We start from the raw sequence: 44053 nt of genomic DNA, 5'->3' as shown, positions 1-44053 counted from the left end.
TCTTGCCATGGTCAACGTGCCCAATTGTACCCACGTTTACATGCGGCTTTGTCCTCTCAAATTTGGTCTTTGCCATTGTCTGTCCTCCTTGTCTCCTTTTCCTTTATCTTATGCAATCTCAACCGGTCTCAAATGGCAATACCTAACCGGCATCATATCATTCTCTATCCTGTTATAGGAAACTACAACTATAGCACGCCGCAATACCCTATGTCAACAAAAAAAATCATATACCCTTAATTTTTTTAATTATTTCTTCTGCCACGTTTTTAGGCAGCTCGTCATAGTGTGCCAACTGCATCGAATAGCTTGCCCTGCCCTGCGTACGTGAGCGCAGGTCTGTTGCATAGCCAAACATCTCCGAAAGCGGCACCGTTGTCTTTATAATCTGCGCGTTGCCCCTTTTAGTCATCTCGTGAATCTTACCGCGTCTGCTGTTTATATCTCCTATGACATCGCCCATATAGTCTTCGGGGGTGACAACTTCAACGTCCATTATTGGCTCTAACAGCACGGGGGAGGCCTTTTTCATCGCCTCTTTCATCGCCATCGACCCTGCTATCTTAAAGGCCATTTCAGAGGAGTCTACCTCGTGGTATGAACCGTCGTATAACTCCGCCCTTACGTCAACCACTGGAAATCCTGCAATGACGCCATTGTTCAGGGCCTCCTTTATGCCGGTCTCTATGGGCGCTATGTATTCCCTTGGGACTGAGCCGCCCACGATTTTATTTTCAAACTCAAATCCTGCCCCTCTGCCAAGTGGTATCAGGACTATCTTTGCATGTCCGTACTGGCCGCGCCCTCCGGTCTGCCTTATGTACTTGCCGTCGCCGTGCGCCTCCGCCTTTACAGTCTCTCTGTAGGCCACCTGTGGTTTCCCAACATTTGCACCCACCTTAAATTCTCTCAGCAGTCGGTCAACTATTATCTCCAGATGCAGCTCGCCCATGCCTGCTATCAACGTCTGTCCGGTCTCTTCATTAAACCTGACTTTGAACGATGGGTCTTCCTGCGTCAGCTTATTTAACGATGCGTAGAGCTTGTCTCTGTCGTCTTTTGTCTTTGGCTCTATGGCAACCGATATAACCGGTTCGGGGAACTGTATTGATTCCAGAATCACGGGGCTTTTCTCATCGCAAAGCGTATCCCCGGTAAGCGTATTTTTCAAGCCCACTACGGCGGCGATGTCACCGGCACGGACTTCGTCTATCTCTTCGCGCTTGCTTGCGTGCATCCTCACAAGCCTGCTTATCCTTTCTTTTTTATCCTTCGTCGAATTATATATGTATGAGCCTGACTTAAGCACCCCGGAGTAGACACGGGTAAAGGTCAACTGCCCTACGTATACATCGGTCATTATCTTAAATGCAAGGGCTGAAAATGGTTCGTCATCTGAGGGGCGCCGCTCAACCGTCTCACCGCTTGCAGGTGCTATCCCTGCTATTGGCGGCACATCCAGCGGCGAGGGCAGATAATCCACCACCCCGTCAAGGAGCATCTGTATCCCTTTATTCTTAAAAGCCGCACCGCAAAACACCGGCACCAGCATCCTGTCTGCCACGCCCTTTCTCAGGGCCGACATTATCTCATGCACTTCCAGCTTCACGCCGTTGAGGTATTTATCTGTCAGGTGGTCATCTATTTCAGACACCGACTCTATTAATTTTTCCCTGTACTCAGCCGCCAGCTCTGCATACTCCTCCGGCACATCGGCCTCTCTAAACCCGGCCCCCAGTGAGTCGTCGTCGTAAAAGTATGCCTTCATCTTCACCAAATCTATCGGCCCAAGGAATTTATCCTCTGCACCCATTGGGATTTGCACCGGCACAGGGTTCGCACCAAGTTTCTCCACCATTGAGTTTACCGACATGTAATAGTCTGCACCAACCCTGTCCATTTTATTTAAGAACGCTATTCTTGGCACATTATATCTGTCGGCCTGGCGCCACACGGTCTCAGTCTGCGGCTCAACGCCTGATACAACATCGAGGACTATTATAGTACCGTCAAGCACCCTCATCGACCTTTCCACTTCTATTGTGAAGTCCACATGCCCCGGCGTATCAATTATATTTATCTTATTGTCCTTCCAAAAACACGTCGTTGCTGCCGATGTTATTGTTATCCCGCGCTCCTGTTCCTGGGGCATCCAGTCCATTACGGCTGTCCCGTCGTGTACTTCGCCTATTTTATATGTTACCCCTGTGTAGTAGAGAATCCTCTCGGTCGTGGTGGTCTTGCCCGCATCTATGTGCGCCATTATTCCGATATTTCTCGTCCTCTCAAGAGGGAATCTCTCGTCTGCCATTGGTCTCTCTTATCCTTCTGCTTCTTCTATATTATCCAGCTTATCGCCTACCAGCGGTAGTGCGCAAATGCCTTGTTTGCATCGGCCATTTTATGGGTATCTTCCTTTTTCTTTACAGAAGAGCCAGTGTTGTTAAATGCATCAAGGAGCTCGCCTGCAAGACGGTCTGTCATGGTCTTTTCCTGGCGCTGCCTCGAATAGTTTATTATCCACCTGTATGCAAGGGCCAGACGCCTCTGCTGCCTTATTTCAACCGGCACCTGATACGTAGCGCCCCCAACGCGGCGGGGCTTAACCTCTATCAACGGTTTTACATTCTCTATTGACGCCTTGAAAATCTTCAGAGGGTCGTCGCCTGTCTTGGTCTTCATTATCTCGAACGCCCCGTAGCAGATTTTCTCCGCTATCGCCTTCTTACCGTCTTCGACAAGAATATTAATGAACTTCCCTACTATCTTACTATTGTACTTGGGGTCCGGCAGGACCTCTTTTCTCTCTGCTACTCTTCTTCTTGGCATAATATTACCTCACGGCATATAGTTTTTAGTGTTCATATTCCGCTGCTGCTGACACGCAAATAACCACAATGTCAGCCCTACAGGTTATTCCTTAATATATTTGGTAAATATTTAGGATAGTCCTTTGGGATAACTTACTTAGGCTTCTTTGCTCCATACTTGGAACGTCCACGCCTTCTGTCCGCTACTCCTACCGTATCCAACGAGCCTCTTATTATGTGATACCTTACGCCTGGCAGGTCTTTCACCCTCCCACCGCGTATCAGCACCATTGAGTGCTCCTGAAGATTATGCCCTACGCCCGGTATATATGCCGTTACCTCAAGGCCGTTTGACAGCCTCACCCTTGCAACCTTTCTCAAGGCAGAGTTCGGTTTCTTCGGCGTTGTCGTATATACCCTCGTGCATACCCCTTGGCGCTGCGGACACCTCTGCAGTGCCGGGCTTTTCGTCTTCTTTATTACGTCCTTTCTACCCTTTCTTACTAACTGTGCTATTGTAGGCAATATCCCTCCACTATCTTCTGTAAGTCAATGTCAAATCGGGCTTACCAACCCTTTTATCACACATCCTGCCTTCAAAGAACTGGATACTACCACAATGATTTTCTTTTGTCAACAAGAATATCATATATTATTAAAAAAACATATCGGCTGCCCAATAATTTTGAAAGGGTATTGACCGCCCTGCAAGCATTGTGTTAGTTTGCTATTGTTTAACTTTATCGATTTGTGGTGGTGAAATGGGTGTGACATGGATTTACTAAACATAACATTCACAGCCTCAGGCGTTACGACTTCTGTTTTAATCCCGCCTCTTTTTGCCTTTGTCCTTTCATTTTTTACATCGATGGGGGGAGTTTCCGGGGCTGTCCTTATTCTTCCCTTTCAGGTGAGTTTTCTTCAGTTTACATCGCCGGCTGTAAACTCCACTAATCTGCTTTATAATGTTGTTGGAATACCGGGCGGTGTTTACCGCTACATAAAAGAAGGCAAGATGGTCTGGCCTCTCACGTGGATAATAATAATCGGCACTATCCCGGGGGTCTTCATAGGTTATTATCTGAGGGTTAAGTATCTCCCTGAACCCGGGAAGTTCAAGCTGTTTATTGCTGCCGTACTGCTTTACATAGGAACGAGGCTGCTTTTGGGTTCATTGAGCAAAGCCACCGGGGGAAAAACGGCTGCCCCGGCTGCCAATATAACCAGCCCGGTTGTCATCTCAAACGCCTCTATGTCGTTGAGTCGTGTGTCGTATGATTTTAAGGGTGAGACACTGAGTTTTAACACGATGTCTATGTTTACGCTGGCCTTTATAGTAGGCATTGTTGGGGGCACCTATGGGATAGGCGGCGGGGCTATAATTGCCCCGTTTTGTGTAACACTCTTTAACCTCCCTGTTTACACCGTTGCCGGGCCTGCCCTAATGGGGACGTTTATTACATCCATCTTTGGGGTTGCATTCTATGCCCTTATCCCTGTAAACGGTGCGACGGCCCCGCCGGACTGGCCATTAGGGCTTCTCTTTGGCGCAGGCGGCTTCGCCGGTATGTACTTAGGGGCGCGGGTGCAAAAACACATGCCTGAGAAGACGATTAAACTAATCCTGTCAGTTATATTTTATATTATAGCGCTTCGATATGCTTACCAGTATTTTCAATAATTATGTTTTGTGATATAATAATTATAATAATGTTATGGTGGAGGTAATATCGATATGAAAATACTAATAGCCGATGATGACCCTAATAATCGTACTGTATTGCAAGGTATGATGGCACATTATGGCGACTGCGATGTCGTATTTAATGGAAAGGAAGCCTATGAGGCATTTGTAATGGCACATGAAGAAAAGCAGCCCTATGACCTTATTTGTCTTGATATAATGATGCCCATAATGGACGGCAATGAAGCGCTGGTGAAAATGCGTAGCTTTGAAGAGGAGGTTGGCATTGATATGCCTTCAAAGGAGGCAAAGATTGTAATGACTACCGCCTTGAATCAGGCAGATGACATAGTAAAGGCATACCACAAAGGCGGCTGTACGGCATATCTGGTAAAGCCTGTAAGTAAAAAGGCTATCGCGGAGATGCTGACAGACATAGGGATACTGAACCAGTGCTGAACCTGGATTTATACGGTTCAGCATACCCCGCGGCTTGCTGCCCTCTGTCAGCCGGACTTACCAAGCCCGAAGGCCTCGTGGAGTTCGCGCTGCGCCAGTTCGCTGTATTTGCCTTCAATGACACAGGAGATTTTTATCTCCGATGTGCTTATCATCAGTATATTAATATTGTTGTCCGACAGGGTTTGAAACATCCTGGCGGCGGCCCCGGAGTGTATCCTCATCCCAACGCCTACGATTGAGATCTTTGCTATGTCGTCTTTAATGATTACTGTTTTTGCGCCGAGGGAGTCTGCAACTGATTGTGTTATCTCAAGCGCGCCCTTTGAGTCGGTCTTTGGCACGGTGAACGATATATCGGCAACACTGCCGTCTGCGCTGACGTTTTGCACTATCATATCCACAACAATGCCCTTTTCGGCAACTGCCTTAAATATAATTGCAGCTATGCCCGGCTTATCCGGCACACCCATCACCGTAAGTTTAACCTGATTCTTATCGCAGGCAATCCCTGAGACTACTACATTTTCCATATCCTTGTCCTCCTTCATAACGAGAGTGCCTGGTTCGCCGCTAAAACTCGAACGTACGACAAGCGGCACTTCGTACTTGCTTGCGAATTCAACAGAGCGGCTCTGCAGCACCTTGGCGCCGAGGCTGGCAAGTTCAAGCATTTCGTCATAAGATATTTTATCCAGTTTTCTTGCGTTTTTCACCACATTCGGGTCTGCCGTATACACACCGTCAACATCTGTGTATATCTCACAGAGGTCGGCCTTCAGCGCTGCCGCAACTGCTACGGCGGTAAGGTCAGACCCTCCCCTGCCAAGCGTTGTAACATCTGATAAGTCTACGGTTATGCCCTGAAACCCGGCAATTACGGCAATCATACCATCATCAATGGCCTGCCTGACACGTTCGGCCTTCACCTGTTCTATTTTTGCCCTGGTGTGCATGGAGTCGGTAATAATTCCTACCTGACGCCCGGTCAACGAGACTGCCCGCTCACCAAGCGACTCAATGGCCATCGCAGTGAGCGCTGCACTGATTCTCTCCCCGCTTGACAGAAGCATGTCAAGTTCTCTCTCGGGCGGGTTTTCGTGCATTTCACCGGCCATACGAATCAATCTGTCTGTCTCACCGGCCATTGCGGATACGACAAGCACTACACCGTTGTTTTGTCTTTTGGTTTTCACTGCCCTTTCGGCAACCGCCATAATCCTCTCTTTGGTGCCAACAGAGGTGCCTCCATATTTTTGTACTATGAGTTTTTTACCGAGCATTTTTGCGGTCATGCCTCCAATCTAATTATATTTACTAAGGGCATTAGTAAAGCATAATGCGTGTGTAAAAATCTATACCATTTTAACTCTGCCCTCAGACGCCCCTTAGGTCAGGGCCAAAGATATATTTATGAAGCTGTATGTTTAGTCTTACGTTCAGGCCGTCGTCAAGAATCCACTTTACTAATGCTGCTGGTGCGATTGATGTCTCTGTTGGCGACATCAGAACCTTGCATATACTGTCCATCTCGTATTGGCGGATTATCTTTACTGCCCATGTGTAGTCCTCGCGCGAGCCTATGACAAATTTCACCTCGTCATCGCGTGTCAACCGTGCTATATTTGCGTAGTCATTATTGCCTGACATACCGCTTGATGGTGTTTTTATGTCCATTATGACCGTAACAAGCGGGATGTGCTTCAAGCAGCTTATGTCTAATGAACCATTTGTCTCAATAAGTACACGATTGCCCGTGCTGGAGAGTTGTTTGGCGAGGGCTACTGTTTCTTTTTGCATAAGGGGTTCACCGCCGGTGATTTCAACAAGATGTGTGCCAGCACTGAGTACTTGTTCGACGATTTCGCTAATCGTCATATCAACGCCTTCGTCATAGGCATATTGTGTGTCACAGTAGCTGCATTGCAGGTTACATCCCGTTAGGCGGACAAATGTGCAGGGCAGACCGGCATATGACGACTCCCCCTGAATACTTGTAAAGATTTCACATACCTTCAACGGTTATTCCTCCTCCTTGACACCGTTCTGTGGTTTTGGTATACTAAAGTTAGTAGCGTTGCTTTGCTCCGTGCGCCCAGCGGTAATGCCCTGGGTGTTTTTAGGCGTTGCCGTATTAAGGGGGTTAGACAGCTCAGGTTTAATGGGTAGTGTGGTGCATCTATCCCAGAGCAGCGCGAATTTTCCTATGTATTTGGGTTTAAATATCCCGCCAGTGATTACCCTGTAAAAATCACCATCATCATGGTGGACTAGCTCAATAACACAAACCTTATCTATGCTATTATTTTTTACCAACATCAACTTATTTCCATAATCTTGTCTTATTTGCGTATAATTATTGGCAATATCATGGATAAAATCATCGCTCCCCGTGTATCTTTCCTGTTTAATTCTATCAAGACGTTTACCATTGTCGGCTTTATCAATGTGACGCTTTCCATATTTGTTGTCACCTTCTTCTAATCTAATCGGGGCTGACTGCCTGCCAATGGCCTTTCCTACTTCCGGTGTAATATATCCAAAATCATACGTCCCATCGCTGGTCTTAATGAAGTCCTTATAGCTCACGTCTTTAACTGCCCAAACTGGTCATCATTTTTCACAGCATATTAGTCGTTTAACAGGAAATTAATCGCCGGGCTGATGTTGTCGATGAGGTCTGAGGCCACTGTTGAGTGCAGGCCGGTCTTCGTTGCAGCAATTTCACCAGTCAGGCCGTGCAGATAAACACCCAGAATGGTTGCATAGAGAGGTGGAAGGCCCTGTCCTATCAGGGATGCCACGACACCTGTCAGGACATCACCCGACCCCGCCGTAGCCATCGATGGGCTTCCAGTTGGATTTATAAACGTATTTCCCTCCGGGTCTGCCGTAACCGTAGGCACCCCCTTGAGCACTACATAGGATGTGGATTCGGCGGCAAACGATGAGGCCGTCTCTATTCTGTCCCTTTCTATCGCTACACATTTTGTGGTCAGATTTGATCTTGTGTCGCTTAAAATCCTTGCCATCTCAACCGTATGAGGTGTTATTATCACCGGGGAGGCCGATGTGTTCAGGGCGCTTATTCTGTCATGATATTTCATCAGCGCAAGTGAGTTTATCCCGTCGGCGTCAACTACTACCGGCACTGTGGAGTTGGCTATTATCTCCTTTACTATCTCTACGGTGTCGTTATCCACACCCATGCCTGGGCCAAGCGCTATCACATCACAGCGCTTCTCGGCGAAGTCAAGTATGTCGTTGATGGATTTTTTAGAGAAATTTCCCTTTCCCTTGTCTGCAAGCGGCAGTGTCATCTCCTCGGTGACTCTGGCCTGGTATGCATCCATCAAAGACACCGGAACTCCTATAGTGACAAGCCCAGACCCTGCCCTCATCGAGGCCCTGGCCGTCATTAACGCAGCCCCAGTCCTGCCCATGCTGCCCCCGACAACCAGTACATGACCAAAATTCCCCTTGTAGGCATAGGGGGGTCTTGAGGGTATCAGCATCGACATAAATGTCTTTTCAACCAGGTCGCAGTGTATCGTATCTGAATTCAGAAACTGATATGGAAACCCAATGTTTTCGACAAACAGCTCTCCTGTGTGGTCTTTCCCTGGATAAAGCAGGTGCCCGCGTTTTGGCAGTCCGAATGTTACAGTGGCATTAGCCCTTATCGCCTTGCCAAGGATCTCACCGTTGTCAGCAGATATGCCGCTTGGTATATCTACGGAGATCACTGACCTGCCCCGGGAGTTTACCGTCTCAATGGTCTTTGCAAGGGCATCTTTAACCGGTTTATTCAGGCCTGTTCCAAACAGGGCGTCTACTACCAGCGAATCCCTGAGGTCGGCCTCCTTTATATTGCTTTTAAAGATTACTTCGATGCCTAAATTTTCGGCTATTTTATATTGAAAGCGGCAGTCGTCATTAAGCCCCTCCATGTGGGAGGCAATGAACACACGCACATTGAATCCATGATTATATAACTCACGAGCCACCACGATGCCGTCGCCGCCGTTATTGCCCGGGCCGCACAATACGCACACATCACAAGGTGGAAACTTCTCTACTATACGCGCGGCTGTAACCACACCGGCACGCTCCATTAGTACCATCGCAGGGATTCCAATGCCTTCGATTGTCTTTGCATCTATCTGCTGCATCTGCCCGCCAGTGACTACTTTCATGAACTTAGTGCCCTCCTCATTTTTCCAACACTACCACAGCTACGCTGTAGCGTTTTTGGTGGCTGATGCTCAGGTGGCTGCCGTTTATCTCATTGACAGCAGTAAACTCCATTGCAGAGTTATGCAGCTCTAACGATGGTCTGCCGCATTTGTCAACTATGACCTCAATATCCTTGAGAGCGGCCTTAGAGCTGCCTGCGGCCTTGATAAAGGCCTCCTTTGCGGCGAATCTCCCCGATAGGGAATCAACAGGGTCGCTCTTTGTAAAACAATACCGAAGTTCACCATGCGTATAGACCCTGTCGAGAAAACTCTGTCCCCATCGCTGGTGTGCCGCCCTTATCCTCTCATTTTCGACGATGTCTACCCCTATGCCGAATATCATGGGCGTCTTACTTGCGTTATCAGGTTTTTCATTTGTCTGACGGCCTGCTCCATGCCAACCAGGACGGCCCTGGAGATGATGCCATGTCCTATGTAGAGGCCGCTGACTGCCTTAATGCCAGCGATTGCCTGTACATTGTGGTAGTTTAACCCGTGACCTGCGTTTACTGTAAGCCCAAGTTCTGCTGCCTTTTGGACTGCTGCCAATATCTTCTGGAGTTCTTGTTTTACAATTTGCGGTGTTGATGCGTTTGCATAGGTACCGGTGTGGATTTCCACACGGTCTGCCCCGGTTATAAGAGAAATCTCCACGTCCTCAGGTGATGGATTGACAAACAGGCTTACCTCAATACCTGCCTCGTGAAGCCGTGTAACTGCATCCTTAAGGCGCTCCCCATTAGACTGTACATCAAGGCCGCCCTCTGTAGTAAGTTCCTGTCTTTTTTCAGGGACAAGCGTTACCATAGCGGGCAGCGTGGCAGCAGCCTTTTCAATCATCTCATCAGTAGCTGCCATCTCCAGGTTTAACGGGACGCTCAGTGTTTGGCGCAGCACATCAAGGTCTCTGTCGATGATGTGTCTTCTGTCTTCTCTCAGATGGATTGTGATACCGTCTGCACCGCCTAGTACGGCCAGGACTGCTGCAGCTACAGGGTCAGGGTCGCTGCCAAGCCTGGCCTGTCTGACAGTTGCCACATGGTCAACATTAACGCTTAAGATCATCCTGCCTCCAATTGATTAGGTGCCAGTAACGCACTATTATATATATTAAAATATTGGATACGATAAAGGAAACACATATCCCCGGGGCAAGGCTCAACGTATTAGAAAAGTTGTATCTATTAATCCTGTGGGGTATATGTCTCCTGAATTAATTCTTTTGAATTAACAAGAAGAGAAATGATATTATAGTTACGCGAAATAGAGGGAAACGCAGAATATACTACTTTGGGGTGTTCTACTGACTACAGTGAAAAGTTTATTAAAATCATCAATATTGGCATTGTTTTCAGCAATTTGTCTGATTGCATCCGGCTGCCAGAAGCACTCTGGCAAATCTCCCGAGGGCAGCAAACACGTTTTAAGGCTTGCTACCAGCTCAACGACTGTTGAATCCGGCCTGTTAGACAGACTTGTGCCAGTCTTCGAGAAAAAGTACGGCGTTAGCGTAGAGGTATTAATGGTGGGAAGCGGAGAGTCTCTGAATCTGGCCAGAAAAGGGGCTGCCGATGTTGTTTTAATCCATTCAAGAGAGGCAGAGGATCAATTTGTAACAGAAGGCTATGGAATTAACAGGAAAGACGTCATGTATAATGACTATGTAATACTTGGCCCACCCGAAGACCCTCTGAAATTAAAAGAAGAAAAGGATGTGCTTTCTGCCATGAAGGTGATTGCAGATAAAAAGGCCGATTTTATCTCACGAGGTGATAAATCCGGCACTCATGCAAGGGAACTTATTCTTTGGAATCTTATCAATGTCAAACCATCTGGTAAATGGTATATGACCGAGAAAAAAGACCAGCTTACAATGCTTAGAGCGGCCTCAGACCAAAAGGCGTATGTCCTGTCTGACAGAAGTACATATATTTTTAACAAGGAACCTCTGAAACTCGTTATAGTTGTAGAGGGAGACAGGAAATTATTTAATCCTTACGGCGTTATTGCCGTAAGCCCGGCTAAGGTTCCCGGGGTTAATTTTGAGTCAGCTATGAAGTTTATTGATTTTATTACATCTGTAGATGGACAGGAGATAATCTGTTACTACGGGAAAATGAGGTTCAACAAGGCGCTGTTTACTCCTCTTGCTACTAGAAATTACACGTGTCAATGAAAAAGTTACAAAACAGAATACTGGTAAATTTTCTTCCTCTGACAATAATTCCAGCCCTGATAATCATCATAGTCTGCGTAACACTGATGGAGAGACAGATTGCTGAAACCTTCGGATTGATGCTCAGAAACGGTATCAGAGGGGTTGATGAGGAGTTTGATTTCATGGAACATCGATTTCTCGACAACGCCCGCTCAATAGCTGAAAGCGAGGATATAGTGGCTATGACCGAGCGTCAGGATAATAAAGCCCTTTTAGACGAACTGCCCAGAATACAGACATTGTTAGGAGCAAGTAGTATCAGGGTCTACAATCACGAAGGTTTAGCGCTGGCAGGTGGGAACTACAGGGTCCCAACGGAATATAACAACGACATTTCCAAAAAAATAGTAACACAGGTACTTAGAGAAAAAGACATATGCGCCGTTATGAAAACAAACAAAGGGGTCGGGTTTGATTCTTTTGTGCAAATCAGGGTAAAAGGTAACCCGGTTGGTGTATTAGAGGTTATCAAACTCCTGGACTATGACTTATTGTCACAAATGAAGGCTGAATTTGGAACAGATATGATTGTTTACAACGGTGAGCACCCGCAGGCAATTACTATGACTAATGCCAGCATAATGACTGATCCAAATCTTATTGCAATGATTGGTAGTGCAAACACCAACCAAAGGGAACTCACTATGGAGATGGTGCTTGGTGGGTTAGTGTACTATGTTGGGGTCAAACCTATTATGTATGAGACAGAACAAATAGGCACCCTGGTATTTGCCGCATCGGGTGAAAAGGCCTACAGAGAGAGGATGATACTAAAAATTGCCGTGCTGCCGTCAATTGCTATCCTGTTGTTAACTGCCATTTATATGTCACGCCGTGTGTCTTTAAAAGTCGTACAACCTATAAAGACATTGTGCAAGGTTACGCAGGAGATATCCGAAGGCTCACGCTCTGTTACTGCAGATATTAAGTCTGACGATGAGGTCGGCGTATTAGCTGATTCTTTTAACAAGATGATCAAAGAATTAAGAATGCACCAGAACCACCTCAACGTACTAGTTGAGGAGAAAACCCGTGAACTAATTGAAACAAATAAGGATTTGCTAAATGAGATGATAGCACGTAAGAAGGCGCAGTCACAAAATGAATTAACATTAAATCTGCTGCAGAATATAGCAGATAATGTCCCGGGAGCAATATACCAGTTCAGACTGCACAAGAATGGCAGCAGTTGTTTTCCTTACGCCAGCGCAGCCTTTCGTGAGATATTCCGTGTTGACCCCAATGAAGTCAGAGAAGATGCCTCTGTAGTATTCAGCGTCATACACCCGGACGATTACGACGGCGTTATTGCTTCTGTCAATAAATCAGCACAAGACCTGACACACTGGCACCACGAGATACGTTTGCTGTTTGACGACGGTACGATGCGCTGGGTGCTTGCCAGCTCAAAGCCGCAAAAGGAGGCAGACAACTCTGTCATCTGGCATGGTTTCATCACAGACATAACTGAGCGCAAGCATATGGAAGAGGAGTTAGTGGAATTAAACCGGACACTGGAGCAGCGCATAACACAGGAGACAGACAAGCGATTGATACATGAGCAGATACTCATACAGCAGTCTAAAATGGCGGCAATGGGTGAAATGATCGGACTAATAGCACATCAGTGGAGGCAGCCTCTCAATGCCATAGGTCTAAACGTACAGGATATAAAGGACTCGTATAACTTCGGCGAACTTAACGAAAACACAATAGAACAGATTGTCAGCACAACGATGAATCAGATATTTTTTATGTCAAAGACGATAGATGATTTCAGGGATTTTTTCAAGCCCTCAAAGAAGAAGTTAGTCTTTGATGTGAGAAAAACCATAGAAGAACTACTGTCAATGTTTATGCAGGTGTTCAGTAAAAGCAACATAGATGTTTTGATAAATACCGCCCCTGATACATTACCATTTACAGAGGGATATCCAAATGAATTCAAACAGGTACTGCTTAACATCCTGAATAATGCAAAGGACGCTATAAATTCTGACGGCAGCACCCCGATTCAAATTCGTGGGCAGATAGAGCTAACCATTGAAAACAATGAAGTGAAAGATAAAATAATTATTTCTATAAGAGACAACGGCGGTGGAATTCCGGCTCACATAATAGATAAAATTTTTGAGCCGTATTATTCGACAAAGGGCAGAGAAGGCACCGGACTTGGGCTTTATATGTCAAAAACAATAGTGGAAACAAATATGGGCGGCACCCTGACAGTTAGAAATACTGACAATGGTGCAGAGTTTGTGATAAGTTTAGAAGCAAGCGCTCAGCAGGACGCACTCTCTCAGGCGGATTTATAGACATGGCATGTCATATTATGGGCTTTTGGAGCATCTGAGCGGCGTCCATCGAGCTTCTTACAAGCGGGGCAGAGGCCACTGCGTCAAACCCCAGCTCTTGTGCCTTTACCCTGTATAAGTCAAACACCTCCGGCAGCACATACTCCACGACCGCAATGTTGGTCTTTCTTGGCCGTAAGTACTGCCCTATTGTTATAAAGCTGCACCCACTGGCCTTTAAATCCTTCAGAACTGCCATGACCTCGTCAAAACTCTCGCCAAGTCCAACCATCAGGCCGGATTTTACTCTTACTTTCGATGAGTAATTGTTAGCTTCAGACAAAACCCTTAACGACACCCCATAATCGGCCTGAGGTCTCACCTTGTAGTATAACGACGGCACGGTCTCTACGTTGTGATTAAACACGTCAGGCTCTGCGTCAAGCACTTTGTGCAATGCCTCAAGACTGCCCTTAAAGTCCGGCGTCAGGACCTCTATTTTTGCATCCGGCAGCTCCCCTCTTATGGCTGTGATTACAGCGGCAAAGTGTGCGGCCCCGCCGTCTGGCAGGTCGTCGCGTGTAACGGAGGTTACTACCACGTGTGTCAGGTTCATTGCCTTTGCCGCAGCGGCAACGCGCTCTGGCTCCCCTGCGTCTACGGCTGATGGCCTCACATGAGAGACTGAACAAAACCCGCAGCTCCTCGTACAGTCCTTGCCAAGAATCATGAAGGTAGCAGTAGGGCGGCTGAAGCAGTGGCCGCGATTGGGGCATCTGGCCTCCTCACACACTGTTGAGAGGCGGTTTTGGCGAAGCAGGCGCTTTGTCTGCCTCAGACTGCTAAATGTGTTGGTCTTTAACCAGTCAGGGAGTCTTTCCATTTTATCCTTCACGCTTTGCCTCTTCCCACAGGGCGTCCATTTCGGCGGTTGTCATATCTCTGAGAGGTTTACTCCGGCACTTCGCATTCTGCTCCATATGTTGAAATCTCCCGATGAACCGGTTTATAGTTTTTCTTAGCGCCTCCTCTGGATTGACCTTGATAAATCTTGCGACATTTACTATGGTAAAAAGTATATCGCCGAGTTCTGCTTCGGCTCTGGCGGGGTCGTTGACGGCCTCTTTAAATTCATTGAGTTCTTCGTCGAGTTTATCGAGCACATCAGCGGTCTTTTTCCAATCGAACCCTGCGCGTGAGGCCCTGTCACCAACCATAAACGCCCGCAGCAGCGACGGCAGGGTTATAGGTATGCCGCATAGAGAGGACTGCGCGTGCCTGCCCTCTGATTTCTTTATCTCATCCCATTGTTTAAGCACCTCTGAGGAGGTCTCGCACACAGCGCCGCCAAACACATGCGGGTGCCTTGTTAACATTTTATCACATATACCAGAGATAACGTCGTATATGTCAAATTGCCCCTTTTCCTTTGCAATATGGGCAAAAAAGAGCAGTTGAAAGAGGACATCACCAAGCTCTTCACGAATCCTTTCGGGCCTTCCCTCCTCTACGGCCTCTATTAGTTCGTGAGTCTCTTCGATTAGATATGCCAAGAGCGTGTGTTCAGTTTGTTCCTTATCCCACGGGCAGCCCTGTTCAGCCCTCAGAGCGTCCATTATTCCAACAAGGTCTTTAAAATCATTAAATCCGGTCAGCTCTTGTCTCATCAGAAGAATATTATCAAATAGGCATATAGATGTGTCAATAGCTGGCATGTTTTTGTAATAATATAACATGAACGGAAAAGGGATTAAGGGGACCTCAGGCCCTACAGCAGCCTGGGCGCCCGGAAGCGGTTACAGGGGCTGTAGCCCAACCGCAGCCTGCATACTATTATGCTAACAAAACGGGGGAGATATGTCAACAGGCGGCGTAGAGATCATATAGGTTCTCTTTACATACACATCCCGTTTTGTCTGAGGAAATGCCCGTACTGCGATTTTTTCTCGATACCGTATGAGACCGAAATAGAAAACCGCTATGTCAGTGCCCTGAGACGCGAGCTAACTTTGAGAAAAGACGAAATCGGCACACTGAAAACTATCTATATCGGCGGCGGCACGCCCTCTGTGTTTGAAGCGGGATCAATTGCGCGGCTGCTTGAATTTATAAATAATAATTTCACCATAGAAGGCAGTGCAGAACTCACACTGGAGGTCAATCCATCAAGCGTTGACGACGAAAAACTCCGCAGCCTCAGACAAGCCGGTATAAACAGGATAAGCATGGGGGTGCAGTCCTTCGACAATGCTGAGCTAAAATCTCTGGGCCGCCTGCACGACTCGCAAGGGGCAGCTAATGCCTTAGATATTATAAAAAAGTACTTCGTGAATTTCTCTATTGACCTCATATATGGCCTCGAGGGGCAGAGTACTAGTTGCTGGATAAGAAACATCAGGACGGCACTTTCCTTCTCACCGCCGCATATATCTGCATATGAGCTGACCCCTGAGGAGGGAACGCCGTTTGGCAGGCGTGTCAAAAGTGGACAGGCAGCCCTTCCCTGTGAGGACGACATTGCCGCAATGTATGATTCGGCAGCAGAACTGTTTAACAGCGCGGGACTCTGCCACTATGAAATCTCAAACTTCGCCGCAGAGGGTTTTCAATGCCGTCATAACCAGAACTACTGGCGGCGGGAGTTTTATACCGGGATAGGGGCAGGGGCGCATTCACACCTGAACATACCAGCCGGTAAGCCTGTGAGAAGCTCAAATGTCGCAGACGTTGAGCAGTATCTGACCGCAGTAGAACACGACACGCTGCCAGTTTATGAGCATATGATTATTGACAGCCGCGAAAGGCTCAAAGAAGACATATTTCTTGGGCTTAGAACATCAGAAGGCATTCATATAGATAAATTGGCCGGTATCACAATTTCAGGGCTTATAGAAAACGGACTTGCAACACTTGATGAGAGCAGTTTCAGACTGACGAGAAAGGGGTTCCTCGTCAGCAACCGAATCATCGGGTCTTTAATTGACCAATTATAGATAAGACAGGTGGGGGGGTGGTCTGTCACTCCCCTAAGAGTGTTTGAAAGGTCTGATGGTGCAGTTCTTCTTCGGCGAGGATTTGCTCGAACAGGAGTCTTGTAGTGGAGTCGCCCTCGTCGTTGGCCATTTTTATGATTCTTTTGTATAGCTCGATTGCAGATGCTTCTTCGTCTATATCCTTTTGGATGATTTCCATCTCTGTGCCTGTGATGTCAACGGGTTTAGGTGTAGTGGTTGGGATTTCACCGAGGTAGACAAGCCTTTCAGCTATTTTCTCTGCATGGAGCATCTCGGCGATAGCAATTGCCCGTAGCTCCGAACCGATGAACCTGGCCCTTTTCCCTTTTATCATTATGTGCTGAAACATATACTGAATACTTACTTTGAGTTCCCTTGCGATTGCCTCGTTCATAATGTTCTTCAATTCTGCGCTTGCCATAGATAACTCCCTCCTGTAAACTGATGTTAGAATAACCCAAGCTGCCGCATTTTTGGGTATGTCATTTGGTGTTTTTAGTATTAGGCAAACCGACAGAGTCGTGTTCCTGGACAAGGAGCCAGCTGCCTCCTCTGCGCTCGAACGTGGCTGTCGATCTGATCTTTACTGATACGGGTTTATCGTCAATAGTGATAGTGCAGTCGCTAAGCTGGGCTGTCCATGCCACCCTTGCGGAGGCATTTACATGAACAGTCTCATCCAGAAGCGTACACTTATAGGTAGCCTTCATGTCGGCTGCTTTTTTCATATGCTGCACAACCTTGTCATATCCGACCAAATAATCTCCGGTCAGAATGTCAACGGCGACAATGTCTGCGTCGTGGGCTACGTACTTAAAAAAGCCATCGATATCACCATTCAAAAATGCGTTGTTAATATCGTCCAGAACCTTTTTTACCTGTGCCTTGAACATTTCTGGCCCAATGGGCTTACCACTGCCGCACATGGCATTTCCACTAACAATCAGTACCGCTGCCGCGGCTATCAACACATACAGCGCCTTTTTAATCATCATCATCCATACAGTTATTACGGTGTGCCTATGGAGTCATGAGACTGGATAAGCAGCCACTTGCCACCTTTTTTTACTTCGACGGCTGTAGACCTTATTGTCACGTTAGTGGTCTTTTCAGCTGTGGTAAAAGTGCAATCGTTCTTTTGGGCTATCCATGCCACATCGCTTGCATTGTTTAGTTTAATTATCTGTTCTGCGGTCTTACACTTATATGCGGAGCGTATTTCGGCTGCTTTTTTTAGGGCATTTTTAACATTTTCATATCCGGCATAGAAGCTACCGTCGTTTACGCCGATAAGGGTAAGGGTAGCATCAGAGGCGATATTACTTAATAGTGTGTTTATATCACCCTTTTCATATGCCTGATTTATGGTATCGAAAGTCTTTTTAGCCTGAGTTTTTGCCGGTTCAACGGTAGGTTTCTTACCAGCTTCGCCAAAGACCATCCCCGCCGATACTATAGCTGCACCGGCTAAGAGCATTTGTGCCGCTAATTTTTTCATATAATCGTACCCCCAAATAATCCGTAATTAAACCAATATCAAGCTCCAGAACCGGAGCCCCAAGAAATGGTAATATTATTCCAACAGTTATGTCAACATGCGACTTGAACATGTCAAGCCAAAATAGAAATGTCCTATTTTTACCAAAGTAAAAATGTCCTACTGGGTTAATAATAAGTGGACGTGTATCTATCGTTTTTGAGCTTTTTGAACTGCTAACCCGCATAAATACTACGTTTTCAGCCGATATGTACCCCATATGTTCCTATTCACCCAAAACCCAAGTACGGTGTTATGCAAGTTGTTAAACGATAAGTGAAGATTGATGTTACGAAGAGGTAACGCTCTGTTTGACAATAGATATGAATAACTATGTGATTTATTTATGATAATGTGTTTTGAATGTGCCAGGCAGATATTAAATAGATAGTTCTTCATAGGTGGCGCTGCGCTCAACTGGCTCTTTCTGTGCGCGCGTGATCAGGTGAATCATTTGCTCAGTTGTAAGCATCTCGGCGGATGACGCACCGGCGCTGTGGGCAATTTTCTCTTCTATTACTGTGCCGTCAATGTCTGTGGCGCCGAAGTACAGGGCTATTTGGCATATCTTCTCGCCAAGCATAATCCAGTATGCCTTGATGTGCGGGAAGTTATCAAGGACTATACGGCTGACGGCTATTGTCTTAAGGTCGTCTATGCCGGAAGGCGTTACATCTGCTACACTGGCAACAGGCTGGTATGAAAGAGGAATAAATGCCTGAAACCCCCCTGTACGGTCTTGCAGCGCTCGCAGCGCCATGAGGTGGTCAACCCTGTCGCCGAAGGATTCGATGTGACCGTAGAGCATTGTGGCGTTTGTCTTAATGCCAAGCGTGTGGGCGGCCTCGTGGATTTCAAGCCAGCGGGCAGCGGGGATTTTCTCCGGGCAGAGGCGCGCGCGTACAGTCTCATTAAATATCTCAGCCCCGCCGCCTGGCATCATATCAAGCCCGTGTGATTTCAACTCAGCAAGCGTGCCCTGAAGCCCCAGCCCGCTTAGTTTCGTAAAATGGTCAACTTCGACGGCAGTAAACGCCTTAATCTGAACGCGAGGGTACTGTATCTTAATCCTTGAAATCAGGTCGAGATAATAACTAAACGGCCAGTCTGGATGAAGGCCGCCGACGATGTGCAGTTCATTAAATGGTGAGTGCGTGGAGGCCAGCTTTGCAAGTATATCGTCAATGGTCATCGCGTATGCGCCGTCCTGCCCCGTTGAGCGGCTGAATGCGCAGAACCGGCACCGGTTGACGCATATGTTAGTCGGGTTAATGTGGTGGTTTCGCGTGTAGTAGACCTTCTTGCCGTGTCGTTGTTGCGCGGCGAAGGCGGCAGCCCTGCCCGTGTCAAACAGGTCATCAGAGTTAAAAAGCCCCAGCGCGTCGTCCCTGCCAAGACGCTCCCCACAATAAACCTTGTCAAGCACATTTAAATGCATGGTTTATTCTAACATATACAGATGGTTTCATACACATGTTAAGTTTATTACACATGTGATATATGTTTTACCTATTGACAGCATGGCGGTGACGACTGTTATACTTAATCTACAGTTAATACAGTCTAATATATTTTTTAAACCCCATGAGTGTTAAACTCACACCGGATAACGCAGTAGTATTGTGAAAACTGATATGATAAATAGCGAAACCCAGGATAAGCGCATTATAAGTTATTTAAATACGCCGCGTTTGATAGCTGTTATTGTGATAACCACTATAGCATTGTCAGTCATTACAGCCTCCTGGACAAAAAACAGGATGATAAGAAAAATCAATGGAGAGATCGTAGTGCGTTTAAATACATACAACAGTTATTTGTTAGACAGGGTAAACAACTACAGCATCTACACTAAATTGTTATCAGAACGTCCTCATATCATAGAATACTTAAAGTATCCCCCTGATACAAAAATTCAAAATGAAAAAATTCAAAATGAGATGAACGAATACTTATTGAAGTTCAATGATGCTATCGGTGCATCTGTTGCTTATATAATTAATAAGAACGGTATTACTGTCGCTTCAAGCAACTATAAAGATGCCAGCAGTTTAGTAGGCAAGAATTTGGGGTTCAGAGAATATTTCAAGAATGCCATGAACGGGATACCAACTGAGGACATAGCCGTCGGAGTTGTAACAAAGATACTCGGTTACTATAGGTCACATCCTGTAAGGAACGGCGATGAGATAATCGGGGTTGCCGTGATAAAATACGATGTAAACGTAGCTTCTCATAACAGCACACATAGAGAAGAGATACTGATTATTGAGGATGACCATGGTGTTATTTTTCATACCAATGATAAGCGGTATCTCTACCACACAAGACACAAGCTATCGGAAGATACCTTAAAAATGTTAAAAGACACGAAGTCGTATGCCAGCGAGCCATTGCCGCCACTGCCGATTGTTAATGAATCAGAAAAAAATGGTATACACTTCGTTACACTCCGCCACACGCAGCAGGCAGGGGAGAAATCACGGACTAAGGAATATATAATTTCAGGGACACATGATAATAGTACTGTTTGGAATACGCATTTTCTTTTTGAACTTTCTGAAGCAGGGCAGGAGATAAAGAAGAATGTCTTCTTAGTAATATCATCGATGTTTGTGCTTTATTTGATTGGTGCATTTCTAATTCATAGAACTAAATCAAGACAAAGATTACAGGAAAGCTATAATGATGTGCTAGAGCAAAAAGCTCTGTTATTAGAGCAAAAGGCTCTGTTATTAGAACAAAAGGCTCTGTTATTGGAACAAAAGGCTATTGTTGATAAACATGTAAAAGAGCAGGAAACCATTAACTCCGTTCTGAGGCTGTCGTTGTCATCTGAATCCCTTGAGGTACACCTGCAAAGGAAATTAGATGTTCTTTTGGCACATACTCAGAGTTCCTTAGTACCCAGAGGGTGTATTTTTCTCTATGATGAGAAACTGAACGTCCTTCAACTTGCTGTACAACGTGGGCTTAGTGATGCACATATTGCGGCGTGTGCAGTTGTACCATCTGGTAAATGCCTGTGCGGGCTGGCGGCCTCTACGAAGGAAATAGTGTTTTCCAGTGATTGTAGGGACAGTAGACACACGATTACTTACGATGCTATGCCCGAGCACGGTCAGTATTGTGTGCCAATTGTTTCAACAGACAAACAGACAGACCGGCTGTTGGGAGTAATCTCTATCCATGTGCCATCGGGCTATGAACGAAATGATGCAGATGAGGTATTTTTTAAAAATATTGCAAGTATTATTGCCAGCGTGATTTTGCGAAAACAAGAACTTCAGCTCATAGAGCTGGACAGGACGGAGTCTCTGACTACCCTGGCGGCAGGCATAGCACATGAGATAAATAATCCCTTGTCTTTTATTAAAGCATCTGTAAGCTCCATCCAAAGAAATCTATCTAAAGTTGAGCAATTCATAAAACAATGCGGAATACTTCAAAAGCCTCCATCAGATGAAGAACTATCTCAGCAGCTCAACTCGCTCTCTATGATGAATACGAAAATCGCCACGTCTAATAAGGGTATTGAGAGAATTATGGAGGTCGTCAACGGGTTGAGGACATTTTCACGTCTCAACAAATCTGACGTAGAGGAAGTGGATATTAATAAGTGTATCGACGAGGCATTATCGCTATGTGTAGACAACAGGGTGACAATCCTCAAGGAATACGCACAGTTGCCACCGTATCTTTGTGAATCACGGGCGATAAATCAATGTCTCTACCATATACTGCAAAATGCCTTTCAGGCTGTTCAGGCGGTTAAAGACATCGGCACACAACAGCCAACAATACGAATCGTTACTTCGCAGGCAGGTACAGAGGGTGAAATAGTTCAAATAAAGATAGAGGACAACGGAATAGGAATGTCTGAGGACGCTGTGAAGCGGGCGTTTGTACCTTTCTTTACGACAAAAGAAGTAGGTTCAGGCAAGGGTCTGGGATTGTCTATGGTGGAGGGGATAATATCACGACATAACGGCACAATTAAGTTAGAAAGTATAGAAGGCGAGGGTACTACAGTGACGATAAGCCTGCCTATTGTTCAAAATAAGATGTTTTTATAAGTAGAGCCAGTTGCAAAATGAATAAATATGCCCTGTTTATGTTCAACCTTAAAGAATGGATTCCTGCTTTCCAGTGTGTGTTGTATCTCTTTGTAGTTCACGGCGGTACCTCCAGTGTTTATTCGCCAATTATAGTACATCAATTGTCATGGGGCAGTAAAGCTAAAACTGGAATAATAGGCTGTGTTACCCATCAGGGCAAATTCACAGCATCTCCCCAATCAACATTGCACAATCAGCGTACTACTTTTAATTCAACCCAAATGTTACAATACCGACCATATGTCTAAACGCTATGACAAAATAATTAAGGAAATCCTGAGAGATGTCGTAGACACCCTATTAACGAACGTAATCGGGCTGAAAGCCATTAAATCCACGCCTTTAGAAACCAAACTCCAGATAACGAACGAGCGGGAGGCTGACTTTATCCTTCTGGTAGAATTGGAAGATGGCACACAACGTTTGATACATATAGAATTTCAGTCTACGAACTATTCCAAGATGGCATATAGAGAGCTGCGCTACTGGGTTTATATTGCTGAGATATATGGTATCCAACCGCTGCAGTATGTGTTTTACATAGGTAACGAGACGCTTAATATGCCTGACAACATCAAAGCGGAAAAGATCGACTATAGTTATAACTTGATAGATATGCGGGATGTGGATTGCAATAAATTCCTGTATTCAAATAAACCTGAAGAGGTGATAATCTCCATTCTGTGCAATTATCAAAAGAAAGGTGTTAAAATATTCATAAGTGAGATATTGAGTCGGCTAAGAGAGCTGGTGCCAGAAGAAACACTCCGTGGCAAGTACATAAAACAGGTGGAAGTGTTGTCGCAGTTGAGGGAGTTGCAGAACGATGTATGTAAGGAGGCAGAGGCAATGGCAATAATGTATGATATGGAGAGAGACATAAGGTTCAAGCAGGGATTGGCCAAAGGGCAGCGCAAGGGTCTGCTTGAAGGGCAGCGTGAGGGGAAACGTGAGGGTTTGCTTGAAGGGATTGAGTTAGGGCTTGAGCTTAAATATGGATCGTCCGGGCTTGAACTGATGGATATGGCAAGGGTAGTGGACTCTATCGATAAGTTGGAAGCATTTAAAAATCTTATAAAAAAGGCCGGCTCGTTGGATGAATTGAGAGGGTTTTTAAGGGAAAACATATAACTTAGTGACACCCACTTTCCATGGCTTGAGAGGGGCTTACACTGCCCATAGCTGCTGCACTAGTTACAGTGGGTGGTTGATCGGCTTCCTGCACTTATGATTGTTGATAATAACTCGTGGGCTAAGTTTAAAATCTCCGTTACCAGGTACTTTTGTAATGCCCTGGTGCTGAAGCTGCTTATTGTGCTGATAGCGGCTGCCTCGGCGTTTTCGTTTTTTGAGAAACTCAGCAGCTATTTGATTATCAGAGTATTTATCGAAATGACCTCCTCTGCCAACATCACACCAAAGATTTACTTTCATGACGAAAACGGTAAGATATCAGATGATAACTCCGTCTCAGCAAGTCTTAATGCCACAGACGGGTTTAAAATCGTAAAGTTTAAAATTCCCAAAAATGTTCAGAAAATTACGGCCTTAAGTCTGCTTTTAGGTGAGGGTGAGGGCGTTGTAGCAATTAAAAGCATTCGAATGAAGACATTGTTTAAAGAGTATAAGTGGTCACCGGAGGAAATTTACAGAGATTTTACCCCCAATGAAAACATCGTCAGGCGGCAGGTCACCGAAGGCGCATTGTTCGTTTATTCGATAAACTATCCACCGTATTTAACAAACTGGCATATTGCTGGCGCGTTTGACAACCTCGTCCGCTCGATGGATAAACGTTTGCTGACAACCGTGAGCGTCATCATATTTACCGTCTTGTGTCTTGTAGTTTTGATGTTTGTGCGCTTTCCAAAGATTGAATTATACTGTAATGCCAACGTTTTCACTTCTTTAGTGTTCGTCATATTTATCAGTCTGCCGATATTAAGCACCTTCCTTGCAATTACCTATCCCGTGAACATCAGCGAACAGCGCTCACTTGCTTCAAATCCCAAACTATCCATAAAAAATCTGGCCAAATTCCCCGCGCAATATACACAGTACTTTGAGGATAACTTTGGATTCAGAGATATGTTTATCAGATGGAATAACCGCTTTAAAGTGACAGTATTAAAAACCTCCCCCATCCCTCATCAGGTGGCTTTCGGTCACGACGGCTGGCTGTATATGACAGCCATAGATACTATCGAAGACTACAGAGGTAACGCGCCTTTCAAAAAGGAGGAGCTGATTAAGATTAAGGGAACCCTTCTGGCAAGGCAGCGCTGGCTTCGTGAACGAGGCATTGACTACTACCTGCTCGTCCCGCCAAACAAGGAAACAATCTATCCGGAGTATCTGCCGGAGTTTATAAACAAGGTCAGCAGCACAACTAAGCTTGACCAACTGATTACACTACTGGACAATACTACCTTCAAGATTATAGACCTGAGAGACTCCATCTTAGAGGCAAAAAACAATGGCAGATTGTACTTTAAGACCGACACTCATTGGAACTCCTTCGGGGCATTCATGGGGTATCAGAAAATTATCAATGCCCTGGGAAAAGACTACCCGCAGCTTGTCCCTAAGGCAATTTCAGACTTCAAAGTCACCGCTGGCGCCAGAGGGGCTGGCGACCTTTACAGGCTCATATCTGTTGCCGACCTTTTTACAGACGACGAGGTGATTTTTACGCCTGTAACTCCATTTAAAAGCAAAGACGCCGCCCCCGGCAACTATGTCCACACTTACAGAACCCCTACCAATCCACTTATCGTCAGAGAAGTAGATGATGGAAGGCTGCCGAAAGTCGTTGTCTTCAGGGATTCCTTTTTCATGCATCCTTTGGACTTCTTTGCCGAACATTTCAGGCGCAGCGTCTATGTATGGACGATGACATTCGATACAGATATTATCGAAAAAGAACATCCGGACATAGTCATCACTGAAATCGTCGAGAGGAATCTCTATACGTTAAAAGACGCTAACAGGCCGTAAGATATTAGGGAACTACGGGGAGTAAGTCTAAACCAGTTGTCTCGTCAAGACCGAACATGATGTTCATGTTCTGAACGGCCTGCCCCGAGGCACCCTTAACCAGATTATCTATGGCGCTTATGACAATCAGTGTGCCGTTTTCAGAGATTGCTATGCCAAGTTGACACAAATTTGTGCCGCGGACGTTTCTTATATCAGGGTATTTTCCCATCGGCAGTACATCGACAAATGGTTCGTCTTTATATGCGCTGCCATAAATCGAATGGAGTTCGCCCAAACCCCCTGATTTAATAGTGTGCTTGAGCGGTGCATAGACTGTGCTTAACATGCCGCGTGCAACGGGCAGCAGATGTGGCGTGAAGGTAACATTAACAGCACTGCCAGCGATGCAGGACAGTTCCTGCTCAATCTCCGGCGTGTGTCTGTGCGCAGCTACGCCATAGGCCTTAAAGCCTGTTTCGATTTCGCAAAACGAATATGCAACTTCGCTTTTCCTGCCAGCGCCGGAGACGCCGGATTTTGAATCTATAACAATATGCTCAGTATTTATAATTCCTTGCCTCAGTGCTGGCAGCAGGGCAAGTATCGCCGTCGTGGGGTAACACCCGGGATTGGCGACTAGTGATGCGTCCTTGATTTCCTCGCGGTAAAGCTCCGGCAGGCCATAGACCGCATGTTTCAGCGTATCTGAAAACCTATGATTTGTCTTATACCACCGCTCATAGAGCTGCAAGTTCCTGAGCCGGTAATCGGCAGAGAGGTCTATTACCTTTTTCCCACGGCTGTGGAAAAACTCTACCGCCTCCTGAGAGGCCGAATGCGGCAGGGCAAGAAAGAATATATCCCCCTTGTCAAGCAGTGCATTCTTGTCGAGAGGTACAAACCGTACACCCTTATATGTGTAAAGATGTGGGAAGAGTTCAGTGACTTCCTTACCGGCTGACTGCTCAGACGTAACAGCGGTAATCTCTACCTCTGGTACGTGCTTAAGTATCCTCAGCAGCTCGCTGCCGGTATAGCCGCTTGCCCCACAGATGACAGCTCTTATCTTCGTCATAATCTGCAGCCACCGCCCGCCTTATGAGGCCGGAGGGCGAAACGCACATTATCTCTTGGAGAACTGGAAGCGCTTTCTGGCGCCTTTCTGACCGTACTTCTTACGCTCCTTCTCTCTTGGGTCACGCGTAAGCAGGCCTTCTTTTTTGAGCTTAGGTCTGAGGTCAGAGTCCGAGTTGATAAGCGCTATAGAGATACCGTGCCGTACTGCCCCTGCCTGCCCGGCCGGGCCGCCGCCGTGTACGCTTGCCGTAACGTCAAGTTTTCCTACCATGCCGGTCACTTCAAGCGGTTGATTTATCATCATACGCAGCGTCTCTCTTGGAAAATAAGCATCGATAGGTCTGCTGTTAACGGTTATGTCGCCTTTGCCTTTTTTTAATATTACACGGGCTACTGAGGTCTTTCGCTTGCCGGTTGCCGTGTATCTAATCTCTGCCATTTAAATCTCCTCACGTTATGTCATGTTATATTACATGATACTGTGCTGCTTTATGCCTCTATGTTATCACTCTATTTTATGTCTCTATTTTATATCTCTATTTTATATCTAGGGCTTCCGGCTTTTGAGCCGCGTGTGGGTGCTTGGCGCCTTTGTATATCTTGAGTTTCTTTATCATAGCCCTGCCAAGCCTGTTCTTCGGGAGCATTCCCCAGACGGCAGCTCTGACCAGCTTGTCTGGTTGTCTTTGCAGCCTGTCTTTTGCGGTTTCTGATTTAATGTTGCCAATGTAGCCGGAATGGTGGTAATAGACCTTGTCGTTGAGTTTATTACCCGTCAGTTTTATCTTTTCAGCGTTGACAACGATAATAAAATCGCCCGTGTCTACATTAGGCGTGAATATCGCCTTGTTTTTACCCCTGAGATATATGGCTATTCTCGTTGCCAGCCGCCCAAGCACCTTGCTCTGTGCGTCTACTACGTACCATTTCCTCTCGTGTTCGTCTTTCTTCATAAACTTTGTCTTCATCAGCCCTTCACCCTCTTCATTTTCTCCTTCCTTAAGTTGCACTTGCCAGAGCGGTTACTGTAGCTTTACCGGCTTGTGTATATTCACCGTTTTGCCCACCGCATAACACAATGTCTGATAAAGTAAAATAATTACGCCGGTATTGTCAATATCCTTTTGACAAGTTTATAAAATTTATTTTACAATACTATCTTTAATTTAGCAGTTGAGCGATGGGGTGTCGACAAACGGCAAGTCAGGAGACTTTGGATCTCCCATCTGGAGGTTCGAATCCTCCCACCCCAGCCAGCGGCAGCCGTCAGAGGATCGCTAAGCCGGTTCATTGACTATAAGGAGAACATTAACTATGCTCAAGGAAATGAAGCTCATTACGGGAAACTCAAACGTCGGGCTTGCTGAGTCAGTAGCGCAGTACCTGGACCTTAAATTAGTCAGCACCCTTATAAAGAGATTCGGCGACGGGGAAATATCTATCCAGGTCAATGACAATGTCAGAGGATCAGATATCTTTGTCATTCAATCCACATGCGCCCCTGTAAACGACAACGTGATGGAGTATCTGCTCCTGGTGGATGCCCTTAAGCGTGCCTCTGCCGGAAGAATAACCGCTGTAATCCCGTACTACGGCTATGCGCGCCAGGACAGAAAGGTGCAGCCGAGGGTGCCGATTTCCGCAAAACTGCTGGCAGATTTAATTGCCGTTGCCGGTACGCACAGGGTACTAACGATTGATTTACACGCTGGGCAGATACAGGGGTTTTTTAATATCCCAGTAGACCATCTCTATGCCATTGTACTGATTTTAGAATATATAAAGAAGTCGTATCCTGTTGACAATCTGGTGATAGTAGCCCCGGATGCCGGTGCTGTGGAGCGCTCCAGGTCGGTTGCCAGGCGACTGAACTGCTCTATGGCTATTATAGATAAACGCAGAGAGCAGGCAAACGAGTGTAAGGCAGAAAATGTCATCGGCGATGTAGGCGGTAAAGACGTCCTAATCCTTGACGACATGATAGATACGGCAGGCACCACAGTGCAGGCTGCTCAGATACTTAAAGCAAACGGCGCCCTTAAGGTATATGCTGCATGTACGCACCCCGTGCTTAGCGGCCCTGCCATCGAGAGAATCAATGACTCAGTAATCGAACAGGTCATTATCACAAACACTATCCCCCTGGATGATAAAAAAAGCAACTGTAAAAAACTCGTAGTCTTAAGCGTAGCCTCATTGCTTGGTGAGGCCATTAAGAGAATACATGATGAGTCGTCAATCAGTTCACTATTTAAATAATAACTGTTGGAGGAAACATAAATGGAAAAAGCAACATTAACAGCAAAGGTAAGAGACACAAGGGGAAAGGGCGCTGCGAGGACCCTCAGGAGGGCGGACCTCATCCCATCGGTCATATATCGTAAGGGTGTGGCAGAGCCTATTACCCTGCCGCGCAAGGAGCTGGTTAATTTTATTAATTCGCTGGCCGGAGAGCAAGTCCTTGTTAATCTGGCGTTTGCCGATGGTTCGGCCAAGCTTGCCATTATGAGGGACTATCAGACTGATCCGATTAAGGGTGAACTCCTGCACGCAGACTTCTACGAGGTATCGCTTAAGGAGGCAATCAAGGTAAGCGTTTCCGTGGTACTTACAGGCGTTCCGATTGGCGTTAAGCGCGACGGTGGTATATTACAGGCCGGTCTTAGGGAGATAGAGATTGAGTCCCTGCCTGATGACATCCCTGCCCACATTGAGCTTGATGTCAGGGCGCTTGAAATAGGGCATTCCTATCATGTCAGAGACATAAAAGTGGGCGAAGGGATAAAGATACTCTCCGAACCTGAAGAGGTAGTTGCGTCGATTATCGTCTCTGCAAGCGGTGTATCTGAACACTCAGCAGAGGAGGGTGCGGCAGCCGTTAAGGAGCCGGAGGTTATGAAGAAAGGCAAGCAGGAAGACAAAGATAAGTAGCGGTTGGTATATAATCGGGCTGGGGAATCCCAGCGCCAAATACAAGAACACGCGGCATAACGCGGGCTTTGCAGTCATAGATGAGATTGCCCGCGTCTATGGTGTAGACCTGAAGGTACGCGGCAGTGTGGAAACAGGCGAAGGCGTAATCGAAGGAGCAGGCGTAACCCTAATAAAACCCCTCACGTATATGAATAGGAGCGGCTCAGTTGTCTGGTCGCAGCTCAGAATGAACAGCGCACACTCGATAGTAATACATGACGACATCGACATGGCCCCTGGAAAACTAAAGATCAAAGCCGGAGGCGGGGCAGGCGGTCACAAAGGTATTCTTTCAATAATCGAGACATCCGGGACGAGGGACTTTCTAAGGATTAAAATCGGTGTTGGTAAGGATGCCTTAATTCCGGTAGAAGACTATGTGCTGATGAGATTTCCCCCCGGCGAGGCCGCGCTTATAAAGGAAGTGGTCTCACTGGCGGCAAGTGCGGCTGCCTGCGTTATTTCTGAGGGCATTGCGGTGGCTATGAATAAATTCAACAAGCGTCTGGACACCCCGGACGAAACACAGAGTGGGCGGAGGGGCAATGATTGAGAAAAAGACATATTACTTTGAGAAACCCGGCAAGGCCAACACCGGCGAATGCCTGTCTATAGTCGCGGCTGCCGTGATGGCATATGGATACAAACACATCGTAGTGGCCACAACCGGAGGCGATACGGGAGCGTTGTTCTCAGAGGCATTTAAGGACACGAGCGCAAATTTAGTTGCAGTCAGTCATTCGCATGGCTTTAAGGAGCCAAACACAATAGAGCTTGACCCTGAGCTGGTAAAGAAAATCAGGGCAAACGGTGCGGTTTTATATACGGGCACAATGGTAACGCATTCGATAGAGAGCGCGTTTGCAAAACAATTCAGCGGCCTTTACCCAACTCTGATAGTGGCGCAGACGCTGAGGCGTTTTGGCGAGGGTACAAAGGTATGCTGCGAGATAGCTATGATGGCGGTAGATGCGGGATTAGTCCCCGAGGGTGTGGACATAATCACTGTTGCCGGTACGGGCAGGGGGGCTGACACTGTACTGATACTACGCTCTGCGGCATCAAAACGGTTTTTCGATTTGAAGGTACAGGAGATACTTGCAAAGCCGCTCTTTGGGATTTAAAACTAAGGTAGAAATGCTTAAATAATTTCTCAAACCGTCTGCTAATTCTTTAGTTGAGGCAATAATATATTTAATTCTTTTTTTGGTAATAATTATCTTCACAAGCAACCGCCATGTAGCGGACTACGATTGATTTCTTGCACTCTGTGCTATGCTCATAAACTTATCGCCTGTCCCCAGGGCTGCCTCCTCGGTCTAGTCTCTCTGGTTGATAAACACCGGAATAAGCTCTGAACGGCTTTTAAGTAGTCTCGATACGGCTATTATTCACATATATTAATCTCCATATATTTTGCTATAATAAATGTATCGTGATGGAGGATACCTTATCTGCCGGTAAGCTCTACAGATGGGCGATTATACTAGCAGTCTTTACCGTCTTTTATAATATCCTTGAAGGGCTTGTCTCTGTGTATTTAGGCTTTGAGGATGATGCGCTTTCTCTGTTTGGATTTGGTGTTGATTCTTTTGTTGAGGCAATCTCGGGCGTCGGTGTCTGGCATATGGCCGTGAGGATTCGTCAAAACCTGGCAGGCGATACAGATGTGTTTGAACGTCAGACACTTAAAATCACAGGCGGCGCTTTTTATATCCTCGCAGCCGGTCTTATCGCCTCGACTGCCTATAATATTATTCAGGGAAAACACCCGAAGACCGCCTTCTGGGGAATCGTAGTATCGTGTATCTCTATAATGGTAATGTGGCTTCTTGTTCACTATAAGGTGAAAGTGGGGACCCAGTTGAACTCTCAGGCAATACTCTCAGACGCCGCCTGCACTCGTACCTGCATATACCTATCAGTCGTGCTGCTTGTGGGCAGCATAGGGTATGAACTTACCGGAGTCGGCTGGTTTGACTCCGCTGGTGCCTTGATTATCGCGGCACTGTCATATAAAGAGGGGCGTGAGGCCTTTGAGAAGGCACGCGGCAAGTCATGCTGCTGCGGTCACACCTGTGCCCCCCCTGCCCAAAATGACTAAGTCTTTTTCACCCTTACTGTCATAACAAATACCGGGATAATCAGCAGCACTAACGCCGACACTATCCAAAACGAATACTGATAGTTATTGTTAAATTTCGCCAGTAACAATCCCGTAACAATCGGCCCTGAGGCGTGCCCAATATCATATATCGTACCAAATGTCCCCATTGCCGTGCCGTAGTGTTTTTCCTTGCATATGTCCGCCACAAGGGCAGCCGACGACGATGTAACAAAGGCCTCACCCAGACCAAACACCACCGCCACGACCATCAGCAGATAAAAACTCGTCAAAAGCGGTATCGCCCCGAATGACAGGGCACACATTGCCAACCCCACTGCAATTATAGGAACCCTGCCATACTTATCAGAATTCCTGCCCATTACCGGCTTCGACACAATCGTCGAGACCACCTGCACACCCCATAAAAGCCCCGCCTGAAATTCATTCAGCCCGGCCACCTTCACGCAGTACACCGGCAGAAACGCCTCCAACGCCCCCACGCACATGTTCTGTACGCCTTCCATGTTTGACGTAATCAGAACCCTTTTGTCGCTGACAACTTCCTTTATCCCCGAGGCGAATCTCTTGAATGATTCTTTCAGTGTCTTGCCTTTTTCTACTGTTTCTTTACCTTTAAGATACTTAATACCTATAAGCAGCGATATTACCCCAAGTACTCCGCTTATGATATAGACTATTTGAAAGTCGGCAAGGATAGGGTCCTTCGACGCTACTCCATGGTGCAATAAGTACCCGCCAACAGGCGCGCCAACCAGATTCCCTATAATCGTCACAGAGGAAAACCACGACAACGCCTCACCTCGCTTCTCACCAGCAATTTCTGCAACAACTGCCATTGCCACCGGCCCATAAACAGCCGTTGCAAACCCGTGCAGGAATCTCACTATCACCAGCATCCTGTAATCATGTACAAGCATATACGTAAAGGGCATAATGGCAAACACGCAAAGCCCTATTAACATCGTGCGGCGTCGGCCTATTATATCTGACAGTGCCCCTGAGGGCAGCTTAAAGAAAATCCCCGTCACTGTTGATATCCCCACAGCTAAACCAATGGCCTCCGGCCCGGCCCCCAAATACATGGCAAACAGAGATAGTACAGGGCTTCTGGCAAGCGCATAGGAAAACCTTGCAAAAAACCCTACGAAATAAAGCGGAGCTGTAACTCCAGGCGCCGTACCCATAGTCGTTTCCCCTCTTGATTATTAAGGGTCTCATAATAGAACCAACTTGATGAATGAGGGCTCTGCCCTCAAACTCCCGGCAGGGAACTTGTCCCCTGCACCCCATCTACGGGGCTTCGCCCCTTTGAATCTAATTATTATGAGACCGTTATTATATTTAATGTTTTATAGGAGTTTGTCTGTCAAAGTATATGCTTTTGCCCGTGATGCTTATCGGGATTCCCATTGCTACCTCTGCCTGTATCAACCCCAGGGCCTTTGCCGCCGCCCCTACCCTTTGCTGCACACGGTTGTCCACATTTAAGAGGCTCGCGGTCTTTGCCGCCGATGACAGCGCCACACCTATATCCATCATCCTCATTATGCAGTGCGGCCCGGTATAGCCCATGTCCTTGGCCTTTAGCTCTCTGGCCTTTGTGAAATCTGCACACTTGGCGTAGCCGCAGCCACCGCAGTCATACCCAGCCGTAACAGGCTTTGACAGACCTATCAGCACCAGCGCCTCGGAGTGTTCAATGTTAGATGCATCTCTTAACCAGTAGGCCTCGTTCGTGCTTTTTGGGGCATATTCTTTCATCACCTCAGCTATCTTTTTCAGGTCATCGTCTTTAGTAATCACCACTATTTCAAGAAAATCCTTCCCGCCTGCCTTCGGTGCAGTCCTTGCCGCCGCCGCCATTAGTCCTGCTGTCATTTCTGATATTTCCTTCATCTCCCTGTCTCCTTTATTATATTTTGTACGGACAAGCGCTTGCCCGTGTGAATAACCTTAATTTGTTTTTGATAAATAGAGGAGTTCAAAAATCTCCGCCCCCCGCTCGAGTGCATCTATGTCAGAGCCTGCCGTTTTTTGAATACCTGTTAATATCTCCTCTATTCCAAACGATTCAGTGTTCTCATATTGATTGTCCCTGATATCTATCTCGTGTACTATCTCGGCAATCTTTTTTAATGCCCTGTCCTTAATGGAAAATGCCTTCAGCATGACCTCAAACGTACACATTGTCCCTGAGTGCATGAACTCTCCGCCCATAATGTCAAAAAACACCGTATCAGCGCCGCAATTGCCTGTATCGCCTTCAGCAGTTATCTTAAAGACAGCGCTCTTGTCGATAAACCGCTTTATCAGCCATGCGCTGGACATCCTGTCCACAAATGGACGCTCTCTCGTAGCCCATGTCTTGCCCTGGTAGTCCTCAATTTTCCTTAACTCTATTTCAGGCATGTCGTGAGATTTGCCGCTTAAGCGCATTATGCCTTTTAACCTGTCCCCCAGTGCTTCAAGCCTGAGTGAGAGGGTTTGTCCATCAGCAGAGAAAAAATCTATCTTGCTTATCTCATTAAATTCCTTTAAGCGCTTATGCAGCTTATCAGTGAGTTTTTTTGCCGTTGCGTCTTTGAGTGACGGCATTAATCTAGCCTCAATCTCATCGATATGTCTTTCAAGGGCGGCATAGTCCTTTTTCCTGTGCTGGTTAAATAGTTTTATTATGGCATTGTCATCAAGCATTTCAATTTTTTCAGCCTTTACAAACAAGGCCTCTCCGCCCAACGACACGACCTCTGAGGACAACCACTGAAAGAACTCTAAGTGTGCCGCGTTATATGGAAGCACATACACGGCGTCTTTCAATTGGAGCGCCCCGGCACCGGACAATCGTCTCCATATCTTAATCCTGCCGCTGACGGGTTTTGCCGAGATACTATAAAAAAATAGTAGCCATCTGTATTTCATATCATGTAACATGTCACTATCATACAACACATGTTACATCGTTGTCAAGCAGTGGAAAATTTCTTTGCACGGTTTCCCCTGAATAAGTTATATTAGTGATTGGCTCAGTTGAAATTATTATGAGATTACATTGTTATGCAAGATAATATCGTTATAAAAGGGGCTAGGGAACATAACCTCAAAAACATAAACCTCGATATTCCGAGAAATAAGTTTATCGTTATCACGGGGCCCTCCGGCTCTGGTAAATCCACACTTGCCATTGATACAATATTTGCAGAGGGCCAGAGGCGCTATGTCGAGAGCCTTTCTGTTTATGCACGGCAGTTCCTCGGTGAAATGCAAAAACCTGATGTGGACTCAATCGAAGGTCTATCGCCATCAATAGCTATTGAACAGAAGACTATCTCCAAAAGCCCGCGCTCCACAATCGGAACCCTTACTGAGATATACGATTACTTAAGGGTGCTTTATACTCGAATAGGAAAACCATTCTGCTATATCTGCGGCAAACCCATCATATCGCAGGACACCGAGGCCCTCATGGAAACTGTCAAGACACTGCCACAAGGGACAAGGATTCAAATCCTCTCGCCAATAGTCAAAGAGCGCAAAGGGCTTTATACAAAAGAACTGCTTGCCATGCGCCGCGAGGGTTTTGTCCGCGCCCGCATTGATGGCGAAATGCATGATTTGACCGAAGACATCAACCTGAACAAAAACAAGCGTCATACGATAGAGGTCGTCATTGACCGCCTGATAATCAAGTCAGGCATAGAGAGAAAACTCAGAGAAGCGGTAAACACCGCCATGAGGTTCAGCTCTGTTGTAGTGCTAAACCTGATTGAAGACAATAGGGATATTGTCCTGTCCAAGACAATGGCATGTCCTGACTGCGGCATAAATATACCGGAACTTACGCCGATGTTTTTTTCATTTAACAGTAACCTTGGCGCCTGCCCCGAGTGCAGAGGTATTGGACACGAACCCCTGAACGAATACGACGACACACCGCTGCTCTCGCTCAAACCGTGTATGCTCTGTGGCGGCCTGAGATTAAAGAAAGAGGCGCTGAGTATAAAAATCGGAGGACTTAATATCGGACAGCTCACTCAACTGTCCATAAAGGCCGCTGGAGATTTCCTCATGTCACTAACGCTCAACGACAGAGACAGTTTTATCGCTGAACGAATACTCAGAGAAATCTCCAACCGCCTCATGTTTATGGAAAAGGTCGGCCTGAACTATTTGACGCTGAACCGGCTTGTCCTGTCGCTCTCAGGCGGTGAGGCACAGCGCATACGCCTTGCCACACAGCTTGGCTCCTCACTGTCCGGCGTCTTATATGTCCTCGATGAACCGAGCATAGGGCTTCATCCGCGCGACTGCGCTAAACTAATCGACGGCCTGAAGGACATACGAGACAGAGACAATACAGTGATTGTCGTCGAACACGACGAAGAGACAATTTTAGCCTCCGACGTGGTGATTGACATGGGACCGGGCGCAGGGCTCAGAGGGGGTTATGTTACGGCCATAGGCTGCCCGGATGAGATAATGAAAAACGAAAATTCACTGACCGGTACATATCTCAGCCGCACAGCAATCATTGATATACCCAGTGATATTCCCGGCGCAAAGCGCCCCCCCACCGGCACCATAACAATCACAGGGGCATGTGAAAACAACCTGAAAGCGATCGACGTTAAAATCCCGCTTGGGGTTTTCGTCTGCGTGACCGGCGTCTCTGGCTCAGGAAAGAGTACGCTGATTCTGGACACGCTCTACCCTGCCCTCTGCAATTCTATTATGCAGCCCGGCATTCACTCCAGACTTCAGGAAGGGAGGCACACGGGGATAACCGGCACGGAGCAGATTAACAGGGTGATAAGCGTTGACCAATCGCCTATTGGCAAGACCCAGCGCTCCAACCCTGTGACTTATACCGGCATGTTCGTATACATCAGGGAGCTGTTTTCAAATCTCGTTGAATCGAAGTCGAAGGGATACACAACCTCCCGGTTCAGCTTTAACGTAAAAGGCGGCAGATGCGAGGTATGTAAAGGGGCAGGGATAAGAAAATACGAGATGCACTTCCTGCCTGACGCCCATGTCCAATGCGACACATGCGGCGGTAAAAGGTTTAACCGCGAGACACTGCGTGTTCGTTACAAGGGAAAAACAATATCCGATGTACTTTCTATGACAGTAAGCGAGGCAGCCGTGTTCTTCGCACCGATTGTACCCTTAAAGGAAAAACTGATGCTGCTTGAGGAGGTAGGCCTCGGTTACATACAACTTGGGCAACCGGCAACCACGCTCTCAGGCGGTGAGGCACAGCGCCTCAGACTCTCACGTGAACTGACAAAACGCGCCACAGGTAAGACGCTCTATATACTTGACGAACCCACCACAGGGCTTCACTTTGTCGATGTCCAAAGGCTGCTGCGAATAATCCACCGCCTTGTGTCGCTTGGCAATACGGTAATTGTAATAGAACATAACCTCGACATGATTAAGCTCTCTGACTATATTATTGACCTCGGACCAGAGGGCGGCGACCACGGCGGATATATAGTAGCCGAGGGAACGCCTCATGAGGTTATGCAAAACCCGCGTTCATTTACCGGAGAATATCTTAAAAAGAGGTTAAGCTGATACCGGCTTAGGCCGACTATTTCCTCTCATGTCCCAGATGATTAGCCGTCAGGATAGCTGCTGTAGTCTATCTGTATACCGCAGTCGATACAGTTTATGAACTCCTCGCCTTCACCCCTGACATAGATAATCAGCCCGCAGTTGCCGCACACGACGCGTAGACCGGCATGGTCTCTTATAACAGCCGAGGTTACCTGATTGCCTCTGATGGCAATGACGGAGATTGGGTAACGGCGTATATCGAGGGATTGCCCGCAGCGGCTGCAGTTGTGTTCATTAGTGTCGAAGGATATGACATTATCACTCAGGCAGTTGGAACATAGTGTATGATAGTTGTCGTCCAGACCGTATCTCAGGCAGTATTTATCAATATCTAAATCCATATTACCTCCAACTGTTCATACTATAGATATATTCTGATATTCCCAACTGACACATACTTAAGATACCCCGAATATCTTTTCTAAGTCAACTCTAAGTCAATAGGGCCATCAGCAGGGCAAACACATTTGGAAATTACAATTAAGAATCCAGTAGAATTTTATATTAGATAATGTATATAATAATTAGCCATGTAAATGTCGGGGGAGCGGAACAGGTGATTTCGTCACACAACAGCACTACTGGTACTGTACCAACAAAGATTATGCCGCCTCACCTCCAAATGGTGTTGGAGCGCAGGAGGTGTTTTCAGCAAATCAATGCCGCCTTGTCTAAACCCATTGTATGGGTGTCGGCACCGGCAGGGGCAGGTAAGACCACATTAGTTGCAAGTTATGCCAGTGCTATGAACCTGCCCACTCTATGGTATAGCTGTGATGAGAGGGATATTGATGCCGCAGTCTTTTTCTCATACATGCAAAAGGCTCTGACAATTTATAATCCCGATAAATACTGGATACTGCCTGATTTTGCAGCAGATGGCTCCAAAGATATAATTACTTTTTCTATTTTATACTTTGAGCAGTTATTTGAACATCTTAAATTCCCGTGTTTGCTGGTAATTGATGATTATCATAAGATTCCGCCAGAATCTGCCCTTCACACGGTCTTTATCAAAGGTCTGTATCAACTGCCAGAAGGGATAAATGTAGTCTTTACAAGCAGGAATGACCCACCGTCTGCGTTTGTTAATTTTCAAGCGAAGAGAAAATTAAGCGCCATTGGTTTTGATGATATAAGATTCGATTTGGAGGAAACGGCAGCGCTGATAAAAAACACTTCAGAACTCTTAGTTCAGGATGACTTAATTGACAGGTTATACACTAAGACCAACGGCTGGGTGACAGGGTTGGTGTTGGCCTTATCTCAGATTGATATGACAAAAACCGCTGCTGGGTTCAACGAATCTGCCCTGGATGAATTGCTGATTAAGTATTTCTCAGAAGAGATATACAATCCCCTGCCTGATGACATTAAGGAGTTACTGCTGAAAACTGCATGGCTGCCTGAATTTACACTTGAGATGGCAGCAAAGATTGCACCCAATGGACATAAGATATTAACAGACAGCAGATACTTTATTACAGAGAAGTGTACGGACAACCGTGTCACATATGCCTTCCAGAGTATATTCAGAGATTTTCTGTTAAGTCAGTCAGACGGGGACGAGGCGGCATTACATGCGCTAAATGTCTTAGAGGAACATGGCTATATTGAAGAGACCGCTGCACTTACTGTTGAATTAAGGAAATGGGAAAGGCTTGAGAGATTAATCACTACATATGGGCAAAATCTTATAGACGAGGGGAGGCATACCCTTGTCGACAACTGGCTGACCAGTCTGCCCCATGAGGTAATGCAATTGCATCCCTGGCTGCTGTATTGGCAGGGTTTAAATAAGATGTACCTGATGCCTGAAGATTCCCGTCAGATACTTGAACACGCCTACATCATATTTAAAAAATCAGGCGCACATGACGGTCAGCTTTCTGTCCTGTGTGCCATAGTTAAAACCATTATAGTTGAAGGGAAGGATTTTCATCCCCTTGACTACTGGATAGCGGAGTTTGAGGGGACACTGCTTGAAGGGTATAAGTGTATCGAGTCTGACAAAGACAGGGAAGATACAGTGGCAAGCATATTTGCGGCACTGGTGTTTCGTCAGCCGGAGAACATAGGCATAGATTATTGGTTAGTAGAGGCTGAGAAAATTGTGCTGCACTCTAAACATATTGAAAACCGTATATTCGCTGGCTATACAGTCATAATGTACTACCTGTGGTCTGGGTTGATATATAAAGCCGGGGTTATTGTGGATGTATTGTCATATCCTGCAAGGCAGACCAAAACATACCCAGCGCTGAGATTAACATATTTATTGGCAGAGGCATTATATTTTTACCATAAGCTCTCATCAAAAGACGCACTAAACAGTGTCGATGAGGGGCTAATGATTGCGCAGCAGACAGATATGCACTTTATGGAGGCAGCGCTGCTGGGTGTATCTGTTTATATCTCACTTGCTGCCGGGGATGACACTACGGCAGAGGTGTGTCTGACAAAAATCTCACCTTACAGGGATAACCAGCAAAGCAATTCACCAATATATCATCAGTTAACATCATTAGTGGAGCTTTCTAATGGAGCGCTTTCCTCCGCAATAGAACATGCAAAGAGAAACGTAGGTCTGGTACAGGATGCCGGATGCCTTTTTATGCTGGGAGTAAATAAATATTTTCTTGCATATGTCCTGGCTGAAGCAGGTAAATATGATGAGTCCATGCAGGTACTTAGTGATATTGAGAGGATTGCGGTTACTACAAAGAGTGAACTCTTTGACTATCTTATCCTGGCAGTTAAGTCACTTATATACCTGAAAACCAATGATATACCCCGCTTTACTGACATGTTTAATAAGTCAGTCATGTCAACTGAACGCTCAGGCATTAAGATATTTTTACCATTAAATAAATCTGTTGCCTCAGTATGTAAAACGCTGCTTAAGGGCAAAGCACATGTTGAACGCATAAGAGAACTAATAACCCTGTACAGCATCACAACAGATGACCACAGGATAGTGTCCTTCCCGTGGGAGCTGAAGATATATACCTTGGGGCAGTTTAAGATATTAAGGGATGGGAATATTGTACATTTCACAGGCAAACCACACAGAACGCCATTAACGCTGTTAAAGGCAATCATATCGCTTGGCGGAAAGTGCGTTAATTCACTGGAACTATCTGACCTTCTATGGGCGGAGTCAGACGGTGATGCGGCATACAGCGCATTATACACTACATTGCACAGATTGCGTAAAATGTTGGGCAGCAACGACTATGTTCAGGCAGCTAATGGGAATTTATATCTTGATCAAAGGCTTTGCTGGGTAGATATATGGGCCTTAGATGCCATTGTCTGGGAAATCTATGAAATTGCAGAAAATGGCGGGGTAACTGCTGCGGAAGATATTATTCCTGCGTTTTTACGTATGATTTCCATCTACAAAGGAGACTTCAACTTAGAAAGTCAGGATGAGGAACTGGCTGCCCACCTGAGGGGAAGGTTAAAGTATAAATTCATCAACTGCTGTTTAGACGCAGGGGATTTCCTTGAAAAATCAGATAAATTAGAAGAGGCCATAGAGTGTTACAAGAAGTCATTGCTGGTATACCCGGCAGAAGAGATGTTCTACCAAAAGATCATGCGCTGCAAAAAAAGCATGGGGCAGGATATTGAGGCTGCCGCTGTATACAACTTGTGCAGGGATACATTGTTGTCAATACTTGGCAAAGAACCCTCACAAATGACAAAATCAATTTATAAGTCGATAATAAAAAAGTACCGGTAGTGTGACTGCTCCGATGATTCGTTGGGTGTGGCTGACTCACCGCAGGACATATGACAGATAAAAAAAGGGGGGAGATTTCTCTCCCCCTGATTGCATATGTTTTAAGGGCTACTTCGTTGTCGAAGCGGCGCTGCCCTTTTTCTTTAACATCGAGTGTGCTGCTGCAAGTCTTGCAAGCGGTACTCTGTACGGGGAACAGCTTACATAGTTCATGCCTGCGTTGTAGCAGAACTCTACTGACTTCGCCTCACCGCCGTGCTCACCGCAGATGCCGACTTTCAGTTTATCCTTTGCTGAACGGCCTTTTGAAATACCCATCTTTATCAGCTCACCAACACCGTCAATGTCAATGCTGACAAACGGGTCTTCCGGCAGTATCTTGTGGTCTACATAGAATGGTAAGAACCTTCCGGCATCGTCACGGCTTAGGCCGAATGTGGTCTGGGTCAGGTCATTAGTGCCGAATGAGAAGAACTCTGCCCCTGCCTCTACAATCTTATCTGCTACTATTGCAGCCCTCGGCAGCTCTATCATCGTTCCGACCATATACTCTACTTTTACTTTTGCCTTTTCCATAACATCGTTGCATATCTTCACGGTCATGTCTTTCATCTTGGTGAACTCAGCAGTCAATGCAACAAGAGGGATCATTATCTCAGGGATAACAGAGACGCCCTCTTTCTGAAGCTCACATGCCGCTTCCATGATGGCCTGTACCTGAATCTCATATATTTCGGGATAGGTTACGCCAAGACGACAGCCCCTGTGTCCCAACATCGGGTTGAACTCGTGAAGCAGCTCGTTTCTCTCTTTGAGTTTTGAAGCCGCTACGCCCATTTCCTTCGCCAGCGCGTTGAGTTCTTTGTCAGCGTGCGGCAGAAACTCGTGAAGGGGCGGGTCCAACAATCTTATTGTAACTGGCTTGCCTTTCATTACCTTGAAGATGCCCTTGAAATCCTTCTTCTGCATCGGGAGTATCTTTGCGAGGGCCTTTCTTCTCCCGGCCTCGTCATCGGCAAGGATCATCTCTCTAACTGCCTTTATCCTGTCTTCCTCGAAGAACATGTGCTCTGTCCTGCAAAGTCCGATTCCCTCGGCTCCGAACTTCAGCGCTACTTCTGCATCGTGCGGCGTGTCTGCATTCGCCCTTACGCCCATATCTTTGAATTCATCTACCCAGTCCATGAACTTGGCGAAGTCTCCGGTTATCGAAGGTTCGATAAGTTTTGTCTCTCCGAGGATTATCTCACCCGTTGAACCGTTAATTGTTACCCAGTCGCCTTCCTTTATTACGTCTTCTTTGACTGTGCAGGTCTTTTTCTTTGCATCTATTACGAGGTCACCACAACCGGCAACGCAGGGTTTGCCCATGCCTCTGGCAACAACAGCGGCGTGCGAGGTCATTCCACCTCTTGCCGTCAGGATTCCCTTTGCCGCGTGCATTCCGCCGATGTCCTCAGGGGAGGTCTCAAGCCTTATCAGTAGTACCTTCTCTCCCTTTTCTGCCCATTCTTCTGCCTCTTTCGCAGTGAATACGGCCTTACCTACTGCTGCGCCAGGCGATGCAGGAAGTCCCTTGGCCAGCTTCTTCAGCTTTGCCTTCGGGTCTATCATAGGGTGCAGGAACTGGTCGAGCTGCTGTGGTTCTACTCTTAATATTGCGGTCTTCTTGTCTATCATGCCCTCGTCCACCATGTCCATAGCTATCTTAAGGGCAGCAGCGGCAGTTCTCTTTCCTACTCTGACCTGCAGCATGTAGAGCTTGCCGTCTTCGATAGTGAACTCGAGGTCAAGCATATCTTTGTAGTGCTTTTCAAGGCTCTGATATATCTCCATCAGGTGTTTGTACGCATCAGGCATCGGCTTTTCGAGTTCCTCTACCTTCATAGGAGTACGAATACCGGCAACGACATCCTCGCCCTGGGCGTTAATCAAACACTCGCCGTAAAACTTGTGTTCACCAGTGGACGGGTCTCTTGTAAACGCAACGCCCGTTCCCGATGTGTCACCCATGTTTCCAAATACCATCGTACAGACGTTTACCGCTGTGCCGAGGTCATCCGCTATGCCGTTTAACTTCCTGTATGTCTTTGCCCTTTCACCAAACCATGAACCGAATACTGCGTTGATTGCGAGCTTCAACTGTTCCATCGGGTCCTGAGGGAAATCCTGGTTTACTTTCTTCTTATAGAGCGCCTTAAACTCCTTAACGAGTTCCTTAAGGGCATCAGCTGACAGCTCTGAGTCATATTTTACCTTGGTTTTTTCCTTCTTTTTGTCGAGGACGTGTTCAAATTCCATCCTGTCTACACCCATAACGATAGATGCAAACATGGTGATGAACCTTCTGTACGCATCATAGGCAAACTTTTCGTTGTTTGATCTTTTGATAACACCTTCGATTGTGGAATCCGTAAGTCCCAAATTCAATACCGTGTCCATCATGCCGGGCATCGAGAACTTAGCGCCTGAACGAACTGATACCAGAAGAGGTTTTTCGGCATCGCCAAACTTCAGACCCATCAGGTCCTCTACCATCTTCATGTTTGTCAGTACCTCGTCCCACATACCTTCAGGATACTGGCTGTTGTTATTGAAATAGTCATTACAGGTCTCGGTGGTGATTGTAAAACCGGGGGGGACGGGAATGCCCAGTTTGGTCATCTCCGCAAGTCCGGCTCCCTTTCCGCCGAGCAGGTCCTTCATGGTGCCATCGCCTTCTGTCTTACCTACTCCGAAAAAGTACACATACTTCTTCTTTGACATAATCTCTCCTCCTATTAATTTTGGTTAATTTTGGACTAATTATAATCCACAAGACTACAGTAGCTCCGATTATACTACATATTAAATCAACCTTGCAAGCTAAAATATATTTTTTAGCCCATTTTTTTTCGACTAGCGCATTTTTTTAAATCCAGAGTGCGCCTACATCGCCCTGAGACCAGGGCAAACGCATTAGAAAAGTACAACATAAATTTCCTCTTATGGATTCCCGCTTTCCAGACTGTGTCATAATAAAACCAGTCATGCCCCCCCATTCTTTGAGGGGGGCATGAGTCTGCTACGGAGGTGCGGGGTATCAAAAATAATTACGATTCATGGGACTTAAGGTTTGCCAGATGATTTATTAATCTACGGGAGAGCCACTATTACG

Annotated in this window: 38 protein-coding genes, 1 tRNA gene and 1 pseudogene; 16 read left to right on the top strand and 24 right to left on the bottom strand. The window is 46.4% G+C overall.

Features of this window, described 5'->3' with window-relative positions:
- The 4 genes and pseudogenes from ASN18_RS12055 to rpsL form a co-directional block, all read right to left on the bottom strand.
- Positions 1 to 76: pseudogene (locus tag ASN18_RS12055) on the bottom strand (GTP-binding protein); the annotation flags it as partial.
- 150 nt (positions 77 to 226) lie between these two features.
- The gene (fusA, locus tag ASN18_RS12050) at positions 227 to 2311 is read right to left on the bottom strand and encodes an elongation factor G (RefSeq protein ID WP_085052997.1); all 2085 of its coding nucleotides are present in this window, start codon (positions 2309 to 2311) and stop codon (positions 227 to 229) included.
- 47 nt (positions 2312 to 2358) lie between these two features.
- A complete protein-coding gene (gene rpsG / locus ASN18_RS12045) occupies positions 2359 to 2829 on the bottom strand; it encodes a 30S ribosomal protein S7 (protein ID WP_085052996.1) in 471 nt (156 codons plus the stop codon).
- A 134-nt stretch (positions 2830 to 2963) separates the two neighbouring features.
- A complete protein-coding gene (gene rpsL / locus ASN18_RS12040) occupies positions 2964 to 3335 on the bottom strand; it encodes a 30S ribosomal protein S12 (RefSeq protein WP_085052995.1) in 372 nt (123 codons plus the stop codon).
- 247 nt (positions 3336 to 3582) lie between these two features.
- Here rpsL and ASN18_RS12035 point away from each other — a divergent pair, with 247 nt between their 5' ends.
- Both ASN18_RS12035 and ASN18_RS12030 read left to right on the top strand, forming a co-directional pair.
- The gene (locus tag ASN18_RS12035) at positions 3583 to 4491 is read left to right on the top strand and encodes a sulfite exporter TauE/SafE family protein (protein ID WP_236861715.1); all 909 of its coding nucleotides are present in this window, start codon (positions 3583 to 3585) and stop codon (positions 4489 to 4491) included.
- A gap of 54 nt (positions 4492 to 4545) precedes the next feature.
- The gene (locus ASN18_RS12030) at positions 4546 to 4953 is read left to right on the top strand and encodes a response regulator (RefSeq protein ID WP_085052994.1); all 408 of its coding nucleotides are present in this window, start codon (positions 4546 to 4548) and stop codon (positions 4951 to 4953) included.
- 47 nt (positions 4954 to 5000) lie between these two features.
- Here ASN18_RS12030 and ASN18_RS12025 read toward each other — a convergent pair whose 3' ends face one another.
- From ASN18_RS12025 to ASN18_RS12000, 6 genes are all read right to left on the bottom strand, one after another.
- Positions 5001 to 6248 carry an aspartate kinase gene (locus ASN18_RS12025; protein WP_236861714.1) on the bottom strand — a complete coding sequence of 416 codons (1248 nt, stop codon included), beginning with the start codon at positions 6246 to 6248 and terminating at the stop codon, positions 5001 to 5003.
- Positions 6249 to 6330: 82 nt separating this feature from the next.
- Positions 6331 to 6972 carry a radical SAM protein gene (locus ASN18_RS12020; protein ID WP_085052993.1) on the bottom strand — a complete coding sequence of 214 codons (642 nt, stop codon included), beginning with the start codon at positions 6970 to 6972 and terminating at the stop codon, positions 6331 to 6333.
- 3 nt (positions 6973 to 6975) lie between these two features.
- Positions 6976 to 7542, bottom strand: a complete 567-nt coding sequence (locus tag ASN18_RS12015; protein WP_085052992.1) for a hypothetical protein — start codon at positions 7540 to 7542, stop codon at positions 6976 to 6978.
- A 41-nt stretch (positions 7543 to 7583) separates the two neighbouring features.
- The gene (locus tag ASN18_RS12010) at positions 7584 to 9149 is read right to left on the bottom strand and encodes an NAD(P)H-hydrate dehydratase (protein ID WP_085052991.1); all 1566 of its coding nucleotides are present in this window, start codon (positions 9147 to 9149) and stop codon (positions 7584 to 7586) included.
- Positions 9150 to 9165: 16 nt separating this feature from the next.
- Positions 9166 to 9534: a holo-ACP synthase gene (gene acpS / locus ASN18_RS12005; protein WP_085052990.1), complete on the bottom strand. Its 369-nt coding sequence runs from the start codon at positions 9532 to 9534 to the stop codon at positions 9166 to 9168.
- On the bottom strand, positions 9531 to 10256 hold the full coding sequence (locus ASN18_RS12000) for a pyridoxine 5'-phosphate synthase (RefSeq protein ID WP_085052989.1): 726 nt from the start codon (positions 10254 to 10256) through the stop codon (positions 9531 to 9533). Before ASN18_RS12000 ends, acpS begins: the two co-directional genes overlap by 4 nt.
- Before the next feature lie 247 nt (positions 10257 to 10503).
- Between ASN18_RS12000 and ASN18_RS11995 the strand changes: the two genes are divergently transcribed.
- Together ASN18_RS11995 and ASN18_RS11990 are read left to right on the top strand one after the other, a co-directional pair.
- The gene (locus ASN18_RS11995; protein WP_236861713.1) at positions 10504 to 11367 is read left to right on the top strand and encodes an ABC transporter substrate-binding protein; all 864 of its coding nucleotides are present in this window, start codon (positions 10504 to 10506) and stop codon (positions 11365 to 11367) included.
- Positions 11364 to 13724: an ATP-binding protein gene (locus ASN18_RS11990; protein ID WP_157072965.1), complete on the top strand. Its 2361-nt coding sequence runs from the start codon at positions 11364 to 11366 to the stop codon at positions 13722 to 13724. The genes ASN18_RS11995 and ASN18_RS11990 overlap by 4 nt, the downstream gene beginning before the upstream one ends.
- A 10-nt stretch (positions 13725 to 13734) precedes the next feature.
- Here ASN18_RS11990 and lipA read toward each other — a convergent pair whose 3' ends face one another.
- Together lipA and mazG are read right to left on the bottom strand one after the other, a co-directional pair.
- Complete coding sequence (gene lipA / locus ASN18_RS11985; protein ID WP_236861712.1) at positions 13735 to 14598, bottom strand: lipoyl synthase; 864 nt, start codon at positions 14596 to 14598, stop codon at positions 13735 to 13737.
- A complete protein-coding gene (mazG, locus tag ASN18_RS11980; RefSeq protein WP_085053000.1) occupies positions 14588 to 15370 on the bottom strand; it encodes a nucleoside triphosphate pyrophosphohydrolase in 783 nt (260 codons plus the stop codon). Before mazG ends, lipA begins: the two co-directional genes overlap by 11 nt.
- 168 nt (positions 15371 to 15538) lie before the next feature.
- On the opposite strand from mazG, the gene hemW reads away from it, so the two are divergent.
- The gene (gene hemW / locus ASN18_RS11975) at positions 15539 to 16696 is read left to right on the top strand and encodes a radical SAM family heme chaperone HemW (protein ID WP_085052986.1); all 1158 of its coding nucleotides are present in this window, start codon (positions 15539 to 15541) and stop codon (positions 16694 to 16696) included.
- 25 nt (positions 16697 to 16721) lie between these two features.
- Here the strand turns inward: hemW and ASN18_RS11970 are convergent, their stop codons facing one another.
- From ASN18_RS11970 to mqnE, 4 genes are all read right to left on the bottom strand, one after another.
- Positions 16722 to 17138, bottom strand: coding sequence for a ferritin-like domain-containing protein (locus ASN18_RS11970; protein WP_085052985.1), 417 nt, complete (start codon positions 17136 to 17138; stop codon positions 16722 to 16724).
- 61 nt (positions 17139 to 17199) lie between these two features.
- On the bottom strand, positions 17200 to 17715 hold the full coding sequence (locus ASN18_RS11965; RefSeq protein ID WP_085052984.1) for a nuclear transport factor 2 family protein: 516 nt from the start codon (positions 17713 to 17715) through the stop codon (positions 17200 to 17202).
- A gap of 11 nt (positions 17716 to 17726) precedes the next feature.
- Entirely contained in the window at positions 17727 to 18215 is a 489-nt protein-coding gene (locus tag ASN18_RS11960; RefSeq protein ID WP_085052983.1) for a YybH family protein, read from the bottom strand.
- A gap of 418 nt (positions 18216 to 18633) precedes the next feature.
- On the bottom strand, positions 18634 to 19692 hold the full coding sequence (gene mqnE / locus ASN18_RS11955; protein ID WP_085052982.1) for an aminofutalosine synthase MqnE: 1059 nt from the start codon (positions 19690 to 19692) through the stop codon (positions 18634 to 18636).
- A 196-nt stretch (positions 19693 to 19888) separates the two neighbouring features.
- Between mqnE and ASN18_RS11950 the strand changes: the two genes are divergently transcribed.
- From ASN18_RS11950 to ASN18_RS11940, 3 genes are all read left to right on the top strand, one after another.
- On the top strand, positions 19889 to 22330 hold the full coding sequence (locus ASN18_RS11950) for an ATP-binding protein (protein ID WP_157072964.1): 2442 nt from the start codon (positions 19889 to 19891) through the stop codon (positions 22328 to 22330).
- A 282-nt stretch (positions 22331 to 22612) separates the two neighbouring features.
- A complete protein-coding gene (locus ASN18_RS11945; RefSeq protein ID WP_085052980.1) occupies positions 22613 to 23503 on the top strand; it encodes an RpnC/YadD family protein in 891 nt (296 codons plus the stop codon).
- A gap of 96 nt (positions 23504 to 23599) precedes the next feature.
- Complete coding sequence (locus ASN18_RS11940) at positions 23600 to 25369, top strand: alginate O-acetyltransferase AlgX-related protein (protein WP_085052979.1); 1770 nt, start codon at positions 23600 to 23602, stop codon at positions 25367 to 25369.
- Positions 25370 to 25373: 4 nt separating this feature from the next.
- Here ASN18_RS11940 and argC read toward each other — a convergent pair whose 3' ends face one another.
- The 3 genes from argC to rplM all read right to left on the bottom strand — a co-directional run bounded on the left by argC (position 25374) and on the right by rplM (position 27396).
- On the bottom strand, positions 25374 to 26426 hold the full coding sequence (gene argC, locus ASN18_RS11935; RefSeq protein WP_085052978.1) for an N-acetyl-gamma-glutamyl-phosphate reductase: 1053 nt from the start codon (positions 26424 to 26426) through the stop codon (positions 25374 to 25376).
- Positions 26427 to 26474: 48 nt separating this feature from the next.
- The gene (gene rpsI / locus ASN18_RS11930; RefSeq protein WP_085052977.1) at positions 26475 to 26867 is read right to left on the bottom strand and encodes a 30S ribosomal protein S9; all 393 of its coding nucleotides are present in this window, start codon (positions 26865 to 26867) and stop codon (positions 26475 to 26477) included.
- Between the two features lie 97 nt (positions 26868 to 26964).
- Positions 26965 to 27396 carry a 50S ribosomal protein L13 gene (gene rplM, locus ASN18_RS11925; protein WP_085052998.1) on the bottom strand — a complete coding sequence of 144 codons (432 nt, stop codon included), beginning with the start codon at positions 27394 to 27396 and terminating at the stop codon, positions 26965 to 26967.
- A gap of 213 nt (positions 27397 to 27609) precedes the next feature.
- Here rplM and ASN18_RS11920 point away from each other — a divergent pair.
- From ASN18_RS11920 to ASN18_RS11895, 6 genes are all read left to right on the top strand, one after another.
- Positions 27610 to 27684, top strand: a tRNA-Gln gene (locus tag ASN18_RS11920).
- Between the two features lie 58 nt (positions 27685 to 27742).
- Positions 27743 to 28687, top strand: a complete 945-nt coding sequence (locus ASN18_RS11915; protein ID WP_085052976.1) for a ribose-phosphate diphosphokinase — start codon at positions 27743 to 27745, stop codon at positions 28685 to 28687.
- Positions 28688 to 28708: 21 nt separating this feature from the next.
- Positions 28709 to 29359, top strand: coding sequence for a 50S ribosomal protein L25 (locus ASN18_RS11910; protein WP_085052975.1), 651 nt, complete (start codon positions 28709 to 28711; stop codon positions 29357 to 29359).
- A complete protein-coding gene (gene pth, locus ASN18_RS11905) occupies positions 29352 to 29954 on the top strand; it encodes an aminoacyl-tRNA hydrolase (protein WP_306688955.1) in 603 nt (200 codons plus the stop codon). The genes ASN18_RS11910 and pth overlap by 8 nt, the downstream gene beginning before the upstream one ends.
- Positions 29947 to 30525, top strand: a complete 579-nt coding sequence (locus ASN18_RS11900; protein WP_085052973.1) for a pyruvate kinase alpha/beta domain-containing protein — start codon at positions 29947 to 29949, stop codon at positions 30523 to 30525. Before pth ends, ASN18_RS11900 begins: the two co-directional genes overlap by 8 nt.
- Before the next feature lie 314 nt (positions 30526 to 30839).
- Entirely contained in the window at positions 30840 to 31505 is a 666-nt protein-coding gene (locus ASN18_RS11895; RefSeq protein ID WP_157072963.1) for a cation efflux transmembrane domain-containing protein, read from the top strand.
- On the opposite strand, the gene ASN18_RS11890 is transcribed toward ASN18_RS11895, so the two are convergent.
- From ASN18_RS11890 to ASN18_RS11880, 3 genes are all read right to left on the bottom strand, one after another.
- On the bottom strand, positions 31502 to 32713 hold the full coding sequence (locus tag ASN18_RS11890) for an MFS transporter (RefSeq protein WP_085052971.1): 1212 nt from the start codon (positions 32711 to 32713) through the stop codon (positions 31502 to 31504). The two genes, ASN18_RS11895 and ASN18_RS11890, sit on opposite strands and share 4 nt — an antisense overlap.
- Positions 32714 to 32870: 157 nt before the next feature.
- Complete coding sequence (locus ASN18_RS11885; protein WP_085052970.1) at positions 32871 to 33425, bottom strand: DUF2148 domain-containing protein; 555 nt, start codon at positions 33423 to 33425, stop codon at positions 32871 to 32873.
- A gap of 57 nt (positions 33426 to 33482) precedes the next feature.
- Positions 33483 to 34448, bottom strand: coding sequence for a chromate resistance protein ChrB domain-containing protein (locus ASN18_RS11880; RefSeq protein WP_236861711.1), 966 nt, complete (start codon positions 34446 to 34448; stop codon positions 33483 to 33485).
- A 135-nt stretch (positions 34449 to 34583) separates the two neighbouring features.
- Here ASN18_RS11880 and uvrA point away from each other — a divergent pair, with 135 nt between their 5' ends.
- Positions 34584 to 37106 carry an excinuclease ABC subunit UvrA gene (gene uvrA, locus ASN18_RS11875; RefSeq protein WP_085052968.1) on the top strand — a complete coding sequence of 841 codons (2523 nt, stop codon included), beginning with the start codon at positions 34584 to 34586 and terminating at the stop codon, positions 37104 to 37106.
- 41 nt (positions 37107 to 37147) lie between these two features.
- On the opposite strand, the gene ASN18_RS11870 is transcribed toward uvrA, so the two are convergent.
- Entirely contained in the window at positions 37148 to 37489 is a 342-nt protein-coding gene (locus tag ASN18_RS11870; protein WP_085052967.1) for a hypothetical protein, read from the bottom strand.
- Between the two features lie 215 nt (positions 37490 to 37704).
- Between ASN18_RS11870 and ASN18_RS11865 the strand changes: the two genes are divergently transcribed.
- Entirely contained in the window at positions 37705 to 40896 is a 3192-nt protein-coding gene (locus tag ASN18_RS11865) for an AfsR/SARP family transcriptional regulator (protein ID WP_236861710.1), read from the top strand.
- A 108-nt stretch (positions 40897 to 41004) separates the two neighbouring features.
- On the opposite strand, the gene ppdK is transcribed toward ASN18_RS11865, so the two are convergent.
- Positions 41005 to 43662 carry a pyruvate, phosphate dikinase gene (gene ppdK, locus ASN18_RS11860; RefSeq protein WP_085052965.1) on the bottom strand — a complete coding sequence of 886 codons (2658 nt, stop codon included), beginning with the start codon at positions 43660 to 43662 and terminating at the stop codon, positions 41005 to 41007.
- Between the last annotated feature and the right edge of the window lie 391 nt (positions 43663 to 44053).

It is taken from the genome of Candidatus Magnetominusculus xianensis, from assembly GCA_001541255.1.
GTDB lineage: Bacteria > Nitrospirota > Thermodesulfovibrionia > Thermodesulfovibrionales > Magnetobacteriaceae > Magnetominusculus > Magnetominusculus xianensis.
This window is presented reverse-complemented; position numbering and strand designations above follow the sequence as displayed.

Excerpts from the sequence above, each read along its gene's own strand:
- fusA (WP_085052997.1), bottom strand. The coding sequence starts at position 2,311 with ATGGCAGACGAGAGATTCCCTCTTGAGAGGACGAGAAATATCGGAATA.
- rpsG (WP_085052996.1), bottom strand. The coding sequence starts at position 2,829 with ATGCCAAGAAGAAGAGTAGCAGAGAGAAAAGAGGTCCTGCCGGACCCC.
- ASN18_RS12035 (WP_236861715.1), top strand. The coding sequence starts at position 3,583 with ATGGATTTACTAAACATAACATTCACAGCCTCAGGCGTTACGACTTCT.
- ASN18_RS12030 (WP_085052994.1), top strand. The coding sequence starts at position 4,546 with ATGAAAATACTAATAGCCGATGATGACCCTAATAATCGTACTGTATTG.
- ASN18_RS12025 (WP_236861714.1), bottom strand. The coding sequence starts at position 6,248 with ATGACCGCAAAAATGCTCGGTAAAAAACTCATAGTACAAAAATATGGA.
- ASN18_RS12010 (WP_085052991.1), bottom strand. The coding sequence starts at position 9,149 with ATGAAAGTAGTCACTGGCGGGCAGATGCAGCAGATAGATGCAAAGACA.
- acpS (WP_085052990.1), bottom strand. The coding sequence starts at position 9,534 with ATGATATTCGGCATAGGGGTAGACATCGTCGAAAATGAGAGGATAAGG.
- ASN18_RS12000 (WP_085052989.1), bottom strand. The coding sequence starts at position 10,256 with ATGATCTTAAGCGTTAATGTTGACCATGTGGCAACTGTCAGACAGGCC.
- ASN18_RS11990 (WP_157072965.1), top strand. The coding sequence starts at position 11,364 with ATGAAAAAGTTACAAAACAGAATACTGGTAAATTTTCTTCCTCTGACA.
- mazG (WP_085053000.1), bottom strand. The coding sequence starts at position 15,370 with ATGAGACAAGAGCTGACCGGATTTAATGATTTTAAAGACCTTGTTGGA.
- hemW (WP_085052986.1), top strand. The coding sequence starts at position 15,539 with ATGCTAACAAAACGGGGGAGATATGTCAACAGGCGGCGTAGAGATCAT.
- ASN18_RS11970 (WP_085052985.1), bottom strand. The coding sequence starts at position 17,138 with ATGGCAAGCGCAGAATTGAAGAACATTATGAACGAGGCAATCGCAAGG.
- ASN18_RS11965 (WP_085052984.1), bottom strand. The coding sequence starts at position 17,715 with ATGATGATGATTAAAAAGGCGCTGTATGTGTTGATAGCCGCGGCAGCG.
- ASN18_RS11960 (WP_085052983.1), bottom strand. The coding sequence starts at position 18,215 with ATGAAAAAATTAGCGGCACAAATGCTCTTAGCCGGTGCAGCTATAGTA.
- mqnE (WP_085052982.1), bottom strand. The coding sequence starts at position 19,692 with ATGCATTTAAATGTGCTTGACAAGGTTTATTGTGGGGAGCGTCTTGGC.
- ASN18_RS11950 (WP_157072964.1), top strand. The coding sequence starts at position 19,889 with ATGATAAATAGCGAAACCCAGGATAAGCGCATTATAAGTTATTTAAAT.
- ASN18_RS11945 (WP_085052980.1), top strand. The coding sequence starts at position 22,613 with ATGTCTAAACGCTATGACAAAATAATTAAGGAAATCCTGAGAGATGTC.
- ASN18_RS11940 (WP_085052979.1), top strand. The coding sequence starts at position 23,600 with ATGATTGTTGATAATAACTCGTGGGCTAAGTTTAAAATCTCCGTTACC.
- argC (WP_085052978.1), bottom strand. The coding sequence starts at position 26,426 with ATGACGAAGATAAGAGCTGTCATCTGTGGGGCAAGCGGCTATACCGGC.
- rpsI (WP_085052977.1), bottom strand. The coding sequence starts at position 26,867 with ATGGCAGAGATTAGATACACGGCAACCGGCAAGCGAAAGACCTCAGTA.
- rplM (WP_085052998.1), bottom strand. The coding sequence starts at position 27,396 with ATGAAGACAAAGTTTATGAAGAAAGACGAACACGAGAGGAAATGGTAC.
- ASN18_RS11915 (WP_085052976.1), top strand. The coding sequence starts at position 27,743 with ATGCTCAAGGAAATGAAGCTCATTACGGGAAACTCAAACGTCGGGCTT.
- ASN18_RS11910 (WP_085052975.1), top strand. The coding sequence starts at position 28,709 with ATGGAAAAAGCAACATTAACAGCAAAGGTAAGAGACACAAGGGGAAAG.
- ASN18_RS11900 (WP_085052973.1), top strand. The coding sequence starts at position 29,947 with ATGATTGAGAAAAAGACATATTACTTTGAGAAACCCGGCAAGGCCAAC.
- ASN18_RS11895 (WP_157072963.1), top strand. The coding sequence starts at position 30,840 with ATGGAGGATACCTTATCTGCCGGTAAGCTCTACAGATGGGCGATTATA.
- ASN18_RS11890 (WP_085052971.1), bottom strand. The coding sequence starts at position 32,713 with ATGGGTACGGCGCCTGGAGTTACAGCTCCGCTTTATTTCGTAGGGTTT.
- ASN18_RS11885 (WP_085052970.1), bottom strand. The coding sequence starts at position 33,425 with ATGAAGGAAATATCAGAAATGACAGCAGGACTAATGGCGGCGGCGGCA.
- ASN18_RS11880 (WP_236861711.1), bottom strand. The coding sequence starts at position 34,448 with ATGAAATACAGATGGCTACTATTTTTTTATAGTATCTCGGCAAAACCC.
- uvrA (WP_085052968.1), top strand. The coding sequence starts at position 34,584 with ATGCAAGATAATATCGTTATAAAAGGGGCTAGGGAACATAACCTCAAA.
- ASN18_RS11870 (WP_085052967.1), bottom strand. The coding sequence starts at position 37,489 with ATGGATTTAGATATTGATAAATACTGCCTGAGATACGGTCTGGACGAC.
- ppdK (WP_085052965.1), bottom strand. The coding sequence starts at position 43,662 with ATGTCAAAGAAGAAGTATGTGTACTTTTTCGGAGTAGGTAAGACAGAA.